The organism is Tepidisphaeraceae bacterium (assembly GCA_035998445.1).
GTDB lineage: Bacteria > Planctomycetota > Phycisphaerae > Tepidisphaerales > Tepidisphaeraceae > DASYHQ01.
In genome coordinates this window covers 1-57,671 of the sequence record DASYHQ010000020.1, presented here as the reverse complement: position 1 = coordinate 57,671, position 57,671 = coordinate 1, and the positions used below count along the sequence as shown (strand labels likewise).

At 63.9% G+C, this 57,671-nt stretch carries 47 protein-coding genes (1 of these 47 running past the window's edge); 27 read left to right on the top strand and 20 right to left on the bottom strand.

The window, feature by feature from the left end; all coding sequences use genetic code 11:
• Nucleotides 1–879, top strand: partial view of an ATP-binding protein gene (locus VGN72_09705; protein ID HEV7299627.1) — the 3' portion only. It extends 444 nt beyond the left edge of the window; only the last 879 of its 1,323 coding nucleotides appear in the window; the start codon falls outside the window, past its left edge; it ends in the stop codon at nt 877–879.
• Between the two features lie 370 nt (nt 880–1,249).
• Here VGN72_09705 and VGN72_09700 read toward each other — a convergent pair whose 3' ends face one another.
• Nucleotides 1,250–1,534 (bottom strand): hypothetical protein, encoded by a 285-nt coding sequence (locus VGN72_09700; GenBank protein HEV7299626.1) that lies wholly within the window; start codon nt 1,532–1,534, stop codon nt 1,250–1,252.
• 97 nt (nt 1,535–1,631) lie between these two features.
• Between VGN72_09700 and VGN72_09695 the strand changes: the two genes are divergently transcribed.
• The 9 genes from VGN72_09695 (at nt 1,632) to VGN72_09655 (ending at nt 10,740) form a co-directional block, all read left to right on the top strand.
• The gene (locus tag VGN72_09695) at nt 1,632–2,975 is read left to right on the top strand and encodes an AAA family ATPase (GenBank protein ID HEV7299625.1); all 1,344 of its coding nucleotides are present in this window, start codon (nt 1,632–1,634) and stop codon (nt 2,973–2,975) included.
• A gap of 52 nt (nt 2,976–3,027) precedes the next feature.
• Nucleotides 3,028–3,450 (top strand): hypothetical protein, encoded by a 423-nt coding sequence (locus tag VGN72_09690; protein ID HEV7299624.1) that lies wholly within the window; start codon nt 3,028–3,030, stop codon nt 3,448–3,450.
• A gap of 340 nt (nt 3,451–3,790) precedes the next feature.
• Nucleotides 3,791–4,534: a hypothetical protein gene (locus tag VGN72_09685; GenBank protein HEV7299623.1), complete on the top strand. Its 744-nt coding sequence runs from the start codon at nt 3,791–3,793 to the stop codon at nt 4,532–4,534.
• A gap of 40 nt (nt 4,535–4,574) precedes the next feature.
• Nucleotides 4,575–5,942, top strand: a complete 1,368-nt coding sequence (locus tag VGN72_09680; GenBank protein HEV7299622.1) for a site-specific integrase — start codon at nt 4,575–4,577, stop codon at nt 5,940–5,942.
• 32 nt (nt 5,943–5,974) lie between these two features.
• Nucleotides 5,975–6,118: a hypothetical protein gene (locus VGN72_09675; GenBank protein HEV7299621.1), complete on the top strand. Its 144-nt coding sequence runs from the start codon at nt 5,975–5,977 to the stop codon at nt 6,116–6,118.
• A gap of 10 nt (nt 6,119–6,128) precedes the next feature.
• Nucleotides 6,129–6,419: a hypothetical protein gene (locus tag VGN72_09670; GenBank protein HEV7299620.1), complete on the top strand. Its 291-nt coding sequence runs from the start codon at nt 6,129–6,131 to the stop codon at nt 6,417–6,419.
• 324 nt (nt 6,420–6,743) lie between these two features.
• Nucleotides 6,744–8,672, top strand: a complete 1,929-nt coding sequence (locus tag VGN72_09665; GenBank protein HEV7299619.1) for a restriction endonuclease subunit M — start codon at nt 6,744–6,746, stop codon at nt 8,670–8,672.
• Nucleotides 8,673–8,740: 68 nt separating this feature from the next.
• Complete coding sequence (locus VGN72_09660; GenBank protein ID HEV7299618.1) at nt 8,741–10,078, top strand: restriction endonuclease subunit S; 1,338 nt, start codon at nt 8,741–8,743, stop codon at nt 10,076–10,078.
• Nucleotides 10,075–10,740 carry a hypothetical protein gene (locus VGN72_09655; protein HEV7299617.1) on the top strand — a complete coding sequence of 222 codons (666 nt, stop codon included), beginning with the start codon at nt 10,075–10,077 and terminating at the stop codon, nt 10,738–10,740. Before VGN72_09660 ends, VGN72_09655 begins: the two co-directional genes overlap by 4 nt.
• On the opposite strand, the gene VGN72_09650 is transcribed toward VGN72_09655, so the two are convergent.
• The 5 genes from VGN72_09650 to VGN72_09630 form a co-directional block, all read right to left on the bottom strand.
• Complete coding sequence (locus VGN72_09650) at nt 10,737–11,231, bottom strand: hypothetical protein (protein HEV7299616.1); 495 nt, start codon at nt 11,229–11,231, stop codon at nt 10,737–10,739. The two genes, VGN72_09655 and VGN72_09650, sit on opposite strands and share 4 nt — an antisense overlap.
• Nucleotides 11,232–11,263: 32 nt before the next feature.
• Nucleotides 11,264–11,968: a hypothetical protein gene (locus VGN72_09645; protein ID HEV7299615.1), complete on the bottom strand. Its 705-nt coding sequence runs from the start codon at nt 11,966–11,968 to the stop codon at nt 11,264–11,266.
• A gap of 479 nt (nt 11,969–12,447) precedes the next feature.
• Nucleotides 12,448–12,771, bottom strand: a complete 324-nt coding sequence (locus VGN72_09640) for a hypothetical protein (GenBank protein HEV7299614.1) — start codon at nt 12,769–12,771, stop codon at nt 12,448–12,450.
• 629 nt (nt 12,772–13,400) lie between these two features.
• The gene (locus VGN72_09635) at nt 13,401–14,129 is read right to left on the bottom strand and encodes a hypothetical protein (GenBank protein HEV7299613.1); all 729 of its coding nucleotides are present in this window, start codon (nt 14,127–14,129) and stop codon (nt 13,401–13,403) included.
• Between the two features lie 775 nt (nt 14,130–14,904).
• Nucleotides 14,905–15,951 carry an IS110 family transposase gene (locus VGN72_09630; GenBank protein ID HEV7299612.1) on the bottom strand — a complete coding sequence of 349 codons (1,047 nt, stop codon included), beginning with the start codon at nt 15,949–15,951 and terminating at the stop codon, nt 14,905–14,907.
• A 310-nt stretch (nt 15,952–16,261) separates the two neighbouring features.
• Here VGN72_09630 and VGN72_09625 point away from each other — a divergent pair, with 310 nt between their 5' ends.
• Nucleotides 16,262–16,864 carry a hypothetical protein gene (locus VGN72_09625; protein HEV7299611.1) on the top strand — a complete coding sequence of 201 codons (603 nt, stop codon included), beginning with the start codon at nt 16,262–16,264 and terminating at the stop codon, nt 16,862–16,864.
• Between the two features lie 1,014 nt (nt 16,865–17,878).
• The gene (locus VGN72_09620) at nt 17,879–19,165 is read left to right on the top strand and encodes a hypothetical protein (protein HEV7299610.1); all 1,287 of its coding nucleotides are present in this window, start codon (nt 17,879–17,881) and stop codon (nt 19,163–19,165) included.
• An 83-nt stretch (nt 19,166–19,248) separates the two neighbouring features.
• On the opposite strand, the gene VGN72_09615 is transcribed toward VGN72_09620, so the two are convergent.
• The 4 genes from VGN72_09615 to VGN72_09600 form a co-directional block, all read right to left on the bottom strand.
• Nucleotides 19,249–19,545 (bottom strand): hypothetical protein, encoded by a 297-nt coding sequence (locus VGN72_09615; protein HEV7299609.1) that lies wholly within the window; start codon nt 19,543–19,545, stop codon nt 19,249–19,251.
• A 1,575-nt stretch (nt 19,546–21,120) separates the two neighbouring features.
• Nucleotides 21,121–22,056 carry a hypothetical protein gene (locus tag VGN72_09610; GenBank protein HEV7299608.1) on the bottom strand — a complete coding sequence of 312 codons (936 nt, stop codon included), beginning with the start codon at nt 22,054–22,056 and terminating at the stop codon, nt 21,121–21,123.
• A gap of 479 nt (nt 22,057–22,535) precedes the next feature.
• Entirely contained in the window at nt 22,536–23,300 is a 765-nt protein-coding gene (locus tag VGN72_09605) for a hypothetical protein (protein ID HEV7299607.1), read from the bottom strand.
• Nucleotides 23,301–24,183: 883 nt separating this feature from the next.
• Nucleotides 24,184–25,833 carry a hypothetical protein gene (locus tag VGN72_09600; protein HEV7299606.1) on the bottom strand — a complete coding sequence of 550 codons (1,650 nt, stop codon included), beginning with the start codon at nt 25,831–25,833 and terminating at the stop codon, nt 24,184–24,186.
• 889 nt (nt 25,834–26,722) lie between these two features.
• On the opposite strand from VGN72_09600, the gene VGN72_09595 reads away from it, so the two are divergent.
• From VGN72_09595 to VGN72_09580, 4 genes are all read left to right on the top strand, one after another.
• On the top strand, nt 26,723–28,984 hold the full coding sequence (locus VGN72_09595) for a hypothetical protein (protein ID HEV7299605.1): 2,262 nt from the start codon (nt 26,723–26,725) through the stop codon (nt 28,982–28,984).
• Nucleotides 28,985–30,976: 1,992 nt separating this feature from the next.
• Nucleotides 30,977–31,948, top strand: coding sequence for a hypothetical protein (locus VGN72_09590; GenBank protein HEV7299604.1), 972 nt, complete (start codon nt 30,977–30,979; stop codon nt 31,946–31,948).
• Between the two features lie 333 nt (nt 31,949–32,281).
• Nucleotides 32,282–32,983 (top strand): hypothetical protein, encoded by a 702-nt coding sequence (locus VGN72_09585; protein HEV7299603.1) that lies wholly within the window; start codon nt 32,282–32,284, stop codon nt 32,981–32,983.
• A 63-nt stretch (nt 32,984–33,046) separates the two neighbouring features.
• Nucleotides 33,047–34,027: a DUF3307 domain-containing protein gene (locus tag VGN72_09580; GenBank protein HEV7299602.1), complete on the top strand. Its 981-nt coding sequence runs from the start codon at nt 33,047–33,049 to the stop codon at nt 34,025–34,027.
• A 642-nt stretch (nt 34,028–34,669) separates the two neighbouring features.
• On the opposite strand, the gene VGN72_09575 is transcribed toward VGN72_09580, so the two are convergent.
• Complete coding sequence (locus tag VGN72_09575) at nt 34,670–34,954, bottom strand: hypothetical protein (protein HEV7299601.1); 285 nt, start codon at nt 34,952–34,954, stop codon at nt 34,670–34,672.
• Nucleotides 34,955–35,039: 85 nt separating this feature from the next.
• Here VGN72_09575 and VGN72_09570 point away from each other — a divergent pair, with 85 nt between their 5' ends.
• The 6 genes from VGN72_09570 to VGN72_09545 all read left to right on the top strand — a co-directional run bounded on the left by VGN72_09570 (nt 35,040) and on the right by VGN72_09545 (nt 39,175).
• Complete coding sequence (locus VGN72_09570) at nt 35,040–36,365, top strand: ATPase domain-containing protein (protein ID HEV7299600.1); 1,326 nt, start codon at nt 35,040–35,042, stop codon at nt 36,363–36,365.
• A 69-nt stretch (nt 36,366–36,434) separates the two neighbouring features.
• Nucleotides 36,435–36,806: a hypothetical protein gene (locus VGN72_09565; protein HEV7299599.1), complete on the top strand. Its 372-nt coding sequence runs from the start codon at nt 36,435–36,437 to the stop codon at nt 36,804–36,806.
• A 328-nt stretch (nt 36,807–37,134) separates the two neighbouring features.
• A complete protein-coding gene (locus VGN72_09560) occupies nt 37,135–37,764 on the top strand; it encodes a hypothetical protein (GenBank protein HEV7299598.1) in 630 nt (209 codons plus the stop codon).
• Between the two features lie 27 nt (nt 37,765–37,791).
• Nucleotides 37,792–38,163 carry a hypothetical protein gene (locus VGN72_09555; GenBank protein HEV7299597.1) on the top strand — a complete coding sequence of 124 codons (372 nt, stop codon included), beginning with the start codon at nt 37,792–37,794 and terminating at the stop codon, nt 38,161–38,163.
• 1 nt (nt 38,164) lies between these two features.
• Complete coding sequence (locus VGN72_09550) at nt 38,165–38,350, top strand: hypothetical protein (protein ID HEV7299596.1); 186 nt, start codon at nt 38,165–38,167, stop codon at nt 38,348–38,350.
• 282 nt (nt 38,351–38,632) lie between these two features.
• The gene (locus VGN72_09545; protein HEV7299595.1) at nt 38,633–39,175 is read left to right on the top strand and encodes a hypothetical protein; all 543 of its coding nucleotides are present in this window, start codon (nt 38,633–38,635) and stop codon (nt 39,173–39,175) included.
• A gap of 549 nt (nt 39,176–39,724) precedes the next feature.
• Here VGN72_09545 and VGN72_09540 read toward each other — a convergent pair.
• Nucleotides 39,725–40,876 (bottom strand): hypothetical protein, encoded by a 1,152-nt coding sequence (locus VGN72_09540; protein ID HEV7299594.1) that lies wholly within the window; start codon nt 40,874–40,876, stop codon nt 39,725–39,727.
• Between the two features lie 678 nt (nt 40,877–41,554).
• A complete protein-coding gene (locus VGN72_09535; GenBank protein HEV7299593.1) occupies nt 41,555–42,439 on the bottom strand; it encodes a hypothetical protein in 885 nt (294 codons plus the stop codon).
• Nucleotides 42,440–42,971: 532 nt separating this feature from the next.
• Here VGN72_09535 and VGN72_09530 point away from each other — a divergent pair.
• A complete protein-coding gene (locus tag VGN72_09530; GenBank protein HEV7299592.1) occupies nt 42,972–44,258 on the top strand; it encodes a hypothetical protein in 1,287 nt (428 codons plus the stop codon).
• A gap of 529 nt (nt 44,259–44,787) precedes the next feature.
• Here VGN72_09530 and VGN72_09525 read toward each other — a convergent pair.
• Both VGN72_09525 and VGN72_09520 read right to left on the bottom strand, forming a co-directional pair.
• The gene (locus tag VGN72_09525) at nt 44,788–47,112 is read right to left on the bottom strand and encodes a protein kinase (protein HEV7299591.1); all 2,325 of its coding nucleotides are present in this window, start codon (nt 47,110–47,112) and stop codon (nt 44,788–44,790) included.
• Between the two features lie 76 nt (nt 47,113–47,188).
• On the bottom strand, nt 47,189–47,434 hold the full coding sequence (locus VGN72_09520; GenBank protein HEV7299590.1) for a hypothetical protein: 246 nt from the start codon (nt 47,432–47,434) through the stop codon (nt 47,189–47,191).
• Between the two features lie 696 nt (nt 47,435–48,130).
• Here VGN72_09520 and VGN72_09515 point away from each other — a divergent pair.
• On the top strand, nt 48,131–50,194 hold the full coding sequence (locus VGN72_09515; protein HEV7299589.1) for a hypothetical protein: 2,064 nt from the start codon (nt 48,131–48,133) through the stop codon (nt 50,192–50,194).
• Nucleotides 50,195–52,189: 1,995 nt separating this feature from the next.
• Here VGN72_09515 and VGN72_09510 read toward each other — a convergent pair.
• The 5 genes from VGN72_09510 to VGN72_09490 form a co-directional block, all read right to left on the bottom strand.
• Nucleotides 52,190–52,951 (bottom strand): hypothetical protein, encoded by a 762-nt coding sequence (locus tag VGN72_09510; protein ID HEV7299588.1) that lies wholly within the window; start codon nt 52,949–52,951, stop codon nt 52,190–52,192.
• A 72-nt stretch (nt 52,952–53,023) separates the two neighbouring features.
• Nucleotides 53,024–53,617, bottom strand: a complete 594-nt coding sequence (locus tag VGN72_09505; GenBank protein ID HEV7299587.1) for a hypothetical protein — start codon at nt 53,615–53,617, stop codon at nt 53,024–53,026.
• A gap of 35 nt (nt 53,618–53,652) precedes the next feature.
• Nucleotides 53,653–54,105 carry a VOC family protein gene (locus VGN72_09500; protein HEV7299586.1) on the bottom strand — a complete coding sequence of 151 codons (453 nt, stop codon included), beginning with the start codon at nt 54,103–54,105 and terminating at the stop codon, nt 53,653–53,655.
• A gap of 114 nt (nt 54,106–54,219) precedes the next feature.
• On the bottom strand, nt 54,220–54,381 hold the full coding sequence (locus VGN72_09495; GenBank protein ID HEV7299585.1) for a hypothetical protein: 162 nt from the start codon (nt 54,379–54,381) through the stop codon (nt 54,220–54,222).
• A gap of 347 nt (nt 54,382–54,728) precedes the next feature.
• On the bottom strand, nt 54,729–56,180 hold the full coding sequence (locus VGN72_09490) for a choice-of-anchor tandem repeat NxxGxxAF-containing protein (protein ID HEV7299584.1): 1,452 nt from the start codon (nt 56,178–56,180) through the stop codon (nt 54,729–54,731).
• Nucleotides 56,181–56,525: 345 nt separating this feature from the next.
• On the opposite strand from VGN72_09490, the gene VGN72_09485 reads away from it, so the two are divergent.
• From VGN72_09485 to VGN72_09475, 3 genes are all read left to right on the top strand, one after another.
• Nucleotides 56,526–56,744 (top strand): hypothetical protein, encoded by a 219-nt coding sequence (locus VGN72_09485; protein HEV7299583.1) that lies wholly within the window; start codon nt 56,526–56,528, stop codon nt 56,742–56,744.
• A 25-nt stretch (nt 56,745–56,769) separates the two neighbouring features.
• Nucleotides 56,770–57,249 (top strand): DUF2924 domain-containing protein, encoded by a 480-nt coding sequence (locus VGN72_09480; GenBank protein ID HEV7299582.1) that lies wholly within the window; start codon nt 56,770–56,772, stop codon nt 57,247–57,249.
• Nucleotides 57,246–57,671 (top strand): recombinase family protein (locus VGN72_09475; GenBank protein HEV7299581.1); only part of this gene is annotated, 426 nt, incomplete at its 3' end. The genes VGN72_09480 and VGN72_09475, both read left to right, overlap by 4 nt.

Below are 57,671 nucleotides of genomic sequence, written 5' to 3'. Positions count from 1 at the left end.
GCCGATGCCAAGGGCGTGCGAGTGCGCGTCGTTCTCGACCCGATGGCTGGGCCGATCAGCGGCGACCCGAACCGCTGGCAACAGGTCTTCTGGAACCTGCTGACGAACGCGGTGAAGTTCACCCCGAAGGGCGGTCGCGTGCAGGTGACGCTGGCGCGCGTGAACTCGCACGTGGAAATTACCGTCGCCGACAACGGCGAGGGCATCAGGCCCGAGTTCCTGCCCCACGTGTTCGACCGCCTCCGTCAGGCCGATCCCTCGACCACGCGCCGTCACGGCGGACTGGGACTCGGGCTATCCATCGTGAAGCAATTGATCGAGCTTCACGGTGGCTGCGTCGAGGTATGCAGCGATGGGCCGGGTCACGGTTCGACCTTTGTGGTTGCGTTGCCGCCGATGGTCGTGCAGGGCAAGGCCGACCCTGAGGTGGAGAGCCGCCATCCCCGTTCGGCCCCTATGATGGTGGGACTGCCGGAGTCGTGCGACGACATCACGGGCATCCGCGTCTTGGTGGTCGATGACGAACCGGACGCGCGGACGTTGATCCAGCGCCTGCTGGAAGATCGCAACGCTGTGGTCATGACCGCTGGCAGCGTGGACGAGGCGTTGGGGCACCTGACGGAACGCGAGTTCGACGTGTGGGTCTCGGACATCGGCATGCCGGAACAGGACGGCTACGACCTCATTCGTCAGATACGCAGTCGCGGCGACGGCAAGGGTTGGAACATCCCGGCCATCGCGCTGACCGCGTACGCACGCAGCGAGGATCGCGTGCGGGCCGTGTCGGCCGGCTTCACGATGCACGTGACCAAGCCAATTGGTCCCGTGGAACTGGCGACAATGGTGGTCGGAGCAGCGGGGCGGACAGGCCGGTCCTGAATCTTTGGGGTGCATCCCTCACAGCGAGACCGGCGATCATTGCCTCTCGCTCCCGACGGGCAAAGCAGGCAGTCACACCCAATGCGGCTAATTGGCCTCAGCCGTGGCTGACCACCAGGACCGCTGTCATTGGCGTTGCGGGAGCGATAGGCACTGCGTAATACAATGGTCTCCTCGACCCCTGAAACGGGTGCAGCACCGATGCGGGGCGCGACCACCGTCTTCCCCCGAAGGGGGTCGGCGCCCGAGCACATCGAAGGTCAATGGCAATCAGGTGTCGGAGGATGCGGGCGCATGTACAAGTTGCGGGGCACCGTGAAGAGAGAGCGCCTTATGTGAGAACGTGTACTGTACAGAGTCGTTAGAAGGCTTAAGAGCCGCGCTTGGGCTTGGAGACATCTTCCCGAGATTTGATTCGCTTCAGTTGTTCTGCCTTCGCCTGTTCGATTAGCTCCAGCAACTCCTCGTCGACCTCGGCACCGAACACACGTTTGAGGTACTTGGCCTGCGTTTCAGGATCTGCTTCTAGCCACATCAACATGCATGCTGAAAAACAAAGGCCGAGTTTCCCAAAATAAGCGGTTGTCGCTTCTCGAAAGCGATCGGCCAGCAACGGATCAATAGAAAAACTGATGGTCTGCTTGCGTCTCGGCACAACAAGATTAGACGATCAATACAACCAGCGAGCAAGCTTTATCGCTATAGTTAATTTTTAAACTTGACATTGTCGTAAAGGATATTATTATGGGCGTATGGTTGCTCATTCGATTTCGACTTTTCCAGCCCGCTCCGATTCGACGCTAAGCGTCGGAATTAATGCTCAGTTTCCATTGGCGTGGCCTCACCATTCGTCTGGGAGATGCGTTGGCATCTCACTACTCGTCGGACCACCCGGCAGCCGCAAGACCGGCCTGGCCCTGCAAACCGCCTTGGACCTTGCGGCTCGCGATGAAAAGTCCCTAATCCTGCTGAGCGAAGAGCACGTTTCTCGCGTCCGCGCGCGTGCCGAGCGCATGATGACGGGCCGTACGAAGGTGGACGTGGCACGCTGCCTCAAAAACCTCGCACTGCTCGCGACGCCTAATGATCCGGCCCACCTGCCGACGTACGTCGCGCGGCACGTGGTCGCCACCGATGCCGCGCACGCTGGAGTCAAGTTTGTCGTGCTTGACAGCATCCAGGGCACGACCGGCGCGGGCGGGTCCGACGCGCGGGCCTGCCGGGCGGCCTTGGACGCCGCGCGGCTTCTTCAGTCCGCCGGCATCGCCACGCTCCTGGTCGGCCACGTGACGAAGCAGAACGCGATCCGCGGCCCGCGGACGCTCGAGCACGCGGTCGACGTCGTCCTGCACCTGAACCGCCGCGGCGGGCGGCGCACGCTCACCGTCAGCAAGAACCGCTTCGGCCCGGCCGTCCTCCAACCGGTCCCGCTGGCGATCGACCCGGCGACGACGCGCCTGATGCCGGCGCGGCCCGCCGGCGGGGCTGCGGGACGCCACGTGGCCACTGCCCGCGCGTGGCTGCCGCACGTCGGCGGCGTCGAGGTCCAAACTGCCGCGGCGCTCGCCCCGCCGTCGGGGCGTGCCGCCGGCCGCCTGCTCGCCTGCCGTGGGATTGCCCGCGCCGAGGTGCAGTACGCGCTGCACTGCCTCGGCAGCCTCCCGGGCATGGCGGCGGTCGCCGGCGAGCTGGATTTGTCGATCGCGTGCAGGCCCTTGAGCGATCGCGACGATCCGTTGCTTGGCGCTCGATCGTCTTCAGGCGGATACGCGAGCCTCTTGCACGTGCCGCTGTGCCTGTCGATCGCCGCGGCGACCCTGTGCCGCACGGTGCCGAGCGACCTGGTCGCGATCGGTGAGGTCGACCTCGCGGGGCGCGTGCGGTCGTTGCCAGGCGCGGCGATCACCGCGGCGACGGCGGCGATGCGGGCGGGTGAGCTGGCCGCCATGCGGCTGCTAGTGCCGGCGGACGATCGGCGGTTCCTGCCGTGGAACTGCGGCTGCGAGCTGAGCGGCGTCGAAACCGTCGCCGACGCGGTGGCGTGGGTGTGGCCCGACCTCGACGCGGCCGGGATAGCACTGCTGATCGGCACGTAGCACAAAATACGCCATCACACTACGACGACGACCACCAGCTAGCGAGGAAGCGATGATGCCGAAGGATGACGGGCACCTGATCAGCGAGCCGATCATCGACGCCGCGCGGGCCCGGCTGGCGCGGGACGGCCATCAGATCGGCATCCAGCAGGTGCGCCGCGCCGAGCCGGACCTGTACTACGCGGTCTGCCGGTACGCGGCCAACGCGCTGGGCAGCGTCGAGGACCTGCCGTCGGAGGTGCACGACGCGGCGCACCGGGCGGTGTGGGAGGCGGTGCTGCTGGCGCTGGACGCGTACCGGACGGCCCACTACGAGCTCTGGCGCGACACGGAGCTCGGCGCGCTCCTTGCCCGGCTGGACCCTGAGCAGGCAGGCCGCCTCACACCCTCACAGTCGAAACGGCCCCGCGGCGGCGACCGCCCGAACCGGGACTTCAACGACGGCAGCAGCGATGCGCCGCCGAACGCACCATGAGAGTCGGTTTTACGTCCATAGGCAAAGGGGTGTTCACTTGTTCGACGCCGTGCGCGCCGACCCGTTAGAAGGCGTACCGGCTCATGGCCAGACGAACGATCACCGCTCGGACCATCCGTCGTTGCGACTGGCAGGTTCGACGCCGACGCGGCGGCGCTCAGCGTGCCCTGCGTCAGCTGGAACGGGACGAGCATCTGCTGGCCTCCTACTTGATGGAGCGGGCCACGCAATTGTACGGATTGATCGACGCGGCCTGCCCGCGGCACGCGGACGTGCGGCGGATCCAGCGGGAGTTACTTGCACTGGCCTTGACCTGCGTCGAGGCGGTCAGGAGATCCAGATGATGAAGAAAAGTAGCCAACATCGCGGTGAAAGCCACGTCGTCGAAGCGGACGACGACGCCTCGGCCATTGGTCACCTCCAAGGGACGGGGGCCGTGGCCGACCGGTGGAAGGCACCACCAGCAGAGCGGCAGGGGGGTGGCCGAGACCGCAGTACTGCTGCGGAGGATGACGGCAGCGGCGGGGGTAGCGACGAGGACGAGCTCGGCGTGACAACGCAGTTCGCCGACGGATTCTGCGTCTGCGACGAGGCGACGGCCTCCTGGGTCGTCCGCCGCATCGTCGAGGCCCGCGCCCACGCGCAGCGCGTTGAGGCGTGGGCACACCGTGAGCTGCGTCGTGCCGAGCGGGACGAGCGGTGGCTGATGGGACAGTTCGGCCCGCAGCTAGAGGCCTGGCTGCGCGACGAGCTGCGGCGGCGGGGCGGCGGCGGGGCCCGGTCCGTGGCACTGCCGGCTGGCACGGTCGGCCTGCGGCGACGCCCGCCGACGCTCGACGTCGTCGACGAGCCAGCGGCGCGGGCGTGGTGCGAGCGACACCTGCGCGACGCGCTTCGCGTGACCGTCGAGGCCGAGGGAGTGGCGGCGGGGGAGCTCGCCCGTTGGCACCGCCGATTCCGTGACGATGCGCGATTGACGACGCGCCTGATGCGTCAGCCGTTCCAGCGGTACGTTGCCGAGACCGGGGACCTGCCCGACGGCGCGACGCTGACGGTCGCCGAGGACCGCCTGTACGTGAAATAAGACGCCGACCCCTAACGAGCAGGTCCCGGAGGACGAGACGATGTTCGCCCAGCCGCACCCACCTTTGCCGTCCGCCGTCCCCCCGGGTTCCGATGTGGCGAGCGGTACTCCCGCGACCCACCGGGCGTTCCGAAACGACGATGCGATACCGGTCCGCCGATCGGCAGAGGGGCGCGTTCGAGCACGTGCCACCTCGGCATCTGTCCCGGCCTACCGCGTGCACCGGGCGAAGAACCTCGGGTACGTGCGGCTGGCGGGGCGCATGGTCTATCTCGGGCGAGCCAACTCGCCCGTGAGCCACGAGCGATATCGCTGCACGCTCGGCGAGTGGCTCGCCACCGGCCAACTGCCCCAGTCATCACGGGCTTCTGCCGCAGGGGATGTGTTCACGGTGGCGTCGCTTGCGGCGGCGTACCTGCGGTGGGCCCGCACGTACTACGTCGACGCGGCGACGGGGCGGGCGAGCGCGGGGCTGGGACCGCTGGAGGCCGGTGCGAAGGCGCTGTGCGCGCTATACGGGCAGACGGCGGCGGCGGCGTTCGGCCCGCTTGCCCTACGCGCGGTGCGTGCTGCGCTGGTTGCCGACGACCTGTGCCGCAACGTCGTGAACCAGCGGGTCGCCTGCGTTAAGCGGGCTTTCCGCTGGGCGGTGTCGGAGCAGCTCGTCGCGCCGAGCGTGCTGACGGCCCTGGCGGCGGTCGAGCCGCTGCGGCGCGGCCGCTCGGGCGCGCGGGAGACGGCGCCGGTGAGGCCGGTCCCCGACGCACACGTCGAGGCGGTCCTGCCGTACCTGCCGCCGACGCTGCGGGCGATGGTCCGGCTGCAGCGGCTGACCGGGATGCGGTCGGGCGAGTTGTGCGCCCTGCGAACGGCCGACGTCGATCGCGGCGGCGGAGCTGCGGCGGCGGTGTGGCTTTACGCCCCTGCGACGCACAAGACGGCGTACCGCGGGCAACGCCGCGTCGTGTGTATCGGCCCGCGGGGCCGGGCTGTCCTCGGCCCGTTCCTGCGGCCCCACGACCCGCAGGCGTGGGTGTTCTCACCAGCACAAGCGATGGCCGAGCGGCGGCTGAGCGACAAGTCTGCGAGCGATGGCGAGTGCGGGCATCCGAAGACCTGCCCAACCCGTCGGGCCGGGTCGCCAGCGGGCAGCGGTCGCTATAACTCGCGGAGCTATCATCGGGCGCTGCGTTACGCGATGCGAGCAGCAACTGTGGCGGGCACGCTCGCCGTCGCGCAGTACTGGCACCCGCACCAACTGCGGCACCTACACGCGACGGCGATCCGCCGGGAAAAGGGGCTGGAGGCGGCGCGGGTCCTGCTGGGCCACCGGACGGTCGACCAGACGCTGGACTACGCCGAGGCGGACGTGGCTACGGCGCGGGCCATCGCGGCCGAACTTGGATGATGGGCGGCAACCGCCGGCGCCATAGGTCGGTGATGATCTACCTGGAAGGCACGTCCGCCGCGGAAGCCGCTCGCCGGCTCGGCCACTCCGACAGCAGGTCATCGCAGATCCGCGGCCACGCGATCGCGCAGTTCATGAACACCGAAGCCACCCGCGACCTCCTATCGGTCGCCTAAAGGGGAAGACATGCCAGTCACCGACGTAGCCGAACGATTCGACCGCCGCCGATCCTCGATCAAGGATGGCAAGGTCTCCCATACCCGCACGTGGCTCGTAACGTGCGACGCGATCACGGACGGCACCGCCGCCGCGCTGACCGCCTCGGCTGGCGGCGTCACCATCCCGCGATACGGCGACCGGCTCTTCCCCGCCAACGCGTTCAACCGGCGACTATTCGCCCTGATGGTCAAGGCGTTCGATGCAAATCACGCGAGCGACGCGCAAGAACTGGCTGACGTGATGCCCGACAATTTGTAAGCACCCTCGTGACTTCCCCCGGCCACTCTAGCTGTGCCGTCCCGCAGCAGCCGTACGCAATCTAGGTACGCTCAAGCTCGCCAACCGTAATGTCCGATAAATTGTGAAAGCTATCCTGTCTAGGGACGGACGGGTGCCACGACGATCCTCGACGGCTGCAAGGATGTACGCTTTCGAGGGCTGAATCTGCCGCTGTCCAGCGGCAGCTGCTTCCCGTCTACCCACGCCATCCCCTTGACATGCGTCGCGACCTACACAACCACAGTGCCAGCGCACTGGCGGCTGGATTCGGTCTCTGCGCTAAGGATGGCGACGGGAGAAGGCATGAGCTATCTGGAACGGGCTGTGAACGACGGGCTTCTACGCATCAGCGGCGAAGGTAAGAGCGAGAAAATCACCTACCTCACGGTCAATTGGACCGAGAAATTCTCCGATGCAGAGGAGCGCGTACGCGCCGAGTTTTGGGCTGAATTGGTCTATCGCTACGGATATGAACCGGCTCGGATCGGCGTCGAAGTCGTTGTAGCGGACCGTACCCCCTCAGACCGTGCCGACCTAGTTGTCTTCCGCGACGACGCACGCAAGCGACCCTTCGCCGTCATCGAATGCAAACGTGACGGCATCTCGGATGCCGAGTTCAATCAGGCCGTCGAACAGGCCTGTGGAAACGGAACGTGGGCCAAGTTCCGCGCCGACTTCGTCATGGTCGTCGCAGGTGCGACCCGCCGTGCGTTCGATTTCTCCGGCCGCTACGGTGTGCTCGAACGCGAAGAGAACATCATCGCTGACCTGCCCGTTCAGTACGGCCGGCCGGAGGAGTTCAAGTATCTCAAGGGCGGGCCAACCGACATCCAGATTGTCAATAAAGAGGAGTTGATCGCGGCGATCCGCAAATGTCATCAGACATTGTGGGGAGGAGGACGCTTGTCGCCGCCTTCCGCGTTCGGGGAGTTGTGTAAGATCATCTTCGTGAAAATCAGCGACGAGCAGGCGAAGCGGAAGAAGGGCGACGCCTACGAGTTTCAAATCAAAACGTACGAATCGAGCCGCCGATTGTCCGATCGCATCCGCGCTCTTTACGAGACGCAGAAGGAGCGCGATCCCGAGGTGTTTACCGAAAGCATCAAGATTGATGACGCGACGCTGCGAACGATCGTGTCGCACTTGGAAGGCATCAATCTCAGCAAGACTGACCTAGACACTAAAGGACTAGCCTTCGAGCAGTTCATGGACGGATTTTTCAAGGGCGATTTTGGCCAATATTTCACGCCGCGCGAGGTCATCGACTTTGCCGTGCAGATGCTGGAGCCGACAAACACCGACCTCGTGTTAGATCCCTCGTGCGGATCGGGCGGCTTCCTGCTTCATGCCCTCAATTCCGTCCGGCGCGAAGCGAGCGAGTATCACGAGGAGGGGAGCGAAGAGCACTATCGACACTGGCACGACTTCGCCCAGAAAAACCTCTTCGGAATTGAGATCAACGATGAAATCGCACGCGTGGCGAAAATGAACATGATCATTCACGACGACGGTCACACGAACGTCGTTGGGAGTGACGCGCTTGAGCGGATGGACCATCTCTACGCGCGGAACCATGGGTTCAAAGCCGATCGGTTCGACCTGATCCTAACCAATCCACCGTTCGGCGCGACGATCACGCAAACCGAACGACCATACCTTTCCGACTATGAGCTTGGGAATCAGCTGGACGCCAAGGGGAATAAGAAACCTCGGAAAGCGCAGAAGACCGAGATTCTCTTTCTCGAGCGCATCTGGCAATTCCTCAAGCCAGGGACCGGCCGCGCAGCCATCGTTCTGCCGGAAGGCATCCTCACCAACGCATCGCTTCAGTACGTCAGGGATTTCCTTTTCGAGCGGTTCCAGCTTCTCTCAGTTGTCAGCATTCCGCAGACCGCTTTCGCGCACTACGGTGCCGCGGTGAAGGCAAGCGTGATCTTCGTCCGCAAGCGGGCGTCTCATGAAAAGGTCAACGACGCTGAGCCGGTGTTCATGGCCCTCGCGGAGAACATCGGTTACGACGCCACAGGACGAAAAAGCTATCAAGTCATCGAGACGAAGACGCAAGGCAGCATCCGCACGGAAGTGCAGCGGTGTGATCTGTTCGACGTGCGCGTGAGGTTCGAGCGGCAGGGCGAGAACTGGGTTGAGAAGCCGCACGAGATCATCCCAAACACCGGCATACTGGGGCAGTACCGGAAGTTTGAAAAGGCACCCAAACCTTTTTTCGTCTAATCCCCGCCACCGCTGGCAAAGCAATGTGCTTCGCAGTGCGGCGGGGAGATATCAGCATCCGAGCGGACGTGAAGTTTGCCGCGGGGGCGGTCGAGTTCGATCGGCTGTACAGCGCACCGAAGTACGCGTTGAAGTCTCTCGACTCGATCATTAGGTACGCGCAATACGGCACGTCGCAGCTCGCCAGCGAAGAGCAGATCGGCGTTCCCGTTCTGCGCATGAACAACCTCCAGCGGGATGGCTGGGACCTTACCGATCTGAAGTACGTCGACCTCCCGACGCACGAGGTAGAGCGATACCGGCTGAATCCAGGCGATATCCTATTTAACCGAACGAACTCCGCAGAGTTGGTGGGCAAGTGCGAAGTGTTCGGCGAACCGGGAACGTGGGTCTACGCCTCGTATTTGATCCGCGTCGTCGTCGACGATGCGCAGACGACGCCTGAATTCGTGTCCGCATTCCTGAATACAAAGGCTGGCCGACTTCAGATCGACCGGGTGAGCCGGCCTATTGCCGGCATGTCGAACATCAACGCGGAAGAACTCCGCGCTCTGCAGATCCCACTCCCCCCAGATGTCGAGACGCAGCGAGAACTGGCGCAGGAGCTAGATGCAGCACGGGCGAGCCGCAACTCGAAGCTGAATGACGCGTCCGATCTTCTCCGTGGCCTAGATGGCTATTTGGTTGAACAGCTACAGGTGCCACCCGCGACCTCAAGCGACCGGCAAACCTACGCCGTAAGGTTGGGTGCCCTGCGCGACGCCGGACGAGCGAACGCCGCCTATTTCCATCCCGAGCGACTGCTGGCGATCAAAGCTATGCAGCAGGAGAGGGCGGGAATTCGCACAACTAGACTGGACGTGATTGCCGATTTCGCACGCGACCTAACCGATAGGTCTGCATCCGAATTTTACCTTGGATTGGCGAGCGTCCAAAGTGACACCGGCGAGCTTCTAGCGACAAACGAAGATGTGCAGGGACAGTGCTTCGAGTTCCGTGAGAACGACATCCTGTTTGCAAGGCTCCGACCGTACCTCAACAAGGTCCACAGAGCCGAGCGGGCCGGGATTTGCTCACCCGAGTTCCACGTCATCCGAATCAGGCCAGCAGTTGATCCCAGGGATGAAGTCCTGCCGGACTATCTCGCCGTCGCTTTACGATCGTCTTTGATTTTGAATCAGACGAAGCACATGACCACCGGTAACACCCACCCGCGACTCGCGAATGATGACGTCGTCGGGCTTGTGGTACCGATTCCATTGCCAGCCGTTCAACGTGACATAGTTGACGAGGTCGAGCGTCGACGCAGTCGAGCCCGCGACCTTCGCGAGCAAGCGGAAAGAGAATGGCAGCAGGCGAAGGAAAGGTTCGAGCACCGATTGCTCGGAAAGGAGGGGAACCGATGAGCCGCTTACGATACCTGATGGAGGAAATCTGTGCTGGCGTCGAGGTTTACTTCACCGGCCGCAGCGGTGGCCAATACGTAAAGACGGCGTTCATCCTTTGCGATGACTACACGGAACTGACGTCCAAACTGTTTCTGCTTACGGACAACAAGCATTGGTCAGACCAAAAGGCGAACGGCAAGTTCAAGAACTACCACGACGTTCTATCGGACGTAAAGGGTGTGTTTCAGGCCAAGCGAGCCGCGGACGTTCCGGTCGTGCAACGTCTTCACGACGACATGACGGAACGCAGAAAGCGAAGGAACGACTTCTTCCATTCGACGCACCTGTTAGACCTGAACGTCAGTCAAGCCAGATGCGTTGAAGCCTTTTGCGATCTCATGGATTACGGGCAGTTATTGTTCGGCAACGACTGGACGCAGACCGTTGCTGGGGCCCGCAACCTGGAAACTCTTGAAGTTCTCCTTCGGCTTGAACAGCGGAGCAATGCCGATCCATCGATCCCGCCGAAGGTGAGTAAGATTCTCGCCGACTGGCCAAGGAACATTAGTAACGCGCAAAGGACTGGCGTGCATATTGCCGTGCATCCAGAAGACCTTCATCTTCGACTATGCGTGACGTGCGGCGGTAAGACTCTACGCGACAAGCTAAAGGCCGTTTAGACAACATCGTCGTCGATGTAGGCGTCCGGAATCGACGGGTCGGCGTCCTGCCGCAAAACGATACCGTACTGCGTCGCGAAGAACGCCGCGAAGCAGTCATCGTTGGCCATGTTGTCGCCGGACGGGGCAACCGATTCATCAGCGGCCGTCATGTCCGCCATCAACCGCGTGTCGATCTGCGATAATTGGGAGCCGGCACCGAACCCCATGTCCGGCGCAATGCACTGCTGAAGGAACGTCGCCCCCATCGTCCTCGCCTGAGCCGGCGTGGCATCCAGGGCCGAGATCGTAGCGTTGATCTGCGTGGTGAACGGATTGAGAAACCGCGTGATCGTGTTGGCGTCGCTAGCCGCACCGCTGACGGATTGGTCGATCGTTGCCGACATCAACTTGCGGTAGGCGGTCGCGTCGCCCGGTGCCCGCTGGTGCAGGAAAATGACCTTGCCCATTACTTTGAACAGCCGCTGGATTTGTTCGCTGGTGAGTGCCATGGAACCATGATCGACTCAACAGGTTGTCACCTTCATGGGATCGGCATCCGCCCAAGCCCCAACATAATCAGCGTGAGTCCGACCAATGCGATGACGATAGCGTGCCCGAGGGTGCGGCCGAAACAATCCCACATTGTTTCGATCCGCCGGAACCACCCAGGTGGCATTTCGGCCATCGCGATCGCCACCTGCGCGTAGAAGCCCAGCACAACGAATCCGTAGAAGAAGACCCCATTCATCGTCCGCGATCGCTCTTGGAAAAGCGCACATAGAACCAGGGACGTGAGCAGCGACAGCGACGCCGGCACGAGGACGACGCAGTGGGTCGCGAACAGCCGCTTCGTGGCTTCCCGATCGAGAGCCTGGCCACTTCGTTTTGCTATGAGCAACGAACAACTCATTGGCCAAGCCGCTAGGACCACGGCCAGCACCATCATCCGCAGCGGCCACGGCTGGGCCGCAAGATTTCCGATTTGCGGGTAACGCTCGGCAACCGCGCGGAAGTAGTGATCGAGCAACAAGAAATACGGCACCAGCACCGACAAGATCCAGAACAGGTTGGGTGATATCCCGTTCCTGAATCGCAGGGCAGGCTCCTTAGCCCATTCCTCTTTGATGTCCCGGTGGACGCGCCACGGTACGAACGCAGACCTAAGACGACGCGCGACATCTCGCGGCCACATCCCGATCTCAAAAATGACCTGATCGAGCGTTTGTAAAACCTTCAGCTGTTCCATGGTTCCTCCCTTTCGCCCGCACGATAGTCAGCAGTCGCCCGCTTTTCCAGATCGTTCCGAAAGGCACAAAGTTCCCAAGAACGCTGGTGATTTTGCGCCAAGAATTGCGCCAAGAATAGATTTCGACATGCAAAAACCCCAGAAAATCCGGGGTTTTCAATGCAGGAGAAGGGGGCCGAACCCCTGTGCGACCGAACCTCCGACTCCCGGATCCTAGCCGCATACGCAGTGCGAAAGCAAAAGGTATCGGCGTTGCGAGGCCACGGCGCGTTTCAATAGGCATGCCGCTCAGATGCGGCGGCAACTCACCTCTGCCGCAACCCACGCCCGTATTGCATTTGCGCTCGGTGACGTCACTATTTAACCTAATCGTTCTATGAATTCCGGTCCCTCTTGGGGCGCACAAGGTGCCCCATCGGTCACGACGTGATCCCCCTCAAGTTCTAACCGCACCGGCTCAGCAGCTTGCTACGGCGTTGTCAGCTCCTGAGATGCGCGATCGCATGCCTCAGTCTTCGACAAATATCGACCAATGCCATCACCGTTAGCGGGCCGAACAGCAGAAGGCTGAGTACGGAGGCGAGGGTCCCGGTCGCCGTGACGAAGTCACACGTCGCGAACAGCGTCGCGATGCCCAGCCCGACCGCGACGCTTGCCCCGATCACGACGTGGCGCCTGCGGAACTGCTTCGAAGCTGCGTGACGCCACCGTCGCTGCCTCCAAGGACGGCGGCTGTCAGCGTCGGGCGTCGTCTCCGCGACGAAATAATCCGCGGACGCCTCCTGTCCGGACGGGTCGGCCATGCCACCGTCGGCGACGTCCGTCGGCGGGTTGTTCCAACGGTTGTCAGCCTGCTGCGCCGGACTGGGACGCACCGGCTTGGACCGTCGCGCGAACCGGACCGACCAGGGATCTTGCCCTTCCCGCGAACGCGGCGCATCAGCGGCTGCAGCCGCGTCATCTGCTGGACGAGCGGGGGTCGGCGGCACCGTGGAGGGCGGCCGCGGCGCCGGCTCAGCGTTCGGCGGAGCCTCGTGAGGTGGCCGGTTCCGCAGGCGGCTCTGCCGGGCCGCAGCCTCCTCGTCTAGGCGGCGGTCGATCACGGCTCTGCGTCCCGCGTTCCGTAGGGATTCCCAAGCTGCTTGTACGGCCTGGAACCGCCGCGCGTCAGCGTCGCGGCCGCCACCGGCGTCCGGGTGACAGGCGCGCACGAGTGCACGGTGGGCCGCGCGGATCTCGGCGACGGTCGCCGAGCGACCGACGCCCAAAGTGAGGTAGGGGTTCGGTAGGGTCACCGTGTCTCGGATCGGCATGGCCACGTGTGTCTAAACGTTGCGGACGGGTCGTCTGCCTGACCCCGCGCCCCAGGGGACCGGTCACGGGTGCGCGGTCGTGCGACCGAACGGTGCAGGATGCCTGTCGTGCAAATGAACTACTTCTCGTCGCCCAACTCGATCTCCAAGCGGCTGATCTGCTCCCCGGCTACGACATGGTTGTCGGCGATCTCGGTGTCGAGCCGCGCGACTTCCTGCACGGCGGCGAGCGACGCCTGCATCCCCTGCATCAGCGCTGGCGCGTCTTCCATCGTGACCCCGTCACGGGGGAGGGCCGCCTTCCGCTCCAGCGCCTCGGCGGTGAGGTTGTCGATCCGCTGTAGCCCGCGCTCAATCGCATCGAGCGCGTCGATCGCCTTGCCCACGCGCGCCCAGGTGGGGCGGGCGCGGTCGGCGGCGGCGAGGCTGGCCGCCGCCTGGTCGCGGCGGAGCCGGACCTCGCGCATCTGGCGGCGGAACTCGGCGGGGGCGACCTGCGAGGGGCCGTCGCTCAGGACGCGCATCCGTTGCAGCTCTTCCACGAGCGGCGCGATCCGCTGGCGATAGGCGTCCGCGGGGGCCACCGTGACCGCAATCGGGGCGGCGGTCGGCGTGGGGGCGCCCGAGTTGCTGGCTGAACCGCGGTCACTCTGTTGATCACACCCCAACGTAGCGGCCAGCAGGCCGCTGCACGTCAGTACAACTGACGTGATCAGCGGTCGCCACGGCCGCCGTTCACAGCGCGCATACCCCGCCAACGACGTCCGCGGGGAACGCCGACCAAGCGAGGTCCGTCCCAAGAAACGAAATTCGAACAGCATAGCGTCGCCCTCCGATGGGACCGTCATTGACACGGAAACAGTGTCGGCCCGCGATGGTGCCATTGACACGCATCCGATGTCAAGCGGAAACAGGTGGAATCCGGTCGGGGGGCGGCGTGTATGGTACACGGGAAGCGGTCGCCGGTACGGGCGTCCGACGGGAGGCAGGGGCGCGCCGCTAAGGCCAAGCGCGCGAGTCGGTTGCCGCGCGGGTCGAGGCGCGGGGACCGCTGGGACGACCCGCGCGTGACCCCCTTAGGCGTATGACCGTGGTCGTCCTCCCGGTTCGTCAACCTCGCCACACCGACAGCCGACCCCCCCATGCGGTGAGCATCCAAGGCAAGGTCAATGCTTCGGTTCCCAGATAGGGCAGGATGCACGCCGCACTTACATCGTCACTTTTGACGAACTTGCGCCGGCCAACTTCCTGGATTGGAATTATGGCCTCGTAGCGATGGTTTCCAGGCTATGCCTGGAACGACACGATGGGTGCCGAAGTTCACCGAGTTGCGGCTGTAGGGCCGGGCGACTAACACGCCGACTATGAATCCCGTTTGGGGTCAAGTGTAGAACTTGCGCAGACCCTCTTCCCGCTCCGCCCCGTGGCGGCGGTCTTTTCGTTTACCAGACGCGTTTCGCTTCCGTGGTCGGCTCTCGGGTCGCTTCGCCGGTGGCGGCCGGTGCGCTTCAGACGACTATTCGATGGTCATCGGGGACGCCTTCGTTGGTCCCGAGCCTCATTCACCCAGGCAAAGGCCCGCACGCCGCATTCGCTGCATCGGAGGTCGCGGCCTCCATATGGTTAGTCGCGGTCGTCGGGCCCGTACGCACGGCGCGCACGCCTTGGGGCAAAGCAACTGTCGCCGGTCACGGGTCCGGTCGTCGTCATTCGCGCGCGAGCATCGTCATCTCGCGTGTCGGCATCGTCATCGTCGGCTCGCGGAACGGCGTGTTCGTCTTGAGCATGCCCCAGCAGATGATCAGGACCTTTCGCGCCACGGCTGACCTTGTCGACCCACGCGCGGGCCCAGTCGTGGCAGCGGTAGACCGTCCACGCCGCCTCGACCAGCAGGCTGCGCAATAGCCCGGGGCCGCGGCCGGTGATGTGGCCGTTGCGGCTCATCTGGCCGCTCTCGATCTGCTTGGGGACCAGCCCCGCGTAGCTCGCGACCTCGGCGACGCTCTTGAAGCGGCGCGCGTCGTCGAGGTACAGCACGACGGCTTCACTCAACCGCGGGCCGACGCCCTTAAACGTGCGGAGCAGCTGCGTGCGGGCGTCGAGGTTGGCCAGCTCGTCGAGCTTGTCGTCGAGGAGCTTGAGCTGCGCGTCGGTGGCGGCGATCAGGTCCAGCTCGACCGCAAGGCGGCCGCGCCACAGGTCCATCACGTCGGCGCACGCGGCGATCGGGCGGGCGTGCTCGCGCAGTTGCGCGACGCCGGCGAGCGTCCACTGCTTGCCACCCCTGGCGAGCGACAAGCCCTGCTGGTTGAAGATCGCGCGCACCGCGTTGCGGCTCTGCGTGCGACGGCTGACGACTGAGCGGCGGTGGAGCATGAGGCGGCGTCGCTGGCGGGCGTCGGGCGCGGGCATGTGCACCGAACCCAGCTGGTCCAGCAGCGCCAGGCGGGCGAGCTTGAGGGCGTCGTCGCGGTCGGTCTTGCGCTTGACGCGTCGCCAGCGCCAGCGTTCGTCGTTGGCGTTGACGACGGTGGTCGCGGTGCCCAGCGCGGCGCACACGTCGTGGACCCAGCCGGCGGTGTCGCAGGTCTCGAAGCAGACGAGCGTGTCGGACGGGTCGGGCGCGGTGACGTGGCGGGCGAGCAGGTCGTGCATGTCGGCCGGCGACATGGCGATCGTCTCGACTGATGCGCCCGCGTGGCGGTGTCCATCACACAGGCGACGGTCTTGAACTTGCCCAGGTCCAGAGCGATGATCTTCGGGAAACCCATGAAGTCCTCCTGTGGTAAGGGACGCCGCTGATCTTCACACGTCAGCGGTGGGATTGCATGGGTTCTCAGCACTGGTCCGCGGCCGCGGGGAGGTTACCGTAGTTCTAGTGGTCGTCGGCTCGGCCAGTGAACGCCTTCGGGTCGCGGAGTGGTTTGTTGCTGGAGACGCTTATGACGAGGCTCACAAAGCGTCGCTCGCCGCTATCATCATGTTGAAAGCCGCCAAGCTCAGCCGCGGCCTATTCATTGCCAAGGCAGCAGACCATTATTTTCAATTGGGAAACATCAATGAGCGACGAGCTGAAACCGAACTGGCGATTCGCGCTTATCGTAAAGCCAAGCGCTATGCGAACGAGGCAAAAAACCGAAGGGTGATTAAGGGCATCGAAGCGAAACTCGCAATTCTCGGTATGCGAGATGGGCCGGTCCCGACTGCTCTCAAAAGCTATCGGCAGGCCAAGTCGAATCACGGCAAATACTCCGAAGAATGCGCCACGAAGGCAAACAATCTCGCCCTGGCATATCTGGCGGGCAAGGCGTTTGAAGCGGCAAAAGTGGAGTTTAGGGAAGCAATCGAGATTCTCGAGGCGCTTAACATTCTGGATCAGATAAAGCTCGCCATGGCCTACATCAACCTTGGCAGTCTTTACGAGGAGCTAAATCAATTTGAGCATGCCGACGCCTTCTTCCACAAAGCGTTTGATAGGCTCAATCCCGAGCAGACACCGCTCGCCTTTAACGTTATGTTGAATGCGATCAGGAGAAACGCCGTCCGCGGACATACCAGCCGAGCCCGAGAATGGTTTGGGTGAGCTGAAGATTACTTTCCGCGGATACCGGACAGCGCAGGCTCCTCAAAACGCCGCCGCGATCTTGAAGATCTACGAGTGAGTATGGGATAAACATCTTACGCGTATTCACGAGTCGGCTTATCTCCAGTGTGTTGAGTGATTGCGGCGCATGGCGGCGATTGTGCGACATCACGGGGAAACATCGAGCGAAGCTTTAAAGAAAAGTTCGACCGGTGTCTTGTCCTCTCCGCTGTATAAGACAAGAAGCACTTCGGTGAGCTAGGCGAAGGGCTGTTCCTTTCGTGGCAAAGACCTAGTCAATCAAGGCGAAAATGCGAAGACATGATGTCGAGGATATCGCGCATGTCAGCTTAGTCGACGGTAACCCACTTCTCGCACAACCTTAGTGAGAGTTCGAAAACCGCGACCGCGTACGCCGCCGACGTGCCGCTTCGGCCGCCGACCGTCGGGCGAGCTGGCCAATTCCGGAATGTGCAGCGTTCTCTACGCTGGCGCTGAAGTTCGGACTGCGCGCGAAAGACGATCCGCACGTGGGTCGAGGCGGCCCGCATAATGAACCGGAGTCGGCTTTTCGCCACTTACGGTGTCACCAGCGCCGCGCGTCATATCGACGCATCGCCCGGATACATGGCGATCACTTCGTTCAAATGCCGCCACGGCTGCCTCGCACTCTTCGAGTGCCATGAGGCACTGGCATAGCACAGGGACGGCGGCGAACCCGATGCCGTATTTGTGGTCAACCGCGTTCTGCAGCGCCCGCATAAGTATCACTAGGTAACACTGACAACGGTCGTCCCGTCCGGATGATGCCTGTTGCCTTACGGTAAATGTACGGGCCTCTGACGAACTTCGTCATGTCAGAGGCGTGTCGTCACGTGACGCCCCCGATTGGTCAGCACGTGTGTCCGGTGCCGCACGCCGCACCACCTGCCGTGGTCGCAACTGAGTGGTTGCGTCTTAGAGAGTCGTATAGTCCATGTCGTGCGGCGACGTGAGGCTTGTTTGGAGATTCGCATGAGCACGTCAGATCAGTTTTTTGAAGGCGAACACGTAGTCGTGTCAGGTGTTGGAACTTCGTTCAACGCTGCGGCGCAGGAAGATGTGATCACGGTCGAGCGGGAACTTGCGGCCGTATACTGGTCCGCCGATCAGTCATCGCTTCATCTTCCGGTCGCAATAGGAAAGGCGGTCGACGGCCGGTACCTTGCCAGGATCAGTACCGAACCCAGGGTGTTGAACGCGGAGTCACTTGCCGCGTTATTGGAAGGGCTGACGGCACGGGGATTGCTCGGGCATAGCGGCGACGTTGCCAAGCAGCTAACTATGCAGGTGGCGATTGCCGCAGGTGTCACGCCGACAAGAACATTGCCGCAGGGGGGCCCGCTCGAGATTTGCGCCACGGCCAAGACCGAGTCGATCCGTTCGGCGGTCGCGGAACTCGTAACGCTACGCTACGAGCCGCAAACTGACGTGCCGCTGAGCATCAGCGAAGCGGACCGTCTCGCGCGGAGGCGCGCGGACCGCCCGTTGCTGGCGGGATTAACCGCACCCGGCTACACGTTGGCCCTTTTCGGGGAGGTGCCGCAAGATTTAGAACGTGAACTGCGATGGGGCACGGCGAACATGGTGTGGGTCGCGCTTCATCGGACATCCACCGAACTTTACAAGAGCGGGCTAGTGGTGGACGGCGTTGCCGTTGCGCACGCGCCGATGCGAGGCGCCGCGCGTTGCGGCTGGGCAATGGTCGTTCGCGATACGAGGTCCGGTGAAGGCGAGCGGCGGCACTGGCGTGACGAGCGTCATCTTGCCCGGGTTGCGGGAGAGGCATTCCTCAGGTGCGGTGAACGTTCCGGCAGCAAGGCAACACCTACCGGTCCTTCCGAAGATTGGTGGGCCACGGCGGACGACGAGTTCGCTAACTTGCGGCCGGCGTACGTGCACGAGGGAATGATTTTGTCCGCGATCAACGAAAAGGGTGCACGCGAGCCGGTGCTTCTGGGCGTCGTCCGGATGCCGATGGCTCATCGGAAGGCGATCGCTTACAAACGGGGCTACCTCGGAGAGACTGCGGATGGTCGAATCGTCCCACATGTCCAAAGCGACGTTCCGAGCCAACCAGATCCCAAGACCGGCGGCTTCCAAACAGAAGTGCGCGACACGATCGATGAAGCTACCGAGAAGTTAAAAATGCTCGCCGCAGACTGGGGGGACGGCATGATGCTCCATCTGATTCACGAAGCGCCGAAGCTTGCACGCGCCATCGAGACCGACACCTACGTCGGACCTGAAGTGATCGCGTAGGAATCGCACGGCTGCACGTTGAATGCCGCCGACACATGTTGAGCGGCAAATCACGATCGATCGGGCGGAAGCGGGCCGGCAGTTCATCGGGAGGACACGGTGAACCTGCCCGTTCCCAATATATTTCCGTCGTCGCCAGCGTTGGGGGCAATATTCCAATCGCAACCGCACAAGCCAACTCGGGCGGGTGCGTAGGGGGCGCCAGCCACGCACTCCCCCGACGTGCCCGCCTGACCGGCCGCGTCCCGGTGCAGCAGGGCCGAGTCGTGGTTGCTGTCCGCCAGCACCACCGCCCCGGCCGCCACGGGCGGCGCGTGCGGCAGCAGTGCGACCCGCGCGGTCGCCTTCCCGTCGCCGTTGAAACCGAATGCAGCACCCATCCGAATGGCGTGAGGAGTCGTTTCTTCCGTATCAGATGATAGTAAGGTGCGGGGTTCATATGCATACCTGGCCGCCGGACCGCTGCATGGAGCACCTGGTCATCCCAGGCAGCTGATTGCGCCGAATCGATACGCTACTTGACGGGCGTGCGGCACCCAGCGATTCACCCAAACGAATCGAGCCCAAGTTCGACAGTAGCGGTTGACTGATAGAGAACGAGCCGCCGTTTTGTTGAACGCGTCATCGGTCGTGGCGGGGAGGACGGACGCGCCGATGCCTCGTCGACGCCACGCTGGCGCGGTAACGGGTCCTCGGGGAGACAACTGTGTGGCTTTTCAGCTCGTTCGGAGCGGCGCCTTTAAGCTCGCCGTCGACGACACAGCCGAATGTCGGCTCTCGTACCATGGGAGGTTCGCATGGGCTTCGAGAAGAACATCGCGTTGGAGAGGGCCAAGATCAAGACTGTCGGGTGCGCGAGGGATGCCACGAGGTCGCATCACGATTTCGAGACGATCGCGATTTTGCTGGCCGACGCGACTAGCTTCTACTGGGGCCACCAACGTTCGCGTCCGATAATCGGAAACACTAACACGTGATCATTAACACAACCAGCCCCGATTTTTTCGCGAGCCCGACCTTTGTCGTGAAGCCCGTTCGCGCGTTGGATAGACCACCCCCCGGGGGGCGTCCGTTCGGCTGAGCCCCTTGCGTCGCGCCCCGCCATACCCCTGGTCCCCCCGGTGCGTCGCGGGCCGATCCCAAAGCCCCCCGGGGCGCCCCCGTTGGGCATTCGGCCGTCGCTCACACCTGGGCGGACGGGCCGTCGCCGCATGTGCTGCGTCTGCGAGCGGGGCAATACGGTGCCGCCTGCGCGTCGACGCGGCGGAGCCGTCGAGGCTGCGGACCTAGTTTCGTTTTCTTTTTTCCGACTGGGGGCCGTGTGCAGCGGTCGTCCCATTGGTGAACCTGAGTGGTCCCCACGCGACACGTGACGAAGAAGGCGCGGCCCGACCGAGAGGCGCGGGGCCATGGTCCCGCGGCGGTGAGGTGATGCGACCCCCGGCCGCTGCCGACGCCATTCCGCCCGGCGGTACGTCGCCCGAAGCGACGCGCGTCCTCGCTTTGCAGCGAACGCGCATCTCCGCCACACGGAAGTCCCACGTCCACGGGGCCGGAAAGGGCGGCAGGCACACGATCGCGCAGCGGCGGCGTCGGCGCTGCGGTCGCCGCGAAGCGAAGCCGCTTGGCAGGGCCGGTCGCAGCGCGTCGGCGGGCGGAGCGATGCGGCCGGTCGAGGCCGCTCGCGACGGGGCGTAGCCGCCGGTCCCATGCCCCCATGTACCGTACATGGTCCGGCTCACGACGCCCAGGGCGAGTCGCGTTTTCGAACGTGGCATAAACGACGTGTTTTGACAAGGTTGCGTTGCGCGGGGGTCGCACGGGTCGTGGATCGCGACCCGCTGCGCACCTAGACGGTGGTCGCCTGTTAAGATCGGGTCGAAGTAAGCGTGCCGCGGAGGTCCTCAGCGACCTCCGCGGCACGCGGTTGACGGCGTTCAGCCCTTCCAACGTCCTCACCAATCCGACAGACGTGCCCGATCTATTTTGAGCACGCCCAGCTTGTACAGTAGCGGGAGCGCCATCGGCTCCTGTTCGACCTCCCGCCACAAGTCCATGATCAGGTCACCCATGTTACCGTAGACCCGGGCACACCAGTTCTCGTCGGCCAGGTCCTCGCAGACGTAAAACCGATCGTCCTCCGTCTCGCCCACCACGCACTGGTCGACGACCGTGTCGTGATGGCGGCTGAAGCTCGCCAGGTAATCGGACGAGACGCCTACGGTACGCTGGCTGCCGTCTCCCTCGCGCACCTCGAGGTGAAGTCTCGGATCCTTGGAAACGGCCGAGAGATACTTTGCCCCCTCGGGGGGCGCCGGGAGGTCCTCCGCGTCCTCGTCCGTCCACCCACACGGCCAATGCACGCAGAAGTCGTCGCTCTCGAACGTGGCGCGCGGGTACCCGTGCGGTCGCACGCTGTTCGTGCAAAAAGCGGGCTTCTCCGTTCGAGTGACGCGCGTGCTTGCTAGCCAGTCGAACGATGGGTCCGAAGCCGTTGGAGGTACCTCGGGGCCATCGCGCCGCGCAGCGTGAGCGGTGACCGCGTCATCGACGCGTCTGATCGCCGGCAAGTCCAGCCTGACCAGCCCGAGCTCGGCCATGACGTAATGGAGACCGGCGTGGCTGCCGGGGCCGCGCCATAGATGTCTCACGAGGCCTTCGAGCGACGGATAGACCCGGCAATGCCTGGCACGTTTGGCCCTCGATCGCACTTCCGCGACGAACGCGCGGCCGTCGACGAGCCGACCCACGTACAACGATAGCTGTTCCAGCCACCGCGGGGACCCGACCAGTTCCTTCTCACGTTGGACCCACTCGTAACGGCCCGACGCTTCGTGCACGAGAAGCTTATCCGCATTGGTCCAGAACGAGGCGGTGCGATACGCTGCCAAGGGCTCGATCGGAAGCCCCTTGCTGGAGCAGCCGCTCGCCTCAACCGGGCTGGCCGAATGACAGACGGGACATTCGGCCCTCGCGGTTCCGTCGTGATCCTGATGACGCCGTTCGGCCATTTCATTGCCCACGCCGCAGGAGGAAGTCGGCTCCGTGCATGCCTCAAGGGCGTTACCGGAGGAAGTCTTCGATCCCGAATCATGTGTGTCGCTCATGTTGAACTCCTTCGTTGACCGACGGCCGGCGACACTCGGAATCGTTAAGCGGTGGAGCCCGACGTCCGGTTCCGCGTCGCTCGGTTCGGGTGTGCGGGAAACGCCTGTCGCCAACGCGGAGCAGTGTGGAGAATTCCCCGCAAATGTCAGTGATACTCCGAGATACTTTTCAGACGAGCGAGCTTTTCGTCCCGTCGTGTCCGATCCTCGGCCGAGGTACGCTCGGCACGAACACGTCGGTGGCCGCGAGCCGGCGCCGTGGTTCAAGGCGTGGACTGCTCGGGGAGCCGGTAGCCGTGACGCCCATCGTGTTCGAGGTCGCCCATCTCCACTAGTGCCGCGAGGACCGGCTTCAGGTTTGATCGTCCAGTGGTGTCAATCAAGGCCTGGCCATCCAAGGGACCGCGACGCCTCAGGGCTTCGAGGATCGCGCCGTACGCGCCTTGTTCCCGCGGTCGCGCGCGGGCCGTAGGAACAGCTCGCGCCAACAGCGACAGTTCCGAACGCACTCTGATGCGCATCGCTTCGAGGCTCGATAGGCACATTCGTCGCTGAACAAGTCGCTGCAGGTATCGCTGGCCTTCGACCACCAATTGGCTGGTGAGAAGGTCGTCGGAACGGGCAGGTGCCTCACCGATGGAATTCTGCCACTCGGGACGCCCGTGGGAGAGTTTCCGGCAGAGCGTGGGCACGCACTCCAGCGCTGTCGCGTACGGTGTGCCGTCGAAGGTGTGCGGCGCATCGCCTCGCACCGCACAGGCGGTCCGAACGGCTTTCAAGACTTCGTTCCAGTCCGGCGGTAGGGGTCGTTTCGATGCCTCAATAACGCTGATATCGGCTTCGACGTATATCTCAAGCAGTAGCAGTTCATAGTTATACCAACGGTCAGTGGTCTCGAGATCTTCCACCGATGGGCGATCGCAAATCGAGCAAACGATCTCGCCCGACACGTCGTTGAGATAGCGAGTGCAGGTCTTCAGCACGTCGTCGGCCCAACCGGCCACTGAGGTGATCTTCTTCTGATCCATTCGATAATCTCCTAACGATTGGTTGGCTGGTACGCCACTGCACGCTCTTCGCCTGAGCAGGGCAGGGTCGGAGTCACAGGGGATGACGAGAGTTCCAGAGTTTAAACAACGGCAGTCGGGTACATGCGATGCGGCCGATACGGTTGTGTCCGCATACAATTGCCTCCTGCCGCGCTGCGGGGTTGTACATGGTGGCGCGCGAAACGTCAGTATTAAAATTGAAAGTCCACTAATTATTTGAACCGATTTCAGTACCGAGGTGAAAGGTTTTCGCACAGTTCGCCTCGAGATGTCACCGCGTCGTCACAATCTCTCAGCAAGTCCTCGACCGACCGTTCCTGCCGCTCCTAGCCGATTGAACGCGAGCGCGACGTCGTCGACCCGGATGGAACTGATGTGGACGGACCGGAGGTTGCGGCGACCGAGGTGACTAACCCGAGCAAGGGGTCGTCACGGCCCGAAATCCCCATGTACCGTACAGGGTCCTGGTCAGGGATCCCCACCCGAGTCCCACTTACAAAGGCGGCATAGATGACTTGTCGTGAAGCGTTTGCCTCGCCTCGATTCGCACGGATTGTGAATTGCGACCCCCTCCGCCTCAGGACAGTGGTCGCGGGCGGCCAAGGCGCGTACGCATTGTTACCCGAGGAAAGGCGCCCCGTTAGCATGCGTTGGCAGCGGCTGTCTCTTTCATCTTTCGTCACAGTAGGTAGAATCCCGCATCGCTTTTGGCGGCCAATCGCTGGCGAATTCGGAGTGACGGCCCCGTCCGGCTACGCATTGATTGCCAACAGCCACCTGACGTCGGCGGCCAAGGCCTTTCCCAGAATCGGCGATATCGATGGGACCCCGGTACGACCGCTTGTTAGCACGCAGTCGAAAATCAGTGAGCGTAGACGCGGATAGTAAATCGGCTCGTCGCGCCAGAAACGCCGCTGATGTACAGCCGGTCACCGGTAGCTAGGTCGGTGACTGCACCGTGGCGCAGCGCGGGTAACACCGTCTGGTCGCGGCCAATATCGCGGAGGTCTTGGAGCCGAAGCGTCCGAGGGCCGTCCTCGGACAGCACGTCCTCGGTGAGATTGAACCGGACCGTCGAGGCGTCACCGCCACCGGTCACCGTCCAAAACATCTTGACGGCGCCGGCAGGAGCGCGGACGGAAAAGTTGTCAGTCGCCCTGGATTCCTGTCCGTGCTGAGGTCCCGGTCCCACCTCAATCTCCAGGAGCAGAGCGCCGGGAGTTATGGCGGCGGGCGGCTCGGTCAGTACTGTGGCCGGAACCGAGGCGGGGGCAGTGCTTTGCTGAGCCAGTGGGGTGGTGCCACTTGGTTGCGGCCCCGTAACATGGAGCGTCGCCGAGTCGGGTAGCACGGCAGGTGCGGCGGACGGCGCGGGGGTATCGGCCATGCCCGCCTCAACGACAGACGAATCAGCGAACTGCGCCGTGACCAGACGCACGAACTTCGAGTCGCGGCGGACATACCCTAGAGCAACCGCGCCGATCATCAGCAGGCTGATGACGAACACCACGGACCATTTGATTGCATCGGCGGTGAGCCCGCCGATCACCTCGTGATCCGTGGCCCGCTTGAACCGCTCGAAGAACGTCTCGCGCGCCGCCTGAGGATCAGGATCAGCGGCGGGTGACCCCATTTTGGCAGCGGCCGCCAACCTCCGGGCGAGGTCCGCGCCTGGCAGGGTCGTCCGCAGCCGGTCCGGGTCTCCTATGTCGGCCGAAAGCAGGTCCCGTTCGACGAGCCCGCGGTAGGCGGCCTTCGCCCGCTGGGCGTCGCCTGCCAGCCCAGCACGTGAGGCAATCGATTGCCACGGCTCGTACGCCAGCAAATTATCGGCGGCGATCGCGGCGAGGAACGCGCGCTCGTCGTCGCCCAGGGCCGCCGGGTCATTGAGGCCGGACCTGATTTCGCATGATTGCGCGACGCGCCGGGACATCTCGCGGCGGAGCGTCGCAAACTGCGGCCGCTCGGCCTCCAGTCGACGAGCCAACGCCCATCCCCCGTCCGTCAATCGCCCGGTGCCCGGCACCTCCATGCCGTCGATCTCAGCGTGCGATTCGAGGTCCTTCACTGCGTGGAGCACGCGCCACCCTTCGATGCCGGTAAGTAGTGAGATGTCCTCTAGCTCCACGCGACAGTCCTCGCCATGGGCGGCAAAGGCGGCGAGCGCGAAAAACTCATTGCTGAACAGCTTACGCGGGGCCGGCGGCCCGAGCCGACCCCCGATGCCGAACGTCTCGCTGTACGTCTGAGTGGTTCCGGGCGCAGTAATGGTCGCGGCGGGTTGCGCGCCCGGTTCCGCCCCCCGAGCGAGCAGCTTCGACGTTGCGAACTCCATCCCGCGGTTTGTGAGATGGCCGCGCTCGGTATCGTCAAAGGCGAGCATTCCGTGACGGGCCGCGATTGCCGCTTCCCATAGGCCGTCGCCCCGGCCCGCCACGCTGGAAAAAGAAAAGCTGCTCGAGCCAGCCTGTTCGAAAGCATGCCGCAGAAACTGTTCGACCTCAGGCTCCACGTGGCGATTGTATCATCCCCTGCACAAGTCGGTAGCGCTCTGAGGGCGGCAGAGTTGGGATCAAGATGCCGTTGCTGGTCTTTGTTAAGGGGCCAAATCCCAACATGCGACCCGTCGGGCTCTGCCACGGCAAGATCAGCAGATTTTTGACCTTTTTCTCGCCTGCGGCGGTTGCATCCGATAATGATGCCGTCGAGCAAGCAGGTGCTAGAGCCGTTCCCGGATATTTTTTCGCGAGCCCGCCTCGTTGCTGAAGCCCGCGCGCCGTTGCCAGACCACCCCCCCCCGGTGGCGTTCGCTGGCCACTGAGACCCTTGCGTCAGGACCTGCCATACCCCTGTTGCGGCTGGAGGATCGCCCGCCGATCCCAAAGCCCCCCACCCCCCAGTAGGGAGGCACGTCCGCGCGGGTCCGTCCTCTCGCCGACGGGTTCGCTGCCGCCCACGTACGTTGGGTGGCGCCGACACGGCGCGGGCAAGTGACGATCGGCGCAGCCTGGAGCCGCCGCGTCCGCGCACCTATTCTGGATTCCATTTTCGGCGGTGCTTAGCCGTCCTACGCGGAAGTCTCCATCTTCTGAGACCGCACGCGACGCGCGGCTCCTCGTCGTCGGTCAATTCGTCAGCATCACGGGGGCGGACGACGGGCATCCGGGGGCGGGGCAGGGCAGAGGCTTCACCGTCGCGGTTCGGTGGAGGAGCCGGACGGGTTTGTCCGATGAGGATAAAGGTGTCCGTTCCCACGTGGCACCGCCCCCGGGATGCTCGCCGCGTGCGCGAGCGGGGCGGCACCCGCGACGTGGCCCGTGCGTCCACCTGCGGCCGACGCAGCGGCGGCAATGATCGTCGACGCCCTCGCCGGTCCCAGTGCTGCGCCGAGTTGTTCCCCCGTGAGTCTCCCGGCCATCCTCCCCGTCCCCGGCCCCGACGCCCTCGATGCGCTCGACCCCACGTTCCGCGCCGAGCTCAAACGCCTCTGGAAGCTGCTGTGTCCCCTCGTCGACCGCGTCGACGTGTGGCGGACCGATGCGTGGGGCCGCGGCCCGTTCCGCCAGAACCCCAGAGCCAACCCGTACCCGATCCAGCTCAAGAACGGGCTGCGCCGCCGGCGGACGCTGACGCTGCGGGCGTTCGCCGATCACGTGATGGGCCGGCGGGCGATGCTCGCGGTGAACCGGGATGGCGCGGCACGGGTGCTGTTGCGCGTCGACGTCGACCACAAGCGTCCCGACGACGGGACGAACCCTGCCCGTGACGGGCGCCCCAGCGACGCCGCGGTCGCCTATGCGCGCACGGTCAATCTAACGCACTTCGGCGGCCGGGGGCTCGTCGGTCCGTCGCGCCGCAACGGGGCGAGCATCTATCTGCTGATCGACCTCACGACGGTGCCGCTCGAAGGGCGGGCCGCCTGGGTCCGCGACCTTGGCGCCGCACTCGTCGGCCACTGCTGGCCCGGGCCAAACGGTGAGCGGGTGGAGGCGGTCAAGGGCGGCCGCCACCCCACCGTCGATAACCCGCGCTTCGACCCCTCGTTGGCCGCCGAGCACGTCCTGACCCGTCCCTGGCCGGTCGATGGCAGTCAGCCGCGTCCGCAGGCGGCATACCTGTACCGACGAGGCGACGAGCATGCGTACCTTCAGCCGCGGGCCGACGCGTACGCCTTTTATACGACCCACTATGAGGGACGGCTGTTCCACCGGTGCGAGGCCCTGGAGCCGCGCACCGAGCCGCGGTTCGACGCGCACTCGACGATCCTGATCCCCTGCGTCCGCCCGGCGCACGGGAGCGGTGGCGTTGGGGACGGGGGCTGCACGGGTGATGGCGAGGCGGCGGTGCTGCGGTCGCAGCACGACGCGGTACGACGCTGTGCCGGCTGGCTCGAACGCTCCGTCCCCCTCGTGCCCAACGACCTGGCCAGGCTGATGGGCGAGCGTTTGCCGGAACGGTCGGTCCGTCCAACCATCGACCGACTGTCACAGCGTTCGTCGGCTCAGGCCCGGGAGGCGGCCCGCCAGCAGGACGAGCGGATCAGGCAGCTGCTGGCCATGGGCGACGAGGACGATTACGAGGAAGCCCAGGCCGCCCAACGGGACGCGAGCGGACGGGGCGGAGGCCGGCCGCTGCTGACGCCGCGCTTGTGGCGGATGCTGCGCAGCCATGACAAGCTGCAACAGACGGACGCGGTCGCGTTCTTGACTCTGCGCACGACGGGGGGCCGGATGGACGAGGACTTGGCCCATCGGTACTACGACCAACACGTCGCCGCGGGGCGGCCCTGCGACGCGGCGCGGCGCACGCGGCTGCGCCACGCGTTGCGATGGGGGGCCAAGCGGTACGTCGACCCCGGGGGCGCTGACGGTCGTCGCCGTGGCAGCATCGCGCTGGGCCACCGTGGAGCCGAGGCGATCGTCGACGCGTTCGAGCGACATCGGGCAGCGGCGACCCAGACGGAGGGGGTGGTGGCCCGCGCGACGGCGATCGAGCACTTCAGCGACGCGCACGTTGCGGCCGTGATTAATGGCCTGAAGAGGCTGGGGGTCGGATCAGCGGACCTGGGCACGAGCACCTATGCGGGCGTGGCGATCTGCTACCTGACGGCGGCAAAGAACCAGCGGCTGTGGGAGAGGGGCGCGGTGCCGGCTGCGGTCGTTGACCGCCAGGTGGCGCAGGCGGTGGCCCTGCGCGAGCACGGGTTCGGCGGAGCGCAGGTCCGCGAGGGGGTACCGATGCCGGCGCGGGCGTTCGGCGGGATGCTGCGGCACTGGCGCCGTCGCACGAGCGGGCGGGCGGTCGGCGACGCGATCGACCTGCTCGTGCGCGTCGGCGCGTTGATCTGCACGAGCCGGGCCTACCACTCCGGCGCGTTCGACGAGGCGGACGGCTCTAAGCTGGGCGAGGGGTACTGCCGCCGATACCGCCTGGGCGGCACCGACCTGCTGGGCTGCGGCGATGCGGTGGCCATGTGCAGTGGTTCCCCCGTCCTCCTCTCACAATCCCGTATAGAGTCCGAGGCCCTGCTGGGTGGTGGGCCGTCGATGCCTTCGACGTTGCTGGCGGTGCCCGCCATCGACGAAACAGGGTTGCCGGACGGCCTCGACCCGCCAGGCGACGCCCGCCGGGGTGACGAGAGACCGATGTTTGCGATGACGTGATCGAACGGGCAACGCCCGCACGTGCCATCCTAGCTGTGACGGGCGCGCAGTAAGCGAGGTTCCGCCCGCAGTGGACGATCATTGATTGGCCGGTCAACCAGGGAGTCGATGCGCCGTACGCTGGTCGTACGGGCGAGCATGCACCTGCACTCGAAGTGGACGGATGGATCCAAGGTTTACGCGACGAAACGAGGTAGCGGCTCGTCGTGATCTGGATGGCCCGGATGGCGGGGTGCCTTTGAGGGGCGGGGCACACGCGCCGCTCGCAGAGCGGGTTGCTGTGTCAGAAACGCGTGTACCGTACACTGATTGGGCGGCTCACCGTGAGCGTGGCGGCGCGCGCAGGATCGCAGTAACTTTTTGTCCGTAAACCGTTTGCTGGTCGTAGGGGGTGTGGGGGTGGGGCGGTGCGACCCCGTTCGATGGGAGACGGTGGTCGGGCAAAAGATCCGACGGGGACGGCGCGAGCGGTACGCCCGCGGGCGGGCCGGCGGCCCTCGGTCTTGCTTCACGCGCCGCACCTCGCCAGATCATACGGCGCACCCCGCGACGCGTGGAAGGCCCACGTCGGACCTGACGGGAGCGAGCGCAGCGGAGGCCGGCGTGATCGGGCATCGGAGGGCCGCCCCCAGCCGGTCGTCCGAGCGGGAGCCCCAGAGCGCTACTAACGGCCCTGCGCCTCCTCGCACGGGGCGCGTTCGCACCGGTCGAGCCTGTACAGGACTGCGCAGGTGATCTTGCCCCTGTCGCCCTGTGCAATCTTGCACAGACGTCGTCCGTCACCTGTGCAGAATTGCAGGCGGGGCCGTCCGCCGGCGCGCAACCGCCGGACGGTGCGGTCGGCCGATTGCTTGAACGCCGCCGTCGCCGGCAGGCGGTGGACCGGAACGGGGCGGCGGACGCCCCGTCAAGACGCGGTCGAGCGTGCGATCCCAGGTGCCGCGTGGGGCCGCGCTCGGCCCACGGTGCATCGATCACGGCCCATGGTGGATGGGGGGGGTACGTACGATTGACGCTGAGATTCCCCCGCCGAACCCGACGCGCGGCGCGCGGCGGTGCGGCGGTGCGGCGGTGCGGCGGTGCGGCCCACGCGGGACGCGTTGCGGGCTTCACCGGGGCCGGTCGGCGCAGCGATCGGGGGTCGCATGACTTGGCAACGTACGGGGGCATATCGCTCACGGCTGCGCAGTGCCGCACGGCGCGGACGACGCCTGCCTGCTCACCGCTGAGCACCCCTACGGTCGCGCGAAGCGCGCATATTGCCGCCGGCCCATGCCCTGGGGGCAAGGTGTCGCTGCTGGTCCGAGCCCCCACGCTGGCGTGACCCCCATCGAGCACACCGGCGGCGGATCGAAAAAATGCCCGTCCAAGGCGCCATCATCAAGATTCCGTTCGTATGTCCTGTACCCCTAACATCGGTGCCACCCGTCGTTTTCCCAGGGTGAGAGTCGGCGATATTCGGGCTGGGCAGGCCGTCTGGAGCACTGCGTGTCCGGTACACGGCCGGACGAGGTGGAGCGCGCGGTCCGTGAGGTCGTACCAATAGTCGTCCGGCACCACGATTTTCGGCAGTTCCCGATGCGGGCGCGGCGGGACCGGGTTTCGCGCGACCACGTTACGGCTTTGACGGCGGTCGCCAGCGGCGTGCCGAGTGCCGCTGCGCTCCTCCATTTCGAGCAGCCCGAAAGCTTGCGGGGAGGGAGACACGTTGCGGGGGACGAAACATTGAGGCGGCGCGGCGGGGCCTCGACGAGATCGGTCCGCGCGAATCGCGGCTTCACAGCCGTCCCAGAAGCCATCCTGTGGGCGACCCGACGGGTTGCGTTCGCGGACGCGACGCGCGGTTATAGGATCTCAGCTTTTTCGAATTGATGTCAGGGAGCCGGCCGCGATCATCTTTCGTCATGGGGGAGATTGCTTAGGTATCGGGAGGTAACCAGATTGAAACTTTGGGACCGTATCCGCCGCGTTCGGGATAAGGTGCGCTGGCCCTTGTTATTTCGCGTCCTGTTCCGAGGGGCTTGGCCGAGCATAACGATCTTCGTCCTGGGCTGCGTCTCCCTCGCGATCCTGCTATCGTTCGCCTACGGCACCAGCGGCAATGCGATCGGGAGGCGACTGTTCTTCGCCGTCGGACTCCCGATGTTCTTGGCCGTCCTCTCCCTGCTCTGCATGGTGCGGGTCGCACGGATTTGGAAACACGCCCGCGCAACGCTCGGCCCGTACCAGATGTACGCGGTCCTCATCCCAGCGGCGATGGCGACAGCCGTGTTCGCCGGTTGCGTGAACTTCGCGTTGTACTGGCGTGACCCGCTGGCGTTCATCGTCTCGGAAGATCAGGTCGCCCGCGACCGACTGATCAATTCGCGCGATCTACTTGCCGATGCCGCAAGCGCGGACGACTCGTTCGGCGTCGCATACCGAGCACTCAAGCGGGTCTCGATGGCCTCGCCAGACGCCGTTACGGGACCGGGCGTCAAGCGCGGCAGCCGCCTTGTGGTAAACCTGGTCGCCGCACCCGACGCCGTGGAACTCATCGTTTCTCGCGAGGCCAAGTACGTCGTCTACCACGTGAGCCACGGCGATCGGGAGGTTGAACTGGCCGATGCCCGCGGGTTGCCCAGCGTGCAACAAGCGGAGGACGGCGGGTATCGTGTGGTCGACGCCGGGCCCGCGATCAGGCGGGCAGCGATCCGTTACCGCGCGGAACAGAAGTTCTTCACCGTCACGAGCGGGAAGGTCCGCGACGTGACGCCCGACGCCGCCTCGGCGACGGTGCCGCTGTCCACGTTTCTCTACCAAGCGGTGATGGAGATGTTTCAGGCCAGCGCGGGTGAGGTCACGCCGGCGTCGACCGTTGCAAAGGGGTTCGCGGTCGTCTACGCGATCTTCCGCTTCTTTTATTTTACCGTGCTTGTCGTGATGGTTGTGGAGACCGCGCAGCGGACCACCCGACCCGGTTAAGGCGACAGTTCGTTCGTAGAAGTGAGGGTGTCCATCACGATCGTGAAGTCGGTGAAGCTTCCGTCGTTATTCGCGCGGCAGAGGATGCCGAATGGCCTTATCTGGAATCAAAATGGGTCTCCGCGTAATCTCACCGGAGATGCCGCCTAACGGCGGGGTTTCGCGTAGTCACCTGGCATGCGGTGTGAAATTTGCCGTTCGACGTCCCGCGCCATAATACCGGTCTGGGTGCAATGGTGTCACGTACCGGACGATTGCAGAGCATCGCCTCATCGCATTTCGCGTCCGTCGCCAAAGGCACTGCTCGGTGAGGATGGGCGAAGGAGATCACCCGTGGAGGTTGTCCCGGAAAAGTTGTACGGCGTCATCACCGGTGATGTTGTCGGATCGACGAAACTTGAGCCTAACGCGCGTGCGCGGCTACTGGACGTGATGCACGAGGCATCCCGTCAAATTCGGCTCCACTTTCGTCACGATGTGCCGCTAGAGGTCGAGGTCTTCAGTGGGGATAGTTGGCAGATGTTGGTCGCCGACCCCGGCCGAGTTTTTCGAGTAGGGCTGTTCTATCGTGCCTATCTCCTATCCGAGATGAATCTCCGCGGATTTGATACCCGCATGGCGATCGCGGTCGGTACCGTCGATTTCGTCCCTGGTGAGCGTGTGTCCGAGGCGGAAGGGCCAGCCTTCCGTGGGTCGGGAAGGTTGTTGCAAGAGATGACTACGGGCGGCAGTGCTCACGCCCGGGCGCGGGTGCGGTTCATGGGTCCCGACCCGTCAAGCGCTGATTCGCTTGCCTGGGATGCCTGTGCATTGCTCCTGGATGCGATCGTGCAGAAGAATTGGTCTGCCGGGCGTGCTCGTGCGATTACTGGGGCGCTACGGAGCATCAAACAGGAAACGATCGGGGAGCTTTGGGATCCTGCGATTCGGCAGGCCGGAGTCGCCCAGCATCTTCGCGGTGCCGAATGGGGAGCGATCAACGGGCTGCTAGATCGCTTTGAAACAGTCTGGGCAAATCGCTCGTCAAATGGATAGAAAACATGCCAAATCGCTTATAACTCATCTGTATAAGCATTATGGCTTATTGAGGTGTGACTTGTGAGTCAAGCGTGGCAGCTGGCAATATGTCTGATAAGTGCTCACGTCTGCGCAGACTTTGTCCTGCAGACTGACCGGGCGTTGGAACGCAAGAAAGCCGGCGTCTGGGGAAATATCGAACATGCACTGATCCACGCGGTATGCATCGTCGTCTTCCTAGGCTTGCACCCTCGTTCGCAAGCGTCAATCCTTGGGCTCGCCGTGGTCAGCGTCGCCATCACCCACTTCCTGATTGATTGGATATATAAACGGCGAGCCGAGACGTGGTCGGGAAAACTGGCTCAACTAGCGGCGGATCAGCTGCTGCACATCATCGTCATCGTTGTTTTCGTCGTGGTTGTCGCACGAACGGGTCTCAGCCTATGCGAGACGGCGTGGCACCGCCTTATGTCCGTGGACCTGTACCTAACGATCCTCGTCCACGTGACCGGGACGGTCTTGGCCGTCTGGACCGGTGGCGTGGTCATCGGAATCCGGATGAAGCCGTTTCAAGAGGGGCTACAGCCGCAGCGAGACGCGAATGTTATTTCACCGCCACTGCGGGGCTTTGAGGGAGCTGGAAAGCTGATTGGGCAACTCGAGCGTTTCCTGATCTTCTTATTCGTCATCACAAATCAGTACACGGCACTCGGCTTTTTGATCACTGCCAAGACCATCCTCCGCTTCGGCGAAATAAAAACGGGCGACACTGCCACTGCCGAATCCCGCAAAGAACCCGAATACGTCCTGATCGGAACATTGATGAGCGTCGCATGGGCCGTCGCCATCGGCCTACTCGCGCAGATGCTCTCGGCCAGAATTTTGGAACCCTCGTTACAGGCTACGGCGACTGCGACGACGCCCTCTACGGCCACTATCCGGCCCGAAACAGCACGGCCGTCAGCCTTCACCTCCCTTCCGGCAACGGCGCCGTCAACGACGTCGCGACCCGTGTCATCGCCGACGACAGCGACGCGGGACTCGGTTCCAGCCTCTCAATGACGCCATGACATACTCCTCGGATGCAAATAGACGACCGTTCCATGCGTCACCCACGGCGGGCGAAGCGTTGGACGCAGCACGCGGCGATCCGTTTGGCGATCTCGATAGCGTCGCGTCCGATCGCGCCGGCACGCAGACTCCCCACACGTTCCGCCAGCGTGGACCTCGCAGCAGTGGGATCGCAGCTGGCAGACGCCGAGCACCCGTCTAAATTCTGGCCAGAGCCGTAGCGCGAACGAACTGCACGCCCGAAGTTCGCACGCCTCGTTCGACGTCGGCAGTCCGACCCGTGGGGCAGCGAAAGCGGTTCGGATGCCTCGCTCACGGGTAGCACGCCAGCATCGGCCGACCGGACCAACAACCGGCGCGTGACCCGCGGGCGACATTCGTGTGGGTCTGGCTCCGTCCGCCTTCGGCGGGCCGCACGACGACGGGGCAACGCCATTTCGGGCGGGAACGCCTCCCAGCCACGGCCACCGTCTACCCCGTAACGTGGTCAACGTGCGACGGCTGATGAGCCTCTGACGCACTTAATGCGGGCGTACGTTTCCGGTAGCACAGCTGCGGGACGCGGAACGCGAGGAGGGTCTGCGCCGGTGGGGCGTGTACTGTACAGCGGTTAGGGGGCGTCAACAGGGGTAGCTAGGAGCCTTTTCTCGACTTGGGCGACTCTTCGCGAGTCTTGATCCGCCTCAATTGTTCGGCTTTGGCCTGCTCGATTACCGCCGCCATCTCCTCGTCAATTTCAGCACCGAACACCCGCTTGAGGTACTCGGCCTGTACAGCTGGATCAGCCTCCAACCACATCAGCATGCATGCGGAAAAACAAAGGCCGAGTTTCCCGTAATACTCCTTGGTCGAATCGCGGAATCGGTCTGCAAGGTGACGCTGTACGGCAAAGTTCACGCTCTGCTTGGTCCGGGCCATAACTAAAATATCGGCGTGAAGGCCATCTGCATCAAGTAATAGTTTTAAACTTGACTATCATGATTTTATTCTTCATACTGTAGGCATGGCCAAGAGATTCCTGCGTGACAACCGATCCGACCAGTTCGACTCTGGGCCCAGGCAATGCTGGTCGCTTAGTCCCACCCTGTACGCGACCGCGAACGTGTACAGACAATCCAATTCCGCGGGAATCTCGCTTCTCATTGGCCTACCTGGCAGCCGGAAGTCTGGCTTCGCGCTCCAGTCGGCGTTGGATCAAGCTCTCAGCGGATCCAAATCCCTTTTGCTACTTAGCGAGGAGTCGGTCGAGCGCGTAAGCGAGCGCGCTCGACGCATGGCTGGCGGCTTCAGTGACGCAGACGCCAACCGCGCCTTAAAGCGGGTCGCGATGGAGGCGATCGAGCTCGAACCCCGGCATCTCACCGTCGCCGTGCAGCGGTTGGTCCTCGGCGCGAATGCCCCGCACCGCGACGTGAAGCTGGTCGTCCTCGACAGCATTCAGGGCGGCGGGGCGACCGCGGGGACCGACGCGGCCGCCTGCCGGGCGGCGGTCGACGCGGCTAGGTCCCTGCAGGTGGCGGGCATCGCGACGATCCTCGTCGGCCACGTCACCAAGCAAAACCTCGCCCGGGGGCCGCGCACGCTCGAACACGCCGTGGACGTCGTCGTCCACCTCGACCGCCGCGGCGGGCGCCGGACGCTGACCGTCCCGAAGAATCGGTTCGGACCCGCCGTCCTTCGTCGGGTCCCGCTAACGATCGATCCCGTCACGACGCGTCTCCATCGGGCACGGCACGCCGCGACTCAAATCGTGTCGGTGAACGCGTGGCTTCCGGGTCACGGCATCGTCCAGGTCCAGGCCGCCGCGACGCTATCGTCACGTCCGTCCGATTCGCCGGCAGCGGAGGTGGGGCGCGTCAACGTGTGCCGCGGCATTGCCCGGGACGAGGTCCGGCACGCCGCGCGTTGCCTAGCAACTGCATTGGAGTGGGACGACGTTTTACGCGATCTGGACCTTTCGGTCCTGTGCCGGCCCACCGTCATGCATGCCGGTTCTACGACGATGGGATCCGACCTGCTCCACCTGCCGCTCGCCTTGGCGATCGCGGGCGCTTGCCTGTGTAGAGAGTTGCCGACGGACCTCATCGTCGTCGGAGAACTCGACCTCGCCGGCCAACTCATGCCGCTCCCCACCGCGTTCTGTTCCGCCGCGAACGCCGCGATGCGCGCCAACGAATTGCGCGGCCGTCGGATGGTGCTGCCGGCTGGCGACGCCAGGTTCCTCCCGTGGAACTGCGGCTGTGACTTGTACGGCGTCAGTGCCCTGCGGGCCGCGGTAGGGCGGGCTTGGCCCGACCTCGACGTCGACCGACTTTCTATTGCCAGCTGACCTAGGTGGTCACCACCGTCCGCGGCAACCGTGAACCTTCTTTAAACTTTATGAACGGAGTCTCCCGAAATGAATGACCAACACCTGATCACCACCCCGATCGTCGACGCCGCGCGCGCTTACCTGTCGCAGCACGTGCACCCCCTGGGCGTCCGGCAGGCCCGGGCGACCGAACCGCACCTTTACTTCTCGGTCACCGAAATTGCTGGCGCGGGCTTCGGCGGCATCGAAGGCGTGTCGTCCGAAATGAGCGACGCAATGTACCGAACCGTCTGGGAAGCGGTGCTCTTCGCGTTGGAGGCGTACCGGATCGCCCACTATCGGCTCTGGCGCGAGACGGAGATGCGCACCATGCTCTCGCGGTTGGACCCCGCGTTGGCACGACGAGAAGCGCGTCGGCGCGGTGAAGGCGGCACCGGCACCCAGCCGGCCAACTCCTAGGCGAGTGGCGTGCAAACGCTCGCAACGTTGAGAAGGCGTAGATTTGACCTTAGGGGGCGGCCGGGATGGTGTTGACGATGTCAAACGGGTCGATTGATTACCGTGCCATCCGCTCCGCCGAACGAAGCGTGAGGCGCGCCGGGACCCGCACGTCGATGAGGATGCTCGAGATCTGCGAACCGGAACTAGCGTCCTACCTAATGGAACGAGGGTCAGACCTCTACGCCCGGCTGGCCCGTGCCTGTCCGAGGGACGCGGACGTCCGCGCGATTCATCTCGCCGCTATGGGGCTGACGCTGATCTGTATCGAAGCCTTAAGGAGATCCAAATGAAATTGGAGACAGCCACCTCAAGCTGCCGCCACAATAAGACCTACCTTGCGTCGCCCGACGACACTATGGCCGACGCACCACAGGAAGACCGCGGCATCGCCGCCGAAATCGAAAACGGCTTCCGTGTGACCGACGAGCGGACTGCTTCGTGGGTCGTTCGCAAGGTCGTCGAATGCAGGTCTTACGCGGAGCGGGTGCGCGGCTCGGCCGACCAGGAGCTGCGCCGTGCGCAACATGACGAGCAATGGCTGTTGCGACGGTTCGGGGCGGAGCTCGAGGGATGGCTCCGGCAGGAATTAGCGCGCCGGGGGGGGCGCGCCCGTTCCGTGCCCCTGCCGGCCGGGACTGTCGGCCTTCGCCGCTCGGTCGGGCGGATCGACGTGGTCGACGAGCTGTCCGTCGTCAGGTGGTGCGAGCGGTCGCTCCCGGAGGCCCTCCGCGTCACGGTCGAGGCCGAGGGCGACGCGGCACGGGCGTTGGCGGTCTGGCAACGTGCTCGGCCCGAGGACGCGCGGGTCCGCACGCAGGTGTCCCGCGACGCGCTCGGACGTCACCTTTCGGAACACGGTGAAGTCCCCGACGGCGTCGCGGTCGTTTCCCCCGCGGACCGGTTGTACGTCAAGTAGTTGTTCCTGCGTTTTCGAGGTGAGCAGATGTTGCAACAAAGTCGGACTTGGGGCGGTGAGCCCGTTTCGCACGGAAACGATGCTGACGGGGCCAAGTGGCAAACGCTGGATGTACGCGTTCGAAGTCGGCGCCACCCGGGCGATGTACCGGACACCGGCCCGACCGTTCCGGCCTATCGCGTCCACAAAGCGAAGCGACTGGGGTACGTTCGCCTCGACGGTCGCATGGTCTACCTCGGGCGGGCTAACTCGCCCGACAGTTTTACAAAGTATCATCGGACCGTCTTGCAGTGGCTGGCGACGGGGCGAACGCCAGGTGATCTCAAGCGTTCACCGGAGCAGATGACCGTCGCGCGGTTGGTCGACGCTTACCTGGCATGGGCCCGGACCGCCCCGTGACATGGCCGATGACCGCACACGCGAGTTTCCCACCCAGAGTGGGTTCTGGGCCGTCATCAGCCTCGCGGACGATCTTGCCGGCATGGGCGGAATCTTCATGTCCGAGAAGCAGTTCATTTCGCGGATCGGTAAAAAGCTGACAGAGCAGGCAGTTACTCAGATCTTAAGGCCCACCGGGGGGAACTGATGAGGATTCGTAAGCTTCAATTACCCTATCGCCAGACACCTACCGACCAGAACATGATGGTTTTGACCTTCAGGCTAGCATTTCCGCAAGCGACCTGATTCGATCAATTTGGGCATATTTACACGGTCTCTTAGAGGTCGCGAGAGTGATGGCGACCAACCATCCCGGCCTGCTGGTCTTCGACGAGCCGAAGCAGCAGAGTGCGAAAGATGTCAGCTTTGCTGAGCTACTTCGACGAGCATCGACATCGTTGGGTCATCGCCAGCAGGTGATCCGATCCTCATGCCGGAGTATGATGCGCCGGCAGATGCGGCAGGCATGGAACTCGGCAGTGACGAACTGAATCGTCGCGCCGAGTTGCTGAAGAACAACCAGACCTTGTGCAAGCGCCTCGTCGATGCGTGTGCCGCAGCGCAGGCACCGAAAGAAGCCTCGGACCATGTCGAGGAGCAGTTGTACGAACGATTCATACCCAATGAAGACACTCCATTGATGGAGCAGTTTCACGCCGAGTCGTGGGAGAATCGCCCCTCGATCGTGACTAGGTTCTCGGATGACCGGCTTAAGCGTCTTGGACAACGCCTGATTCACTTCGAGCAGCCAGACGCGCTTACGCCCGCCCGGCGAAAGGCGATCGATCAGACAATTGCAAAGCGATTGCTCGGCCTTCAGGATATGTCGCCTTGGATGACATATCCGAAGGCGATTAGCGAAGTCGATGAACTCATTACAGTAGCATCGGATGATGATCTTCCGCGACTTCACGTGCACCGGGCGCATCTCGTTGCTCAAAAGAATCGCGTCCAGGCGCAACTCAATGCGTGACAAATTCTAGAACTCCGCCGCGACTGTGAGCCGGCAGAGCTTTTAGGCGGATCACATGAATACCATATCCATCTTGCAACCGACGTCCACCGGATCACCGGCGAATTATCGGCTCGTCCTTGCATCCGCTGGGGCCACCCCGAATGCTTCGATCACTTCCTCGATGTGGGCGTTACACCTATCGTGCCATCCGGTCTCTCCAGGCTTGCGACGACATCAGCGGCAGGACTATTCCGCGTTCCATCCCGAGGTCGACCGGTGCCCTTGTACCGGACATTCGCTGCGCCGACCGGTCGACGCCTGCGGTCCCGCTCTCGATCTCTGCAACGCCAATCGTTTGCACGTTTGGCGACTTCGGTCCGAGCGACCGCTACCACCGTCCGTCCTAGACCGTGGCCGCGCGGCGGTAGTAGGGACAGCGTACTCGGCGAAAAATAGCGTCCGATGTGATGTCGTCCTTGCCGTACCCGGGCCTGCGACTGACACGTGCCACGGAGGCGGCTTATGCCTCCGTGGCACGCTCGCGGCAGGGCGAGAGCGTCGAGCCAGTTATGGATAACGTTCGTCGTCGGCCGGAATCGTCATGCTGAGGAACCCCATCTTGTAAAGGAGTGTTAGGGGCGTCGGGTCTTGGACTGCCCGGTGCCACATGTCCAAAACCATGTCGGCAAAGTCCGGGTAAATCCTGCAGCACCAGTATGTGTCGCCGTTGTCCTCGCAATAGTAGAACCGACCGTCCGCGGTCCGGCCCATGGTGAGGCGGTCGATGACCGTCTCCGCGAACCGGTCAAATTCGACCCAAGCGTCGGCCGGCTTCACGTGGATCACACGCTGTTGCCCGTTGCGTTCACGCACCTCCATGTGCACGTGGGGGTCGTGCGACCAGGCGTGAAGGTATTTCAATCCCTTCGGCGGTGCTGGCAACTTCTTGGCGTCCTCCGCATTCCAGCCTGTGGGCCAATAGTAGCCTCGGAGGACATCATCCCGGTCGGCTTTGCCCGGCCTTGTCACCTCTTGGCTCACGAACGCGGTGACCGTTCTTTTCTCTGCCATCAAGTCCCGTTCCGACGGGGATTGTGCCTCTCCGGGTGGCTCGGGGGCCCGGTGGTCCACGCGTCGGACCGCCGCAACATCTAAGCGAACGAAGTCCAGTTTGCCCAAGATGAAAAAGAGTCCCGGATGGCTGTTCGGCCCGCGCCACAGATGTGTCATCAGACGCTCGAGGGACGCGTAGACGCGGCAGCTTTCGGGAAGACTCGCGCGGTCGCGCAGTCGGGCGACATAGGCCCGGCCGTCTACCAAGCGACCGACGCAGAGGCGTGGAAAACCGAACCAGAATGGCGTGAGCGTCGGGTCACCCGAACGCGTGACCTGCACGGGGTGTTCGGGGTCGTCGTCGACCTCCAGGTAATCTTGGTCGAGCGACATCCTAGCCGTGCAATATTCCGACCGCGGTTCGACCGGGAAGTCGAACTGGTTGAAAATGTTGACTGCCCCAAGCTCATATGGCGGCGAACCCACGGAATGACAGCACGCGCAGGCCGGCCCGTCGGCCGCCGCAGCGGGTCGCCGGCGTTCTTCGCTAGCACTGGCGGACGACGCACCGTGCGGCACTTCCGCGGTCGGCTCTAACGACTGCGGGCCGACTTGGTTGACGCCGTGGGACCCGTCCGGGCGTGAGGTAGTCGAATTGCCGTCCACTGTTAGTTTCTTATTCATGTCGATTCTCCTTCGACGAGCGGGGTCACGGCGTTTGCGGATCTTTGACGGACGAAGGCCGACGCTCGGCTTCGCGATGTCCGATCCAAGCCCTAAGCATTGAACCCGCGATCGACGGAGAGCAAGATGGACTAAGCGGTCGGCCGTGTCAGTGACACTGAGTGACAGTTAGCTAGCGCCAATAACATCGGGCGTCGTCGATTGGCTATCTTCTAGCGAATTGAAATTCGCCGCGACCCTAAGGCTCACTGCAAACTCGAGGCAATTGCCGCACCATCATCGGGCTCGCTCTGGCGCTAAGTTCTTCCTCAAGACTTCGAACTACCGTCCGATGTCTCGGGGATTTGTGTTGGCATAATCTACGGCACGCTCGACATCCGGCAGGCTGCGGGCACGCGACGTCGCTTGCAAGAGTTTCAATGAGCTACCGTAAGCCCCCTCGCGCATGTGGGGGACCCACCCTGGTTCGCTGGAAGTGAAGATGTTCGAGCCGCTCGCCTATCGTGCCATGACAACGTCTTCCTCAACAAAGACCATTTAGTAGCTCCAGTAGACCTGTTGCGTCCGCATGCGTGGCGGCCGAGGGGACTAGTGGCGCGCGGCATGCCATTCGATACCGGGTATGTTATCAACGGTAAACGTCGTTATGGATTTTTGATGTTACTTTCCTTGCGACTCCGGATGTTTGTCGAGTTGTGGCCAATTAATCGTGGGCAAGAAGAGGCCTGGCACGTTCGGACGCGGCGGGAGCGAATATCCGCGTTTCCGGTCGCTGACTAGCAATCCCATGTCAACGAGGGCTGCGAGTACCGGCTTCGCGTTCGTGTAACCCGCGGCGCTGAGCAAGGGTTCGGTGTGGAGGGGACCTCGTTCTCGGAGCACGCGACATATTGCGCCGTACACGCCGTGCTCTTGAGGGACCGGAGTTCCATAAAGATTTGGCCATGCGGCTAAAGTGGCGACGGCTTCTGAGGTGACCCGCCGGCGCATTATGCGAAGACCGGACGGGGTCACGCCCCCGTTGCAGAGCCGACTCAGGAACGAGACTCCGCGTTGCTCGGATAGAGTCACGGGCGTATCGATCAGCCGTTCCTGTTTGTTCCTTGTGATGGTCCACCGCCAAATGGGGCGTCGCGACCACACGAAACTCACGACTCGCGAGCAAAAGGCGAGGGCGCTGATGTAGGCTCGGTCAGCCAATAGGATCGGTGCGTCACCGCGCTTGGCGATGACCCATTCAGCGCTAGTGACGATATGTTCATATGCCGCAGGTCGTGCCGCATCGACCGCGAGCAGCCTGCGGTCTGCCTCCGCATAATCGGCGAGTACCATCTCCTCCCAGCGTTCCCAAACGCGATCGAAATCAACGCGAAGCTCGCCCTCGGTGGGCCGCCCGAAGCGGTCTACGATGCCGCCCGAGACGTCTCTCAGGTATTCGTCGACTTGGGCCAACGTGGCGTCCGCCCAATGCGCGGCCTCGACGAACTGATCCATGCCGATGGGCGAGTTGGCTCTGCGCGAGCGCGCTGGTAATTCGAGATTCATTGTCTTGGGTGTGCTCTGTCTACGCATCGCCATGACGATAACTGCGGCGTCAGACTCGGGAAACCGTCGTGTCGACGCGGATAGATCTACTGGTAACGATCGCCGTCGATGTCAGCCGAACCTCTCGCGGGGCCTAATGGATTCACGCTCTGCCAAACAAGATGTTGAGCGACTAATTCAACGTGCGGCTGCGTCATCGAAAGGCGTTGCACCAACATACGGCAGGACCGAAGCGCGCCCCGCGGGCCGCGACTAGCCCTGTTGCCAGTTACCGCGAAAGTATCACTAGGTAACACTGACAACCTTCATCCCATGGAGATGATACCCCGGCCGTTTGGTTCAGGGTATGGCATCTGACGGATTTGGTTACGCCATTGGACGTGTGGTCGCACGACGCCCCCGATCGGCCAGCACGTACGTCCGGCACCGCGCGCCGCCTCACGTGCCGCGGCCGCAACTGAGTTGGTTGCGTCTTAGAACATCGTTCGGTTCAAGTCGCGCGGTGACGTGAGCCCTTTTTCGGAGAATTGACATGAGCACTTCCGATCAATTTTTCCCCGGCGAACGCCTAGTCGCGTCATCGCTGGGCGCCCCGTTCAACGCCGCGTCGAAAGAGGAGGTCATCACGGTCGAGCGAGAGCTTGCGGCCGTTTACTGGTCCGCCGATGAGTCGGCGTTTCATCTTCCGGTCGTGTTAGGAAAGGCCGTCGACGGCCGGTACCTCGCGCGGATCGGAACCGAACTCGGAGTGATGATCGCGGATTCGCTTGCCGCGCTTTTGGGCGGGTTGACGATGCGGGGATTTCTCGGGCAAGGCGATGACGTCGCCAAGCAGCTTGCCATGCAGGTTGCAATTGCCGAGGACGTCACGTCGGCAAAAACGTCGTCGCCGGCGGTCCGTTTCGCGGTGTCCGCCACGGCGAAAACCGATTCGATCCGCGCGGCGGTCGCGGAACTCGCAATGCTTGGCCACGAGCAGCGGACCGACGTGCAGCTGAGCGTGAGCGATGCGGGCCGGCTCGCGAGGAGGCGCGCAGATGTCCCATCGCTGGCCGGCCTAACGGCTCCCGGCTGCACGTTGGCATTGTTCGGGGGAGTAACTCACGACCGAGGTCGCGACCTGCAATGGGGTATGGAGAACATCGTATGGGTGGCGCTGCATCGGTTGTCCACCGAACTTTACAAGCGCGGGCTCGTGGCGGACGGGGTTGCTGTGGCGCACACGCCGGTAGGAGACGCTGCGAAATATTGCTGGGCGATGGTCGTTCGCGACACGATCGCCGGTGACGGCGAGCGGTGGCCGCGGCGAGACGAGCGTCATCTCGCCCGAATAACAGGAGAGGCGTTCCGCAAGTGCGGCGAACGACGCGGCAGCAAAGCCACTCATTCTGGACGTCCGATAGACTGGTGGGCAGCGTCGGATGAAGAGTTCGCCAACTTGAGACCGGCGGACGTGCACGAGGGAATGGTCCTCTATGCGGACAACGGCAAGGGCGCGCGTGAGCCAGTGCTCCTCGGCGTGGTCCGGATGCCGATGGCTCATCGGAAGACGATCGCTTACAAGCGGGGATACCTCGGCGAGACCGCGGATGGGCGAATCATCTCGCATGTGCAGTGCGACGTGGCGAACCAGCCAGACCCCGAGACGGGCGGCCACGAAACGGAAGTTTGCGACACGATCAATGAAGCGACCGAGCAGTTGAGAATGCTCGCTCAGGAATGGGGAGACGGCATGGTGCTCCATCTGATTCACGAAGCGCCGAAATTGGCAAAGGCTATCGAAACCAACACCTACGTTGGCCCTGAAGTGCTTGCGTAGGAATCGACACGTCTATTGCTGGCGGTAAATCACGATTGTTCGAGACAGTTAGCACCGGCAGGGTCGTGGGGCAAACGATGCCCCTGCCGGTTCTCTAGATGACCTTTGTCGCTGGCAACGGGCGGGGTGCATTCCTGAGGTTGCACCGCACAGCACATCTCGCACGGACTCGGGCAGGTGGGGGTAGGGGCACCTCACGATGGACGTGGATCTTTTACGTCCGTGGGGCGTGATACGGGTGCGGGCAGAAAGGCACGACCTCGTCGCCAATTCGACGGTTCGTGCCGAGGAATAGCGCACCGATTTAGCAGGGCCGTCATGGCGTGACGATGGGTAGAGCCGGGGAACGTACGTTACATGTTTTCACTTAAGCGTTGCCGGTGCCTTGCTACAACTAAGAGTCAACCTTGCTAAGGCTTACGTTTCGCCCGGCCGGGAATTGGTCCCGGACGACCACGTTCGCGGCGTGACCGTAGTCATGGACGGTCCATGTCCCCCGGCTGCGCCACTCGACCACGTCATCAACACGCTACTCGTCGGCGTGATCGTTTAGCGGGCGTCGTTCGTAGAAGATTTCCTCCGCGCGCTGGCGCAATCGAGAGATTCGCTCGGACACCGGGGCGTGCATTTCCGGGGCGAGATAGACGCGGACGGGAGAGAGAAACGTCGCGGGCATGGTGAAGATTGTCTCCTTTAGATGGGAGATGTCCGTGATGTCTTTCTCGACCCCGGTCCGGTCACTGTACACGATCAAGTTCTGCCGCGACGACTTGCCATACGGGACGTCGATGACGACGTGGAGGTCGTCAGCGGGCTGGCCCATCTCGATCAGCGCGGCGATGTAGGCCGTGCGGAGTCGACGTACGTTATGCCAGTTAACCGGCTCGGCAGCGGTGGACTCGGTATGCGTGAAATCCTTGACGATCGACCGGTACGCGTTGTCCGACGGCAGGTGCTCCGGCGGGGGATCCGTCGGCGCGTACGTGACAGTTGGGACGTAGATATCCGAAAATTTGAGGCGGACCAGCGGGCTGAGGAGCCGTTGGACCGATTCGCGTTTCTTTTTCGGCAGCATGTCCACACGGGGGCGTAACACGCTTCGGATCGCATCGTCCTCACTCGTACACCGCTTCAGTTCCTCGACCAGCCCGTTGAACAGCGCTTCGTCCTTGCTAACCAAATTGGCCAACACGCCATGAAACATGCATATGAGGCCGCGGATCGTGGGGTGCCAGTAAACGGACGACAACATCTGATCTTGCAACACCATTAGGCCCTCGGCCGCCGGCACCCCAGCGGACTCAATCCCGAGTCGGTGGCCGCCGTGGACCACGCGTAGGGCGCGGTGCAGTCCGGAGACGTCGAGGCCGGCGCCGAACGGCACGCCGCAGTGGACCGCGTCGCGGGCGAGATAGTCCACCTTATCGATGTCGATCGGGCCGTCGAGGAGTTCGGAAAGAACGGGCACCTGCTTGGTCAACGTCCGCCGGGCGTTCAGTCTCGCTTCCGGTCCCCAGTGCTCGTCGATTGCCGTCCGTAATTCCTCGTCGTTATCCATAAGCCACAGCGAGTGGCGGCTGTGAGACGCGGCCTCCTTCGCGGCGGCGGACTTCCACAGGCGGCTGGCCGCGTACTGTTCCACGAGGTGGCCGAACGGGTAATGACCGACGTCGTGAACGAGCGCTGCAAGTAGAAAGCCGCGGATCTGGGCGACGCTACGCAGGTCGCGGAAGGCGCGGTCGTGCACGAGCGATTCGATTGCCGACTTCGCCCGGCCGAACACACCGAGGGAGTGTTCGAACCGCGTGTGGCTCGCGCCCGGGAAGAACCACTCGCAAAACGACAGTTGGCGAATACCCCGAAGCCGCTGGAACGCGGACGTGTTTACAACGGCCAGCGGGGCCACGCCCACGGCCACGCCGACGCCGGCCGGCAGCGAAATTGCCTGTGGACCGCCGTCGGCGGAGGTAAAGAGATCGGCATTGCCCGTCCATATACGATACGGGTCTAGCACCGTCAGAAAGCGGTCCTCAATTGCGTCCCATGTGTTGATATCGCCATTTCGGAGGGCTCCGCAAAAGTCGACGTAGGCGGACTGAGATTGGCGCGATGCGCCGGCGAAGAAGGAGTCCTTCATCTGAGCCAGCAGCATGCCGAGGCCCGCGAAATCGTACTGCTCGAACTGCGTCACCTTGCGGGTGACCCTTCGTCCCGCCTGCGGCTGGTCGGAAACTGGCTTGAATGCGAAATTACCCCGGTTGAACGTGTCGGGCGAGCTGTCACTACCGCGGTGGCCGGAAGAGAAGTCGATCACCATAATGCCGTCCCGGAACACCTCAGGGCTGATCATGACGTTCTCGGAATGAAGGTCACAGTGCTGCCGATCCTGATTGTGGAGGTACTTCATCACGTCCAAGAGCGACCAGATCGCGGACGTCGACTCACGCAGTGGAAGCTTCCGACCTTCGAGCCTGAATCGTTTGAACGTCACGCCGGGGTGGTACGTGCAAACGTAATAAGGCAACTCGGCTTTGAGTTGGGCATCGTAAATGGCCGGCAGGCAGCGATGGCTCAACGGCCGCAGGATTTTCACTTCGGTGGAGAGCGTCTCACGCACTTGCTCCCGCCCGGCGGCGTCCGTCACGTCGGGCGAACAAGTTTTGAGGCAGAAAGGGCGATCCGTGTGCACGTCGACGATTTTATAAGCCGCGCCCGTCTTTCCTCGCCCGGCCTCACCCCCGAACGCGTAGCGGCGACTCAGATCCCTGGCGATCGCGGAGAGATAGTGAGGGAAGCTCCCAGAAAGAGGAAGCGTAGGCGTCGAAGTTTGCCGGCGAGCGGGGCGTTTAGCCATCCCACAATTCTAGCAGTCGCGGCGCGCGGGGACGACCGAGACGTTCGCCAAAATATGCCGCCCCAACGCGGTTTTTCTACCGCTTCTCCGCCACCGCTTGCAAGAACGAGCTGACTACGGCGTGAAGATGCTGGTCGAGCACGTATTCGACGGCGCCGCGCTCTGTGGGATCCATCGCTTTTAGGGCCGCAGTCAACCGCTCGCGTTGGTCGGTCAGCCGACTTGACCAGTAGGCTCGCTGCACGGGCGATAGGCTTGAAACGATGGCTATTGCCCCGGTAACTTCATCCCAAACGTTAGGCGATGGCAGGATGGAAGGCATGGGAAGTTCCAATTTGCAGAATTTAGCGGCTGGATACAACATGAATCGCCCGCTTGGCGTACTTGGTATCGGAAGAAACGACCAAGGGGCTACAGCCCGGCGCACGTGAAAAAGGAATGGCACGCGCTAATGCCACCGCCCGCTTGGTCGTCGGCTGACCTGACGCCGTAGGACCGAAGCAGCGGAGGTCGTCCGGATGCGTATGAACCGAGGTCTAGCGATGGAACGACTTCCATCCGATCGGCATCCGTTGTGGGCGCGAGCCTTCGCGACGCGCCCGCCTGTCGGTCGTTTGATCGCATTCGTCAACTCGTTCCGGAGGGAGCTTCGTATGGTCCGCGATCTCACGTGAGAGTAAATCCCACTTTCCAAGCTGAACCGTTTCGTTAGCGCTCTTCCGTTACGGAGTTCATTTGTCGGCGTTCCGCCCTTGTACCTGACTCAGGACGGGCGAATCGCTGCAAGGGAGGAGCGGTTTTCCCTGGCCGCCGCATCTTTGAGCCTCTGGCAGGCACATAGCCCTCAGCTTAACAGGTAAAGCGACCGACCAGCGGTCGCCGATAAGTCCTACTGGTCACCGGCCGCCGCGATTCGTGAACTTGCGGTGCTGAGCAGGCCCGCACTGCGGACGATGGGGTCCACCGTGCAATTTCAGGAACGGCCGGCCACTGCCCGTTACGGTGGCCGTCTCGTGACGTGTTCGTGCAGCCTCCCGAGATCCTCGACCAACCCGTCTTCGGCCCGGGCACCCAGCGTGACCTCCGTCGCCTGTGGAAAGCGCTCCGCGCGATCGTGGACGTCGAGGACATCTGGCAGGCCACCCCGTCCGGCGACGGCCCGTACCGGCAGAACACGTACGATGACCCCCGTCCCATAGTCCGCGACGGACGCCGCTTCCCGCGGACGTTCACGTTCAAGTCGTTCGCGGCCCACGCCACCAGCCGACGCGTGTTGCTCCTCGTTAGCCGGGACGGCGGGGCGGTCACGCTCCACCGCCTCGACGTCGACGACAAACGTGCGTCGAGCGCCGACCGCGCGGTCGCGTACGCCCACCGCGTCAACCGCGAGGTGCTCGGCGGGCGCGGGTTCGTCTGCCCGTCGCGTAGCACAGGCGCCAGCTTGTACCTCTTGGTCGACGCCTCGCACCTGCGCGTCGCCGAGCGAGCGGCGTGGCTCCGGGGGATCGGCGAGTCCATCGTGGCGAGGTGTACACAGGGATTCGGCGACAGCCCGGTCGTCGAGGCGTTCGCTGGCGTTCGCGAGGCGACGGTCGATAACCCCCTTTACGACCCCGCCTACGCCGCCGAACGGGTGCGGACCCGGCCGTGGCCGACCGACGGCCGCCGCGTGCCGCCCGAACTGTCATACCTCTACCGGGCCGACAATGACCACGCGTACGTCGACACCCGCGCGAATCACTATGACGTCTACGCCCACCGGTACGGCGACGAAGGGTTTCACCGGTGCGAAAGACTCGAGTGCCGTACGGCGCCACGCGTCGGCCACCACGCGACGGTGCTCGCCCCGTGCTGCCACCGACCCGACGAACCCTCGTCCGTCGCACGCGGCCGCCTCCGAGCGTGCGCCGATTGGTTTGAACGCTCAGCTCCATTAACGGTAGGCGACCTCACCGAGTTACTGACGGGCGGCCAGTCCCGAGCCGTCGTGCCTGCCCGAAGTACGTCCCAGCAGGCATGGGGTGAACGGATGGCAGAGATCCGGCGGCTCGCCGCCCTGGACGACGCGGACGAGTTCGGGACCGGTCGCGGAACGGCGGGCGGGACGAGCGGCGTCTTCACCCCGCGGATCGCCGAGATGGTTCGCAGTGGAGACAAGGTCCAGCAGGCGAACGGAATCGTGTTCGCCGTCCTCCGGGCGACCGGCGGCCGGTACGCCGAGGAACTCGCCGAGCGGCTGTACGACGAGCACGTTGGCGAGGGACGACCGTGTGACGCCAAGCGTCGCGCCCGGCTCCGCAACGCGGGCCGCCGCGCAGAGGTGAGGTTCTTGAACTTCCGCGACGGAGCGTCCGCCGTCGTCGCGTTCGACGTCCAACGGTACCTGGCGGTCCGCCGCGCTAAACTGGAGGCGACCAACGGCTTGGGGGCACCGACTTGGTTCACGGAGGCGGACATCAAGATAGTAATCGAGCAGTTGAAAGGGCGCGGGGTGCGGCCCGCCGACCTCGGGACGTCGACGTACCGCGGGACGGCGGTCGTGTTCCTCACCGCGCGGAAGAACCAGGCCCTGTGGCAGTCGGGGGCCATCCCCGAGGTCGTGCGGGCGCGTCAGCAGGCCCAGGCGGCCACACTGGAGGCTACCGGGTTCGGCGGTCGCCAAATTCACGCCGGGACGCCGATACCGACGGCCGGTTTCCGGGGCATGCTGCGGTCGCTCAGGTGTCGGACGAGCGGCCGCGCGGTCGCCGACGCGATCCGGCTGCTGATGCACCTCGGCGCGATGACGTGCACAAGCCGGTCCTATAATTCCGGTGCGTTCGAGGACGACGGGTCGAAAGTGGGCGAGGGGTATTGCCGCCGTTACGCGGTCGGCGCCGTCGAACTGCCCCTGGCCTTGGGCGAAGCCGTGGCTCCCGCCCACAGCGTTCTCTATTCACAAACTGTATGGGGTCCCGGAGCGACCTGCCGGCCTCCCGAGACCGTCGCCGGCCCATGGACGAACGGTGGGGACCCGTGGCCGTTGGGCAGGCCGGAGCCACCGAGCGGCCACTTGAAACTAGAATTAGTGCCCAACGGATGAACGTGCGATCTCACGTCCAACCGTCTTACGCGCCAGCCACGGGGTTGGGTCGAGAAAGAAGGAGACTGTACGCACACCGAGGTCGCCGGGCGACGAATCCAGCTCGACTGACGCCGCCGACTGAGGTGAGAACAAACGGCTTGCACGGCGACGGCTGGGTGACGGTGTGTGCAAGAATGCACAAGCGTGCGTGCACAGCTGCATACGGTGCTCAGAATTGAGCGGGCAGGGGTGCTCAAATCCGAGCAGGCCATCCCGCGCGTAGCGTACACGCGCTCCACGCCCCAGAACGTCGCCCGACCCGCGGGATCAGGAGGCGGACCACCTTCGCGCGGAGACCGTGGTCGCGGAGGGACGCGATGATGCCTCGGCGATCCGGCCACGCACGCCGGCGGCCTCGCGACCGCCATCTTAACGGCCGTACTGGATCCGTTCCACTGCGTTCCGCTCGTGCCGAACCCTTATTTGATTAGCCCGAGGACGTACCTGCGCCCCTCTGCATCCGTCTCGGGTGATCGCCCATCTGCTTACCTAAATGCCGTTGCTTTGATCGGGAGCAACGACCCCCGAACCGGCGAGTGCGCGCCGGCGCGATGACCCTGGCCATCACCGGAACTCAACCCCGTAGGCGACAATCGGACCTCTGCCTGGCGCGCATCTAGGTGAGTTGTGAATGATCGGCGTTGGCGCCCGCGCGAAGATGCGAGCGGCCGGTGTGGTCAACGAGCGCAAGCCAACGGTCGAAGCCCTTCCGCCGTGAGCCCGAAGCGCTTCTATGGCCACGGCTACCCGCGCGGCTTCAACCGCGTGTAACAAGGCACCAAGCGGCGTTCGGATCTCACCTGTGCAAACTTGCACAGGTGGGGGTGTGCATTTATGCACAGGGTAAAGCAAGGGGTCCGGCCGTGCCCACGCGGGATGTCCGGGTCCGGACGAAGCGAGCCCGTTTAGGCCAATCCGCGGCCCGCACGCATGCAATCGGGTGCTCAGAAACGAGCAGCAGCGAGGTAACCGATCCGTCGACATCACGCGCGACCCGTGCCCTTTACGCCGCGACTTGGTATGCGTCGCCGTAAGTCTCGTAATGGTCGACAATTGCCACATTGGCAGGGCGATCTCTTCGCCAAAATGGCGTCGAGAGGGCTAACTGTCATAAGACCAGTGATACACACGAGTTGGCGAGTCATTGTGACTGCACGTTGATTTCCTGACTTCGGTCCATTGAGGGACTATACGCGTCAGCTGTGCAATTTCGCACAGGAACGCCGGTCAGGTTGCGTTCGTATGTTAACACTCGCGTGCTGCAGTGACGACTGGTGATCCCTCGCAAGTCAGCGAGTGAAACGGCCGGCGAACGGGCACCGGCAGACGGAAGTTCCATGAGTGATGCGGGCAGCAGTGAAGGGGAGAGCCGTTCGCCTGCTTAGGGCATCACGGCGCATACACGTTGCCCTCTGTGGTCTTTCACTTCTAAGGGAGGTTCCCTTCGACAAGGGATCGCGCATCATCTTGGCTTCGATGAGCTTTTTTTACTGAACTTGGATCACGACTGTCCTCTGTCCCTGTGATCTCGCATCCGGCGGTTACGAAACCCGAATCTGCCCGTGCCCGGTGTTAGCTGGCTCGTTGTAGGTTCGAGTCCTACCTGCCGAGCTTCATAACTTCTTTTCCTGTAATGTGTTATAATAGTTCACGGCGAACCCTGTTAACTGAGTTAGCGGGGTTCGCTCGTTTTCGGGCTAGAATTTGGCTGTTTTCGCTCCGGCCGGGATGAAGAGAGGGAGTGAGAGGGCGCCGCTCTTAGGCCACGTTCGACCCTCCCGGCCTACCGCACCTGAGAACTCTCGGTCTCTCCGCTCTATCTCCTCGCTCCAGTTAACAACCGTGTCCGGATCGGGGGGCCGTATGGGAAGGGGTGCGGAAAGGGGGGATGCGGCGTTCTTGTGACGCAGACGTCGGTCGCTCGCGCTCAGGCCGAGCAGTGGTGCTCGCTCGTCAAACCCTCACGCGTGCGGCGAGCGCGAGCGATAAGTCGCCGAACGTCCGCAGCCCCTCGAACTCCACGCGCGCCGGCTTCACCCATAGCGCCGCGACCCACGATCCCGTGTAGGAGGCCGCCGCCGCCAGCGTCGAGAGGATCGTCAGCATGTCCCAGTCGCCGACGTACCCGACGGCGATCCCCAGCATCGACAGCAGCAGCGCCGCCAACGCCGTGTCGTGGATCGGCTGGCGCATGCGGACGCGTGGCAGTGCCCCCGGCACCAGCCGTGCGACCGGCCCGAGGAAGACCGCCGCATGTCGACGCGCGTATCCGGCCAGCGGCGTCGACGGCGCGACGTCCCCCACGTCGGCACCGGCCTGCGCCAAGTACGAGCGGACCGTCAGGAACACGCCCGCCGGGACGCAGCGGGTGCCCAGTAACGTCGCTGGGCGGACCCGCGGCAACCGCGCGCCGTGCGTGGCGAGCAGGTCGCACACGCCGCCGAGCGTCCGAGCCTCCGACGGATCGAGGACCGCACGCCACTGTGATAGTGGGATGTCGAGTTGCCACGCGGCGTTCAAGGCCGCTGCCAGCGGTCGCCACGGAAGCAGGTCACAGGCGTCGCGCCACTGGGCGCTGCTGGATTGGCGGCCGAGGACCGCGTCCGGATCCGCTTCCGGGTCCAGCCAGGACTGCATCCGGTGCTCGTCGCGAACGATCTCGAGGATCTGCTCGGCAGTCGCGGGGACGAAGGTGGGTAGGAATTGGTCATTCATCGAATCACCTCACGGCCAATCGCCTGCCAGCAGCTGAGTATCAGAAAGTAGCGTCGATCGACAACGTCTACTCTACCGCCTCGCCCCGCCCCGTGCCGCACTCGGGGCAGCGGGCGGGGGTGGCGCGGAGGTTGTAGCCGCAGGTGGGGCAGTGGCCATCGCGCGGCGGTCTCGGGACCGGCGAAACGCTGACCACAACCACGCAGGCGGCAGCAGGGTGGCAGGGGACGCGATCAGCCAGTAGGGCACGTCGAAGGCCCGGTCGACGCGGTAGTGGGGGTCGCCTGCCCGCGCCGCCGCCCACTGCCCGCTGGTCGACGAAGCGTGCACCGCCCAGCAGAACGGTCCCCAATCCTGAACTTCGGTGGCAAACCCGTACAGCCCGATCGTGCGTATCGGCTCATCACGGCGACGCTTCCATCTGACCCGGAACGGCTGAGGCCGGGCGTCAGCGGTCGGGCGATGGTTGTACGTACGGTTAAACATTAGGTACCCCCGACCGGAGTAGGCACCGTAGTTTACGTGAGCGTAGCGGAGCGACTGCTCCAGCGTCACGCGCTTGTCCCACCTGATCGTCACGCTCTCATCAACCCAGTAGCTCCGCACCCACAGGGCGCACACCGCAACGCACAGCAGCAGCGAGCGGGCCGAGCAGAGGGTGAACAAGTGTCGTCTCACAATGTGCCCCCGCCGCACGGTGCTCATCTGGAGGTCCGCTGCCCGATCTCTTGGGCGAGCCCGATGAGAATCCGCTCGGGGCCCCGGATGTAACAGAGCCGATACGCGTCCTGGTACTGAACGACTTCGCCCACCAGCACGGCGCCGCGGTTGCCGAGCCGGGCGAGCGTATCGTCGATGTCCTCCACCGTGAACATCACGCGCAGGTAACCGAGCGCGTTCACCGGGGCGCTGCGGTGATCGGCGACCACGGGCGGCGCGAGGAACCGGGACAACTCGAGCCGGCTGTGACCGTCCGGCGTTCGCAGCATGGCAATCTCGACCCGCATGTCGCGCAGTCCGGTGACGCCGCCTGCCCAGTTACCTTCGATGGGCCCGCGCCACTCAAGTTCGAGGCCAAGCTCGGTGAAGAACTCGATGACGAGGTTGAGGTCCTCGACCACGATGCCGACGTTGTCCATACGCTTGACCGACATGGCGTCTCCAGAACAGTTAGCGATTCGTCCTTCACGGGCTGGCCGGCATCGCACCCGCCGGCTGTCAGTTTACCAGAACGCGCGATGCGGGGGCGGTCCATGGCCTGGGGTGTTTCAGCTATCGAAGTCCCGCATCATCCGGGCAGCCAGCACGAAGAAAACGCCTAGCGTTAATACGGCGGCTGCCGTCAGCAGGATCACCAAACAGGCGAGCTTGTACACCACGCTATTCGTTTGGTAACCGGCGCCGGGCGTGCGACCGGCTTGGACGTACATCAGGGCACTTACGGCACACGCGCAGCACGCGAGGAACGACGTGATGTGCAAAATGGCGTCTTCCCAATGGAGCCGTTCGAAAACGAGGACAACGGGGATGCACGCCAGCACATAGGCTCCGGAGGCCAGAAAGACCCTGCCCCAGGTGCGGGCCGGCGTACGGGGGCGCGTTGCGGTCGCGTATGCAAGTGGTGGCGCGTGACCGGTTCCTGTCGTCGACGCTATATCAGCATCCTCCAACGCTCACTCCTGTCAGGCCATCTGGTGAATCACGTCCACCGCGCCGGCCACGCCCGCCATTGTGCCGCCTCGGCCGGGAGGGGCAGAGGGACGCAACGGCTGCGCGCTCACGACTTCCGTCGACGTCGCACCAGCAGGGTGGCGGCAGCCGAAATGCCCACCACCGCGATGCCCGTCGGTTCGGGAACGGCCGTTGCCATGAGCAGCACGCTTCGCCCGTCGGCCAATCGCGCATAATAGGCCAGTTGCCCCTGGTCGTTTAATCCGCTCGATTCGTCGCCGATCGAGCCGACCGTTGGCGCCACGGTCAGGAAGTTGATCGTGCTGCCCAACAGCGGATCGCCGGTGCGGGCGACCTCGACCAGCGCGCCCTCCGTGTAAAGGTAGAGGGCGCTGCGCGTGTCCGGCGGCACGTTCCACACGGTCGCGTCCGACCGAGCGATCGACGCGAGGAACGCAATGTCGCCGACGTCGTTGAAGGCCATGGAGCCGGCGCCGATGCCGGTGAAGCGCCGCGTCGGATCGGGCGTCAGCGAGCCGGAGCGTACCACTTCCGTCAGAGCCCCGTTATCCGACACGAACAGGCCGTGCTGCTGAGGATTGCCGCCAACCGACGATGAGATCGCCGCCGTGAACGCCATCTGTCCCGCGTTGTTGTGCGAGTACGAGTTCAAGTGCGCCGACGCGTAGACGAGCGACCCGCCGCCCGGCGCGGCCTGTCCCGTGCGTGCCAACTCGTGCGCCGTGCCGTCGGCGTCCACCGCGAACAGGCCCCAATCGCTCGCCGTGTTCGTCCCGCGCAGCAAAGCGCCGAAGGCGGTCCGTCCAGCGTTGTTGATCTGCCCGTGCAATAGCGAAGCGTACACGCCGACGCCGCTGGGCGTGGCGCGTCCCTCACGGGTGACCTCGACGAGCGTGGTGCCGTCGCCATGGTATAGCCCCTCGTTCTCCTCGTTGCCACCTGGGGCATCGGTAATGGTGGCGAAGAAACTGACGCGTCCCGCGTCGTTCATCCACGCGCCGAAGACCCCGTAGAAAGTACCGGCCCCGCCCGGCGTCTGCTGGCCCACGTTGACGATCGTCGTGGCCGACTGACCGTTGCCGCGCTTGATCGTCTCGCCGGTGTACGTGGCGGCCTGGCCCAGTGCATTGAAGCCGTAGCGATCGTAGATCAGTGAGGACGCCACGCGGACGACGGGTGTCGCTCCGTCCCCACGATACACGTTGCGCCCGGGAGACGTGGCGAAGGCGGCTTGCCCAGCGTTGTTGAGGTAGAGGGGACCGGCGAACTCCGAAAACGTGCCAGGGCCGCCGGGCGCTTGCTGCACGTTTCGCGCGATCTCGAACGTGCTGGCTTCGTCGGACCGAAGGATGGCAGACTGGGCGTCCGTGTCGACCAACGTGGCCCAGAACGCGACTTGACCGCTATCATTGATTGCGTAGCGGAAGCCTGACAGGTCTCCGTATCGTCCGCCGCCAGGTGCGGCATCGCCCGTGGCAGCGACGATGTGTTGTGACACCTGCCCGAACGCGGTCTGCGCTGTGGCCAGAAGGGGCATTACAAGCAAGCCGACTGACAAGAACGCTGGGCGTTGCGCACCGCCTAGACCCATCGCCATTTGATGTCCCTCCACACACAGATTCGATTGAGCCGGGATTGGGAACCACCGGTGCCCCCGTTCAACCCGCTGGCATAGCTTAAGATCCGCTGGCCACTTATCTAGAGAATACCGCGTCGCGAGTTCGCAGCAGCGATGATTGCCAATTTTCCACCCCTCTCGCCCCCCAACCCGGTAGTTAACCGGTAGGGGATCTCACGTTGGTCCCCGGACAACCCGTTGCCAGGCAGCACACCCGTCTCCAAGAGAAGGTCGTTGCGGGCATCGCCTCCACCCGGAGTCCCGATGTCGTACCTCGACCCGACCGATCCGTCCGCCATGACCGTGGAAGACCGCCTCCGCGAGGTCGCCGCGATCCTCGCCAAAGGCGTCCTGTGCCTGCACCGCCGTGGTGCCTTGGGCCCGGACAGCCACTCCAATCTTGGTCCTGTTTCCCACTCGGAATCGGCCTCGGATCGACTTGATGTGTCGGCCCGGATGCAGCACATGGGACACCGTGGTTAACACGCTCAGGACAAAGGAGATAGACATGAGTACGAACGTGAAGGCCGAACTGGCCAAGCTCGCGCAGATGAGCCCTGCGCAGCTGCGGCAGAAGTACGCCGACGTCTTCGGCGAGCCGTCGCGGTCAGGGAACAAGGACTTCTTGGTCAAGCGCATCAGCTGGCGGGTCCAGTCGCTGGCCGAAGGCGGGCTATCGGAGCGAGCGAAGGCACGGGCGGCGGAGATCGCCCGCGACGCCGACCTCCGCACCACCGTGCCCCGCACGCCCGCTGTACCGCAAACGGTGACGCTCCCGGCCCCGCCGATGAACCGCCGGTTGCCCATGCCCGGCGCCGTCCTCACCCGCCAGTACCAAGGGCGGCTGATCCAAGTGACGGTCCTGCCCAAGGGTTTTGAGTGGGACGGCACCGTCTACCGCAGCCTCAGCGCCGTCGCCAAGGCCGTGACCGGCTCCCACTGGAACGGCTACGGGTTCTTCAACCTCTTACAGGGAGACAGCAAATGAAAAGGACCATCGAACCGCAGAAGACGATCCGCTGCGCCATCTACACGCGCAAGAGCACGGAAGAAGGGCTGCAGCAGGCGTTCAACACCCTCGACGCCCAACGTGAAAGTGCCGAAGCCTACATCGCATCCCAGCGGGCCGAGGGCTGGACCTGCCTGCCCGACCGCTACGACGACGGCGGCTTTACCGGCGGGAACTTGGAACGTCCCGCGGTGCAGCGGCTGATGAAGGACATCGAGGCGGGCAAGGTCGACTGCGTAATCGTCTACAAGGTCGACCACCTCAGCCGATCCCTCCTCGACTTCGCCAAGCTCATGGAGGTGTTCGACCGGCACAAGGTCGCCTTCGTCAGCGTGACGCAGCACTTCAACACGACCCACAGCATGGGCCGGCTGACGCTCAACGTCCTGCTCTCCTTCGCC

Coding starts and splice junctions, on each gene's coding strand:
- VGN72_09550 (HEV7299596.1), top strand. CDS start 38,165: ATGGCCGATGACCGCACACGCGAGTTTCCCACCCAGAGTGGGTTCTGG.
- VGN72_09655 (HEV7299617.1), top strand. CDS start 10,075: ATGAGCCGCTTACGATACCTGATGGAGGAAATCTGTGCTGGCGTCGAG.
- VGN72_09675 (HEV7299621.1), top strand. CDS start 5,975: ATGATCTACCTGGAAGGCACGTCCGCCGCGGAAGCCGCTCGCCGGCTC.
- VGN72_09525 (HEV7299591.1), bottom strand. CDS start 47,112: ATGGCTAAACGCCCCGCTCGCCGGCAAACTTCGACGCCTACGCTTCCT.
- VGN72_09650 (HEV7299616.1), bottom strand. CDS start 11,231: ATGGCACTCACCAGCGAACAAATCCAGCGGCTGTTCAAAGTAATGGGC.
- VGN72_09625 (HEV7299611.1), top strand. CDS start 16,262: ATGTTGAAAGCCGCCAAGCTCAGCCGCGGCCTATTCATTGCCAAGGCA.
- VGN72_09670 (HEV7299620.1), top strand. CDS start 6,129: ATGCCAGTCACCGACGTAGCCGAACGATTCGACCGCCGCCGATCCTCG.
- VGN72_09690 (HEV7299624.1), top strand. CDS start 3,028: ATGATGCCGAAGGATGACGGGCACCTGATCAGCGAGCCGATCATCGAC.
- VGN72_09605 (HEV7299607.1), bottom strand. CDS start 23,300: ATGGATCAGAAGAAGATCACCTCAGTGGCCGGTTGGGCCGACGACGTG.
- VGN72_09535 (HEV7299593.1), bottom strand. CDS start 42,439: ATGAATCTCGAATTACCAGCGCGCTCGCGCAGAGCCAACTCGCCCATC.
- VGN72_09545 (HEV7299595.1), top strand. CDS start 38,633: ATGCCGGAGTATGATGCGCCGGCAGATGCGGCAGGCATGGAACTCGGC.
- VGN72_09495 (HEV7299585.1), bottom strand. CDS start 54,381: ATGTACGTCCAAGCCGGTCGCACGCCCGGCGCCGGTTACCAAACGAAT.
- VGN72_09500 (HEV7299586.1), bottom strand. CDS start 54,105: ATGTCGGTCAAGCGTATGGACAACGTCGGCATCGTGGTCGAGGACCTC.
- VGN72_09555 (HEV7299597.1), top strand. CDS start 37,792: ATGTTGCAACAAAGTCGGACTTGGGGCGGTGAGCCCGTTTCGCACGGA.
- VGN72_09520 (HEV7299590.1), bottom strand. CDS start 47,434: ATGCCTTCCATCCTGCCATCGCCTAACGTTTGGGATGAAGTTACCGGG.
- VGN72_09620 (HEV7299610.1), top strand. CDS start 17,879: ATGAGCACGTCAGATCAGTTTTTTGAAGGCGAACACGTAGTCGTGTCA.
- VGN72_09680 (HEV7299622.1), top strand. CDS start 4,575: ATGTTCGCCCAGCCGCACCCACCTTTGCCGTCCGCCGTCCCCCCGGGT.
- VGN72_09630 (HEV7299612.1), bottom strand. CDS start 15,951: ATGTCGCCGGCCGACATGCACGACCTGCTCGCCCGCCACGTCACCGCG.
- VGN72_09570 (HEV7299600.1), top strand. CDS start 35,040: ATGGCCAAGAGATTCCTGCGTGACAACCGATCCGACCAGTTCGACTCT.
- VGN72_09530 (HEV7299592.1), top strand. CDS start 42,972: ATGAGCACTTCCGATCAATTTTTCCCCGGCGAACGCCTAGTCGCGTCA.
- VGN72_09640 (HEV7299614.1), bottom strand. CDS start 12,771: ATGGCCGACCCGTCCGGACAGGAGGCGTCCGCGGATTATTTCGTCGCG.
- VGN72_09685 (HEV7299623.1), top strand. CDS start 3,791: ATGATGAAGAAAAGTAGCCAACATCGCGGTGAAAGCCACGTCGTCGAA.
- VGN72_09565 (HEV7299599.1), top strand. CDS start 36,435: ATGAATGACCAACACCTGATCACCACCCCGATCGTCGACGCCGCGCGC.
- VGN72_09575 (HEV7299601.1), bottom strand. CDS start 34,954: ATGGCCCGGACCAAGCAGAGCGTGAACTTTGCCGTACAGCGTCACCTT.
- VGN72_09615 (HEV7299609.1), bottom strand. CDS start 19,545: ATGGGTGCTGCATTCGGTTTCAACGGCGACGGGAAGGCGACCGCGCGG.
- VGN72_09510 (HEV7299588.1), bottom strand. CDS start 52,951: ATGAATGACCAATTCCTACCCACCTTCGTCCCCGCGACTGCCGAGCAG.
- VGN72_09560 (HEV7299598.1), top strand. CDS start 37,135: ATGAAATTGGAGACAGCCACCTCAAGCTGCCGCCACAATAAGACCTAC.
- VGN72_09480 (HEV7299582.1), top strand. CDS start 56,770: ATGAGTACGAACGTGAAGGCCGAACTGGCCAAGCTCGCGCAGATGAGC.
- VGN72_09695 (HEV7299625.1), top strand. CDS start 1,632: ATGGTTGCTCATTCGATTTCGACTTTTCCAGCCCGCTCCGATTCGACG.
- VGN72_09490 (HEV7299584.1), bottom strand. CDS start 56,180: ATGCCCCTTCTGGCCACAGCGCAGACCGCGTTCGGGCAGGTGTCACAA.
- VGN72_09485 (HEV7299583.1), top strand. CDS start 56,526: ATGTCGTACCTCGACCCGACCGATCCGTCCGCCATGACCGTGGAAGAC.
- VGN72_09665 (HEV7299619.1), top strand. CDS start 6,744: ATGAGCTATCTGGAACGGGCTGTGAACGACGGGCTTCTACGCATCAGC.
- VGN72_09635 (HEV7299613.1), bottom strand. CDS start 14,129: ATGACGGTCCCATCGGAGGGCGACGCTATGCTGTTCGAATTTCGTTTC.
- VGN72_09645 (HEV7299615.1), bottom strand. CDS start 11,968: ATGGAACAGCTGAAGGTTTTACAAACGCTCGATCAGGTCATTTTTGAG.